The sequence below is a fragment of the Paraburkholderia sp. BL6665CI2N2 genome, assembly GCF_004366535.1.
Taxonomy (GTDB): domain Bacteria; phylum Pseudomonadota; class Gammaproteobacteria; order Burkholderiales; family Burkholderiaceae; genus Paraburkholderia.
On record NZ_SORC01000001.1, the window covers coordinates 1,837,596 to 1,894,745 of the forward strand.

General features: G+C 59.9%; 45 protein-coding genes and 12 pseudogenes (2 of these 57 running past the window's edge). 37 read left to right on the forward strand and 20 right to left on the reverse strand.

The window, feature by feature from the left end:
* A protein-coding gene (locus tag B0G81_RS08260; protein WP_134134343.1) for a LysR family transcriptional regulator crosses the window boundary here: on the reverse strand, positions 1-820 show its 5' portion. It extends 143 nt beyond the left edge of the window; only the first 820 of its 963 coding nucleotides appear in the window; it begins with the start codon at positions 818-820; its stop codon lies off the left edge, out of view.
* Between the two features lie 992 nt (positions 821-1,812).
* On the opposite strand from B0G81_RS08260, the gene B0G81_RS08265 reads away from it, so the two are divergent.
* On the forward strand, positions 1,813-2,136 hold the full coding sequence (locus B0G81_RS08265) for a hypothetical protein (protein WP_134134345.1): 324 nt from the start codon (positions 1,813-1,815) through the stop codon (positions 2,134-2,136).
* A 429-nt stretch (positions 2,137-2,565) separates the two neighbouring features.
* Here B0G81_RS08265 and B0G81_RS08270 read toward each other — a convergent pair whose 3' ends face one another.
* Both B0G81_RS08270 and B0G81_RS08275 read right to left on the reverse strand, forming a co-directional pair.
* On the reverse strand, positions 2,566-3,834 hold the full coding sequence (locus B0G81_RS08270) for a hypothetical protein (protein ID WP_134134348.1): 1,269 nt from the start codon (positions 3,832-3,834) through the stop codon (positions 2,566-2,568).
* A gap of 624 nt (positions 3,835-4,458) precedes the next feature.
* Complete coding sequence (locus B0G81_RS08275) at positions 4,459-4,971, reverse strand: hypothetical protein (RefSeq protein WP_134134352.1); 513 nt, start codon at positions 4,969-4,971, stop codon at positions 4,459-4,461.
* 464 nt (positions 4,972-5,435) lie between these two features.
* Between B0G81_RS08275 and B0G81_RS08280 the strand changes: the two genes are divergently transcribed.
* On the forward strand, positions 5,436-6,944 hold the full coding sequence (locus B0G81_RS08280; RefSeq protein ID WP_166678935.1) for an FRG domain-containing protein: 1,509 nt from the start codon (positions 5,436-5,438) through the stop codon (positions 6,942-6,944).
* A 65-nt stretch (positions 6,945-7,009) separates the two neighbouring features.
* On the opposite strand, the pseudogene B0G81_RS43510 reads toward B0G81_RS08280, so the two are convergent.
* Positions 7,010-7,141: pseudogene (locus tag B0G81_RS43510) on the reverse strand (IS3 family transposase); the annotation flags it as partial.
* Between the two features lie 235 nt (positions 7,142-7,376).
* On the opposite strand from B0G81_RS43510, the gene B0G81_RS08290 reads away from it, so the two are divergent.
* The 6 genes from B0G81_RS08290 to B0G81_RS44470 all read left to right on the forward strand — a co-directional run bounded on the left by B0G81_RS08290 (position 7,377) and on the right by B0G81_RS44470 (position 14,744).
* Positions 7,377-8,003, forward strand: coding sequence for a tyrosine-type recombinase/integrase (locus B0G81_RS08290; RefSeq protein ID WP_134134364.1), 627 nt, complete (start codon positions 7,377-7,379; stop codon positions 8,001-8,003).
* Positions 8,004-8,743: 740 nt separating this feature from the next.
* Positions 8,744-9,805, forward strand: coding sequence for a multiple monosaccharide ABC transporter substrate-binding protein (gene chvE / locus B0G81_RS08295; RefSeq protein WP_106286004.1), 1,062 nt, complete (start codon positions 8,744-8,746; stop codon positions 9,803-9,805).
* A gap of 113 nt (positions 9,806-9,918) precedes the next feature.
* Positions 9,919-11,430 (forward strand): multiple monosaccharide ABC transporter ATP-binding protein, encoded by a 1,512-nt coding sequence (gene mmsA, locus B0G81_RS08300; RefSeq protein WP_134143024.1) that lies wholly within the window; start codon positions 9,919-9,921, stop codon positions 11,428-11,430.
* Between the two features lie 28 nt (positions 11,431-11,458).
* Entirely contained in the window at positions 11,459-12,613 is a 1,155-nt protein-coding gene (mmsB, locus tag B0G81_RS08305) for a multiple monosaccharide ABC transporter permease (RefSeq protein WP_106286032.1), read from the forward strand.
* 274 nt (positions 12,614-12,887) lie between these two features.
* On the forward strand, positions 12,888-14,420 hold the full coding sequence (locus B0G81_RS08310; protein ID WP_134134368.1) for a PAS domain-containing protein: 1,533 nt from the start codon (positions 12,888-12,890) through the stop codon (positions 14,418-14,420).
* A 6-nt stretch (positions 14,421-14,426) separates the two neighbouring features.
* Complete coding sequence (locus tag B0G81_RS44470) at positions 14,427-14,744, forward strand: ATP-binding protein (RefSeq protein WP_134134372.1); 318 nt, start codon at positions 14,427-14,429, stop codon at positions 14,742-14,744.
* Positions 14,745-14,936: 192 nt separating this feature from the next.
* On the opposite strand, the gene B0G81_RS08320 is transcribed toward B0G81_RS44470, so the two are convergent.
* Positions 14,937-15,622 (reverse strand): IS6 family transposase gene (locus B0G81_RS08320; protein WP_208328516.1). Its coding sequence is split into 2 segments (ribosomal slippage): positions 14,937-15,031 and positions 15,031-15,622, totalling 687 coding nucleotides; the frame shifts between segments, so codons are not numbered across the junction.
* 251 nt (positions 15,623-15,873) lie between these two features.
* Here B0G81_RS08320 and B0G81_RS08325 point away from each other — a divergent pair.
* From B0G81_RS08325 to B0G81_RS08340, 4 genes and pseudogenes are all read left to right on the forward strand, one after another.
* Positions 15,874-16,614 (forward strand): SDR family oxidoreductase, encoded by a 741-nt coding sequence (locus B0G81_RS08325; protein ID WP_134134376.1) that lies wholly within the window; start codon positions 15,874-15,876, stop codon positions 16,612-16,614.
* 51 nt (positions 16,615-16,665) lie between these two features.
* The gene (locus B0G81_RS08330) at positions 16,666-17,565 is read left to right on the forward strand and encodes an ABC transporter substrate-binding protein (protein WP_243856391.1); all 900 of its coding nucleotides are present in this window, start codon (positions 16,666-16,668) and stop codon (positions 17,563-17,565) included.
* Positions 17,566-17,815: 250 nt separating this feature from the next.
* The gene (locus B0G81_RS08335; protein WP_134134378.1) at positions 17,816-18,262 is read left to right on the forward strand and encodes a VOC family protein; all 447 of its coding nucleotides are present in this window, start codon (positions 17,816-17,818) and stop codon (positions 18,260-18,262) included.
* Positions 18,263-18,756: 494 nt separating this feature from the next.
* Positions 18,757-19,485 (forward strand): annotated as a pseudogene (locus B0G81_RS08340) (IS6 family transposase).
* A gap of 54 nt (positions 19,486-19,539) precedes the next feature.
* On the opposite strand, the pseudogene B0G81_RS08345 reads toward B0G81_RS08340, so the two are convergent.
* A pseudogene (locus tag B0G81_RS08345) lies at positions 19,540-19,758 on the reverse strand (IS30 family transposase); the annotation flags it as partial.
* 628 nt (positions 19,759-20,386) lie between these two features.
* Here B0G81_RS08345 and B0G81_RS08350 point away from each other — a divergent pair.
* The gene (locus B0G81_RS08350) at positions 20,387-21,763 is read left to right on the forward strand and encodes an FAD-binding oxidoreductase (RefSeq protein WP_134134380.1); all 1,377 of its coding nucleotides are present in this window, start codon (positions 20,387-20,389) and stop codon (positions 21,761-21,763) included.
* Here the strand turns inward: B0G81_RS08350 and B0G81_RS08355 are convergent.
* The 4 genes and pseudogenes from B0G81_RS08355 to B0G81_RS08370 all read right to left on the reverse strand — a co-directional run.
* Positions 21,699-22,093, reverse strand: a pseudogene (locus B0G81_RS08355) (DDE-type integrase/transposase/recombinase); the annotation flags it as partial. The gene B0G81_RS08350 and the pseudogene B0G81_RS08355 overlap by 65 nt on opposite strands.
* A gap of 291 nt (positions 22,094-22,384) precedes the next feature.
* Entirely contained in the window at positions 22,385-24,049 is a 1,665-nt protein-coding gene (locus B0G81_RS08360) for a PQQ-binding-like beta-propeller repeat protein (protein WP_208328600.1), read from the reverse strand.
* A 423-nt stretch (positions 24,050-24,472) separates the two neighbouring features.
* Positions 24,473-24,733 (reverse strand): annotated as a pseudogene (locus B0G81_RS08365) (TonB family protein); the annotation flags it as partial.
* 226 nt (positions 24,734-24,959) lie between these two features.
* Positions 24,960-25,232, reverse strand: a complete 273-nt coding sequence (locus B0G81_RS08370) for a hypothetical protein (protein ID WP_134143027.1) — start codon at positions 25,230-25,232, stop codon at positions 24,960-24,962.
* A 420-nt stretch (positions 25,233-25,652) separates the two neighbouring features.
* On the opposite strand from B0G81_RS08370, the gene B0G81_RS08375 reads away from it, so the two are divergent.
* The 7 genes from B0G81_RS08375 to B0G81_RS45565 all read left to right on the forward strand — a co-directional run bounded on the left by B0G81_RS08375 (position 25,653) and on the right by B0G81_RS45565 (position 31,305).
* Entirely contained in the window at positions 25,653-26,204 is a 552-nt protein-coding gene (locus tag B0G81_RS08375; RefSeq protein ID WP_134134386.1) for a hypothetical protein, read from the forward strand.
* Positions 26,205-26,499: 295 nt separating this feature from the next.
* Positions 26,500-26,781 (forward strand): hypothetical protein, encoded by a 282-nt coding sequence (locus B0G81_RS44475; RefSeq protein WP_243856392.1) that lies wholly within the window; start codon positions 26,500-26,502, stop codon positions 26,779-26,781.
* Positions 26,781-27,116: a hypothetical protein gene (locus B0G81_RS44480; protein ID WP_243856393.1), complete on the forward strand. Its 336-nt coding sequence runs from the start codon at positions 26,781-26,783 to the stop codon at positions 27,114-27,116. The genes B0G81_RS44475 and B0G81_RS44480 overlap by 1 nt, the downstream gene beginning before the upstream one ends.
* 60 nt (positions 27,117-27,176) lie before the next feature.
* Positions 27,177-27,971, forward strand: a complete 795-nt coding sequence (locus B0G81_RS44485) for a hypothetical protein (RefSeq protein ID WP_243856394.1) — start codon at positions 27,177-27,179, stop codon at positions 27,969-27,971.
* A gap of 377 nt (positions 27,972-28,348) precedes the next feature.
* The gene (locus tag B0G81_RS08385) at positions 28,349-28,696 is read left to right on the forward strand and encodes a response regulator (RefSeq protein ID WP_106286009.1); all 348 of its coding nucleotides are present in this window, start codon (positions 28,349-28,351) and stop codon (positions 28,694-28,696) included.
* A 1,023-nt stretch (positions 28,697-29,719) separates the two neighbouring features.
* Positions 29,720-30,094 carry a cupin domain-containing protein gene (locus B0G81_RS08390; RefSeq protein WP_106286011.1) on the forward strand — a complete coding sequence of 125 codons (375 nt, stop codon included), beginning with the start codon at positions 29,720-29,722 and terminating at the stop codon, positions 30,092-30,094.
* Positions 30,095-30,501: 407 nt separating this feature from the next.
* Positions 30,502-31,305, forward strand: a complete 804-nt coding sequence (locus tag B0G81_RS45565) for a VOC family protein (RefSeq protein ID WP_347877444.1) — start codon at positions 30,502-30,504, stop codon at positions 31,303-31,305.
* 113 nt (positions 31,306-31,418) lie between these two features.
* Here the strand turns inward: B0G81_RS45565 and B0G81_RS08400 are convergent, their stop codons facing one another.
* Complete coding sequence (locus B0G81_RS08400) at positions 31,419-31,889, reverse strand: PRC-barrel domain-containing protein (protein WP_134134389.1); 471 nt, start codon at positions 31,887-31,889, stop codon at positions 31,419-31,421.
* 104 nt (positions 31,890-31,993) lie between these two features.
* Between B0G81_RS08400 and B0G81_RS08405 the strand changes: the two are divergent.
* A pseudogene (locus tag B0G81_RS08405) lies at positions 31,994-32,655 on the forward strand (IS6 family transposase); the annotation flags it as partial.
* Between the two features lie 61 nt (positions 32,656-32,716).
* Here B0G81_RS08405 and B0G81_RS08410 read toward each other — a convergent pair.
* Entirely contained in the window at positions 32,717-32,890 is a 174-nt protein-coding gene (locus B0G81_RS08410; RefSeq protein ID WP_116120052.1) for a transposase, read from the reverse strand.
* 726 nt (positions 32,891-33,616) lie between these two features.
* Here B0G81_RS08410 and B0G81_RS08415 point away from each other — a divergent pair.
* From B0G81_RS08415 to B0G81_RS08425, 3 genes and pseudogenes are all read left to right on the forward strand, one after another.
* Positions 33,617-34,105, forward strand: coding sequence for a hypothetical protein (locus B0G81_RS08415; RefSeq protein ID WP_134134393.1), 489 nt, complete (start codon positions 33,617-33,619; stop codon positions 34,103-34,105).
* A 327-nt stretch (positions 34,106-34,432) separates the two neighbouring features.
* Positions 34,433-34,522 (forward strand): annotated as a pseudogene (locus B0G81_RS08420) (TetR family transcriptional regulator); the annotation flags it as partial.
* A 384-nt stretch (positions 34,523-34,906) separates the two neighbouring features.
* Positions 34,907-35,293, forward strand: a pseudogene (locus B0G81_RS08425) (MAPEG family protein).
* Positions 35,294-35,510: 217 nt separating this feature from the next.
* Here B0G81_RS08425 and B0G81_RS08430 read toward each other — a convergent pair.
* The gene (locus B0G81_RS08430; RefSeq protein ID WP_134134395.1) at positions 35,511-35,960 is read right to left on the reverse strand and encodes a hypothetical protein; all 450 of its coding nucleotides are present in this window, start codon (positions 35,958-35,960) and stop codon (positions 35,511-35,513) included.
* A gap of 226 nt (positions 35,961-36,186) precedes the next feature.
* Here B0G81_RS08430 and B0G81_RS43520 point away from each other — a divergent pair, with 226 nt between their 5' ends.
* Positions 36,187-36,363 carry a hypothetical protein gene (locus B0G81_RS43520; RefSeq protein WP_166678937.1) on the forward strand — a complete coding sequence of 59 codons (177 nt, stop codon included), beginning with the start codon at positions 36,187-36,189 and terminating at the stop codon, positions 36,361-36,363.
* Positions 36,364-37,152: 789 nt separating this feature from the next.
* On the opposite strand, the gene phaZ is transcribed toward B0G81_RS43520, so the two are convergent.
* Positions 37,153-38,241, reverse strand: a complete 1,089-nt coding sequence (phaZ, locus tag B0G81_RS08445) for a polyhydroxyalkanoate depolymerase (protein WP_134134400.1) — start codon at positions 38,239-38,241, stop codon at positions 37,153-37,155.
* A gap of 421 nt (positions 38,242-38,662) precedes the next feature.
* Between phaZ and B0G81_RS08450 the strand changes: the two genes are divergently transcribed.
* The gene (locus tag B0G81_RS08450) at positions 38,663-39,322 is read left to right on the forward strand and encodes a TetR family transcriptional regulator (RefSeq protein WP_134134404.1); all 660 of its coding nucleotides are present in this window, start codon (positions 38,663-38,665) and stop codon (positions 39,320-39,322) included.
* A gap of 726 nt (positions 39,323-40,048) precedes the next feature.
* Here B0G81_RS08450 and B0G81_RS08455 read toward each other — a convergent pair.
* The gene (locus B0G81_RS08455; protein ID WP_116120031.1) at positions 40,049-40,435 is read right to left on the reverse strand and encodes a hypothetical protein; all 387 of its coding nucleotides are present in this window, start codon (positions 40,433-40,435) and stop codon (positions 40,049-40,051) included.
* A gap of 591 nt (positions 40,436-41,026) precedes the next feature.
* Between B0G81_RS08455 and B0G81_RS08460 the strand changes: the two genes are divergently transcribed.
* On the forward strand, positions 41,027-43,288 hold the full coding sequence (locus B0G81_RS08460) for a molybdopterin-dependent oxidoreductase (RefSeq protein WP_243856395.1): 2,262 nt from the start codon (positions 41,027-41,029) through the stop codon (positions 43,286-43,288).
* A gap of 364 nt (positions 43,289-43,652) precedes the next feature.
* Here the strand turns inward: B0G81_RS08460 and B0G81_RS08465 are convergent.
* A pseudogene (locus B0G81_RS08465) lies at positions 43,653-44,681 on the reverse strand (IS30 family transposase); the annotation flags it as partial.
* Positions 44,682-45,862: 1,181 nt separating this feature from the next.
* Between B0G81_RS08465 and B0G81_RS08475 the strand changes: the two are divergent.
* Positions 45,863-46,081, forward strand: a complete 219-nt coding sequence (locus B0G81_RS08475; protein ID WP_116120027.1) for a hypothetical protein — start codon at positions 45,863-45,865, stop codon at positions 46,079-46,081.
* An 11-nt stretch (positions 46,082-46,092) separates the two neighbouring features.
* On the opposite strand, the pseudogene B0G81_RS08480 reads toward B0G81_RS08475, so the two are convergent.
* Positions 46,093-46,684, reverse strand: a pseudogene (locus B0G81_RS08480) (IS6 family transposase); the annotation flags it as partial.
* Between the two features lie 42 nt (positions 46,685-46,726).
* On the opposite strand from B0G81_RS08480, the pseudogene B0G81_RS08485 reads away from it, so the two are divergent.
* A pseudogene (locus B0G81_RS08485) lies at positions 46,727-47,182 on the forward strand (IS6 family transposase); the annotation flags it as partial.
* Positions 47,183-47,269: 87 nt separating this feature from the next.
* On the opposite strand, the gene B0G81_RS08490 reads toward B0G81_RS08485, so the two are convergent.
* The 3 genes from B0G81_RS08490 to B0G81_RS08495 form a co-directional block, all read right to left on the reverse strand.
* Positions 47,270-47,818, reverse strand: coding sequence for a hypothetical protein (locus B0G81_RS08490; RefSeq protein WP_134143029.1), 549 nt, complete (start codon positions 47,816-47,818; stop codon positions 47,270-47,272).
* A 608-nt stretch (positions 47,819-48,426) separates the two neighbouring features.
* The gene (locus tag B0G81_RS43525) at positions 48,427-48,582 is read right to left on the reverse strand and encodes a hypothetical protein (RefSeq protein WP_166678938.1); all 156 of its coding nucleotides are present in this window, start codon (positions 48,580-48,582) and stop codon (positions 48,427-48,429) included.
* Positions 48,583-49,404: 822 nt separating this feature from the next.
* Entirely contained in the window at positions 49,405-49,698 is a 294-nt protein-coding gene (locus B0G81_RS08495) for a DUF4224 domain-containing protein (RefSeq protein WP_134134408.1), read from the reverse strand.
* A gap of 210 nt (positions 49,699-49,908) precedes the next feature.
* On the opposite strand from B0G81_RS08495, the pseudogene B0G81_RS08500 reads away from it, so the two are divergent.
* The 8 genes and pseudogenes from B0G81_RS08500 to B0G81_RS08535 all read left to right on the forward strand — a co-directional run.
* Positions 49,909-50,405: pseudogene (locus B0G81_RS08500) on the forward strand (universal stress protein).
* A 631-nt stretch (positions 50,406-51,036) separates the two neighbouring features.
* Entirely contained in the window at positions 51,037-51,540 is a 504-nt protein-coding gene (locus B0G81_RS08505; protein ID WP_134134410.1) for an SUF system Fe-S cluster assembly regulator, read from the forward strand.
* The gene (sufB, locus tag B0G81_RS08510) at positions 51,537-52,985 is read left to right on the forward strand and encodes a Fe-S cluster assembly protein SufB (RefSeq protein ID WP_134134412.1); all 1,449 of its coding nucleotides are present in this window, start codon (positions 51,537-51,539) and stop codon (positions 52,983-52,985) included. Before B0G81_RS08505 ends, sufB begins: the two co-directional genes overlap by 4 nt.
* Before the next feature lie 29 nt (positions 52,986-53,014).
* Positions 53,015-53,806: a Fe-S cluster assembly ATPase SufC gene (gene sufC / locus B0G81_RS08515; RefSeq protein ID WP_134134416.1), complete on the forward strand. Its 792-nt coding sequence runs from the start codon at positions 53,015-53,017 to the stop codon at positions 53,804-53,806.
* Positions 53,803-55,128, forward strand: coding sequence for a Fe-S cluster assembly protein SufD (sufD, locus tag B0G81_RS08520; protein WP_134134421.1), 1,326 nt, complete (start codon positions 53,803-53,805; stop codon positions 55,126-55,128). Before sufC ends, sufD begins: the two co-directional genes overlap by 4 nt.
* Entirely contained in the window at positions 55,125-56,378 is a 1,254-nt protein-coding gene (locus tag B0G81_RS08525) for a cysteine desulfurase (RefSeq protein WP_134134425.1), read from the forward strand. The genes sufD and B0G81_RS08525 overlap by 4 nt, the downstream gene beginning before the upstream one ends.
* Positions 56,375-56,830, forward strand: coding sequence for a Fe-S cluster assembly sulfur transfer protein SufU (gene sufU / locus B0G81_RS08530; RefSeq protein ID WP_134134429.1), 456 nt, complete (start codon positions 56,375-56,377; stop codon positions 56,828-56,830). Before B0G81_RS08525 ends, sufU begins: the two co-directional genes overlap by 4 nt.
* A 14-nt stretch (positions 56,831-56,844) precedes the next feature.
* Positions 56,845-57,150: the 5' portion of an SUF system Fe-S cluster assembly protein gene (locus B0G81_RS08535; RefSeq protein ID WP_134134431.1), read on the forward strand. 63 nt of this gene lie beyond the right edge of the window; 306 of the gene's 369 nt are visible here — the first part of the coding sequence; the start codon lies at positions 56,845-56,847; its stop codon lies beyond the right edge, outside the window.

The window sequence follows — 57,150 nt, forward strand, 5'->3', positions numbered from 1 at the left end:
CGTCAGAGACGCTCGCGATCAGGTTCGGCCTCGTTGCGTATGCCTCCAGGAGCGGCACGCTCGTCAGGGACGCATTCTCCGTGCGTGCGAGCGCCGCTCCTGGCTGGATCGTTGCACCGAGTCCACCGCGCACGGCGTCCATGAGCATGGCGAGGCCGTCGACCTCGGCGGCGATGGATGGGACGTAACCGGCGCGCTTGAATGCGGCGTCGAGCAGTGCGCGAAGGCCATGTGTGCCGCTTGGCAGGATCAGCGGTAGGGCGCCCAGCTTCGCGATTGAAGTTCGCGATCGCCCGGGCATGCCGGGCAGTGTCGAAGCACCGATCACGAATAGGCGCTCGTCGAGCAAGGGCATGACGCTCCACCGTTGTGCGGGCTCTTCACGAAATAGGATCGCGAGATCGATTTGCCGCGCGCCAAGCATTGCGCCCAGATACCCGGATAGGCTTTCGACCATGCGCAGCCGTACGTCCGGATAGCGCTCGCGCATCGCCTGCATGAATGCCAGTCCAAGCACACCTGTCGTGCTCGGTGCGAGTCCCACGCTGACGTGGCCGGATAGGCGAGCCTGGCGGGCGGCAACCGCGGCATCATCGATGTGGCGCAGCGCGAGTTGCGCCTGACGCCAGAAGGCGAGTCCTGCATCGGTGGGCACGACGCCGCTCGAGGTTCGCTGTAGTAGGCGGGTCGAGAGCTCGCTTTCCAGTCGGCTGATTTGCTGGCTGAGCGCCGACGTGACGACGCCCAACTCAAGCGCGGCTTTGCCCATGCTGCCATGCTCAACGACGCTGACGAAATATCGTAATTGTCGAAGTTCCATCGAAGGTCTCAGTGTTGGCGGTCCCGGAACTTAACTCGAGGTTATTCGGGCTCGAACCGGTCAGCGCGCTCGCATTGCGGCGCATGTTGCCCGAATCCCCATTTTACGGCTTGGCAAAGACAGCCTTTGCAAGCCGTTTTTCAAGTTCGTCTCGATAGTTAGCCGGCGAGCGGCTGTCCGGAAGTACCGCAGCATTCTCGATCCGTATCGACGTCTATAGATCCTGCGGCAGGACCGTGTAGACAATCCCGCACAGCGCCCCTGCAACATTAGGCGGATTCGGCGAAACGTGCTGGCACGCCGGACGAAGTTGCGAACCTGGCCGCTCTACCGATGCGATTAGACGGTGCCTTATGGCAGAGACTTCCTGATGGATGGCCGTTACCGTTACCCCACTGGTTTGGATCGCTTGCGCCGCGGTAGCGGCTCGGGAGGCGGTTGTTACCTCGAAAGCGGCCATTGTAGCCTTGCAGCCCCAACGGCCGAGATGGGGTCGCGTCCAGCCGATCGCAGTCTTCCGATGGCTCGGGCCTCGTATGCAAATTGCATGAGGCAGTGACCGGCCACAAGCCGCCGGTCGAGGTCGCCATCCAATCTGAATAACCAAAGGCTCGTTCGCCCTTCCTCAATGGCCGGTCTCCGGCGAGCGAATTACCGGTGGCACTGCCTCAACCCGGCCATCAACAGCCTTTCACTTTGCCGGTGCCAAGTCGGTCGGGGGACCGCTCCGCTCAGAAACCCACCATACATTCCACAGGTGGGAGGAAAATCGCCCCCTTAGACATTTCTTGACTTGCAGATTCCGTTGGGACGTCGGTGATGGTTACGATGCATCCACCACGGGAAATTAGTTTGAACCCGCAGAGTTTCCGTTAACGATGCGAAACAGACCTCCCTTAGTAAAATCTCGGAGGCATTGCAGAGCAGGGATTACGGTGGGACCCCGTAAACTCTGCTAGTTCTTAACGAAACTTATACATTGAGGCATCGTCATGGCAGTAACTGGCTACACCCAGCAAGCCTATGCACAATTCGTTCAACAAGGCGGAACGTTTACCTTCCAAGTCGAGGCGGAGGACATCGACGAAGTCAACGGGGACAAGTTTGAGCAGTATCCGTCAATCTCTCCGTATCTCCAATCTGGCTTCGAGTTGCCCCCGTCCAGTGTTGTTATTGACGACCCCAAGGCGTACGCGCAGGCGATGCTTCACGGAGTTATGTGGACGCGGTTGATCGTGTATGTGTATTCGCGCGGCGGCAAGATCGTTTACCACAAAATCGGACCCGGATCGTATCAAGCGGTAGCCACGATTTGATCGGATCAAGTGCGTAGCAGTGATACGCGCTGCGCACGCAACCAGCCCGGATGAAGGGTCGACAACCCGTGATGCGTTGGTGATTCTGATCCGGCCAGCAAGACAAAAGTCAGAAACGGATCGGTCCCCCTTCGACACGCCGCTTCGTTGGCGCATTGCAGCACGCGGCGTTGGCCGGTCGACATCATGAATTGGTCCAACAAGCCTCGATGCACTTTTGCCGTTGCGCTGGATCGCCGATGCTTAGGGTTTGCTGTTTGCACAATGCGACGGTGCTCTCCGCCGTCACCATCGCGGCAGAACCTGGTTAGTAGATCGATGCGGCGACAATCACCACGGCTGCACGATCCTAAGGCTCCTGCCTCGCGCATGCTGGCTCGCTTTCCCGTAGTCCATCGCAGCCTCCCGGCCCGTTGGCAAGGTTTTGCCTTAATGAAACAAATTTCCGAGGGGCTTGTGAAGAAAGTCTTCGCTGCTGCCGTGGCACAAGTCGCCGCACGGGTTGTGAAAAATCGAGTTCGAGTCGCCGAAAATTTGTCCGGGATTTTTCACGAACGAATTGTCGCCGCCCCAGACTTGCGCGGGGTTACGGGCGAATGAGTTAGGGCCACCAAAAATCTGATCGGGCTTATTGACCATGGAGTTGGGGCCACCCGCCAACGCTTTGGCGCCATTGAATCCGGCTTGGATCGCCTTTACAAGATCATTGTTTTTGCCGAAGCATCCGTCGTCGCCGCCGATCTTTCCCGAAAGACACTTTTGCAGCTCCGCTTGGGTCAGCTGTTCCGTCACGCAGGCGGCAAACGCGTGCGGCTCCATCATTGTCGAAATGGCGCACTGAGCGACGATCATTTGCTCTGGGGTTAGGTTGCCGCCGCCGGCGCAAAGCGCCGCTGCGTAGGGGTTGCTTGCGTATTTCGCCGCGCAGCTCGCAAGCCGCTGCTGCTCCGGAGAGAGTCGAGTTCCCCCGGCGCACACCGCGGCCGCATAGGCATCGCTCCGATGGTCGGTGACGCATCCGACGAGCGCCCGATCTTGCGCGCTAAGGTGTCCGCTTGCGATGCACAACGCGGAGCCCGTGGGGTCCGATGAATGCTGCTTAACGCATTGCACTGCGTGCTGCTGTTCGGGCGAAAGGTGCGCGTGATTTGCGCCGATGCAAAGCGCGCTCTTGCTGGCGTCCCTAGGGTTCGCTTGAACGCACGCCAGATCACGCTGTTGCTCGGCGGGAAGATTGGCGGCCGCGATGCATGCAGCGGCTTGCTTGGTGTCTTGTCGGTTGCTGGCGAGACATTGCACCGCTCGCGTCTGCTCGGGGTTCAGTTTGGCCGCCGCCGAACAAGAGGCTGCGGCAGCCACCCCGCCGTTGGCCTTGCCGACGCACGCCATCACGTCGGCGGCCTGCTTGGGCACCTTGACGCCCTGCGAACACAGCGCAAACAGACCGGCCTTCGCCTGTTGTTGGTTCGGCATATATTCTCGAGCGCACTGCGTGACGTGCCGCTGCGGGGGCGACATCATTGCATTGTTCCAGCAGGATACGAATCGCTTCGATTGCTCGTCGGGCGTGCGGGCCGCCAACGCCTGCGGCTTGCACTGCCGCGCCGCTGCGGTTGGCGCTGGATGATAGGAGGCAATCGCCACGCTGTTGACGAGGAGCAAAAACAGCGCTGCAACAGCGGCAACAGCACTGAACAACGCCCGACGCAGCGGATACTTCCCAGCAGGGGACGGGCGCTGTGGCGTGTCGGACGTGCGCAGACACTCAGGCAAAGACCGCTGCGGCCAACACGCAGCGAGAGAGCTCGTGCTTAACGGGCGGCCCATGCGCGCCTCCAGTTTGTTTTTGACCTGTTTTGTGCCTATTTCCGAGTCGCTCGCTTGCTACACACTTTAGCCGGCGCCGAGATGTCGTCGACGCCCATCGCTCGTCAGCGCATCGCCTTGCCCGCGAGAGCTTCCCATTGATAATAGAAGACCAAGCAGCCATCGTGACGAAATTTTTGAGGCGTTCAATCGGGCGACCTGCCCCCCGCTCCCCTTAACGCCAGGCGCGTCCCGCAACCGGCGTCTGACAATCCTTTTCCTGTTGGACATGCTTGAACAAGTCCGAGAAGTCGCGCGGCTCATTGAACAAGACGGGGTTCCGTTCGCGACCCCCTTGTGCTCCTCTGAGGCAGCGTTCTGAGATCGGCGGAAACGGCGCAGAAACCGACGCCATCAGCGCGCGAGCCGCTCGAGGATGCTGTCCATAACGCGCGGGGTCGCAGGGGCGCGCCAATGCGGCGCGGGCGATCGAGCATTCGCCACCAAGCCGGAAACCTACTTTTTGGCTTTCTTCTCCCCAGCCGGCTTTTTGTCCTTCGCTTTGGTGTCGCCGCGCTCGGTCAACTCGAATTCCGGTTCGTAGAGGCGGACAAGCTCGTGGATAAACGTGCGTGCGTGCTCGATCGCTGCTTGCGCCTCTTCGAGCGAGCAGAACTCGCCTTGGTGAGCTATCCGGTTTCGCTTTGAATTGATTTCGTTGGCTCGCGCCTTGAGGCCATTGATTGCCTGAGCCTTGTTTGTGTCGGGCGCGACAAGCGGCGTCAAAAGCTTCTGCATCTTTCCCGAGATCCCGTTCGCCCACATCAGCATCTCATTGACAAAGGCGGGCAAGAATTCGCTCTGTTCCGCAAACTCACGACGGATGGCGAAATTGGCGGCGATTTCAGTGGCTGTCGCCGCGCGCACGACGGCCGCGGACCACTGCTCTTGAGAATGCAGGCCGTAGATCTTGTTCCATTGGCTTTGAACCTTTTCAAGGTCTGTGCGCTCGTTGTAGGGCTTCTTCATTTGCGAGGAAAGTAGCGGAGGATCAGGCTCACGATTGTCGCATCAACGACCCGAGGACGGACAACGGCCGCAGGTTGTTCAATTGACGACCGCCCGCAATGGCCGAGAATTCGCTCCGCGAATGGCCGCTGCACTCCTAAATGCGCCGCACGGGTCGCGACATGGCGACCGGCAGCAACGGGTCGGGAGTACGCCCTGCCGACTGGCCGCTTTCAAGCAGCGGAATTCCACTGGCCGCTTTCCAGCGATGAGTTCGAAGAGCGGACTGACGCGGCCCGACCCGTTGCGGTCGGTAGATCCAGCGCGACATGCAAGGCGGATTTAAAGGTGCAACGGTCGTTCGGCGTGCAGTATAGGAAGGCTTCCGGTCACTTCTCTGCGGAAGGGGACGATGAAGCAATACGATCCCGCCTACAATCGCTTCCAAACATGGCAAATCGATGCTTAAAAGGAGAACACCAAACGTGTATCGACATTTTGTCAATAGTGTGGAAGAGGCGGTGGAATTGGCCCTGCGCTTCAAGCAAGAGGGCCGGTACGACTGGTTTCGAGGTCAAGTGCAGGCCAAATGGAAGCCGTCATCGTCGATGGAGCGGGCAATCGAGCGAGGCGAGAAGCATGAATTTCTGATGCAGCGATTGATGGAGTTCTTGGGTTGGGCAAAAACGGTCCCCGCACTGAGTTATCTCACCGACCCAGTGAATCGTGACCAAGCATTCGCGATATTGCAGCATTACGGCTTTCCAACTACCTATATTGATTTCACCACTGAGCCTGGCATCGCTGGCTTTTTTGCGTCCGATTGCAAAGAAGCGCCGCCGGCAGGGACGCACTCAGCGATCTTTTGCCTAGATACGGCAGACATCCGGCGCTTCTATGACGAGAATATGCCGCCAAGTAATAGCGACGATTCGGAGCAGTTGCAAATCGACCTTGTCTCGGTAAACGTTGATAACCTATGGCGACTTCAGGCGCAGGCCGGCCATTTCCTATTTGCCAACCACAGTTGGTACGATTTTTACGACTTAGACCGGATCGAGTTCCCTTGGACCGGATATCCATCATTCCCACCAAGAACCCAGATCTATCCGGAACACCGTAGTGGGTTGGAACAATTGCTAGATAACTATTTCGAAGAAGAGCGACGCCGCTTGCACCGAGAGAATTTTCAGCGAGACCAACGCGAACGCGCAGCATCGGGGCAACCAGTGTTCAAGCAAATTATCGTTGGTTGGAACGAAGTCAACGACACGGCATTTGTCAGCCCACCCGAGAATCTGCCGAGCTGGGGCGCTGAATTTTTGAAACCCTGGTTGGAGATGCCGGCCGAATCATTCCACGAGGTGTTAGGCTCTCGACAGACCGTCACGCTTCGCAGCGCCGTCAATGCCCCTTTACCAAGCACGCAACTAGCCTACGGTATTTGCGCTGCAATGCGCCATGATCCATCCTTGCGTCGGCGCGCGGTGCAATGGGAGTTGCTGGGCTTGCCCGATGCGGTGAACCGCGAGCGCCTAGAAGCACTGATACGCGAAGCGTGGAACGGCATGAGACGCCTCCCGTATGCCAACGACGACATCGCCGCGGCTTGCGGCGTGCTGCTTGAACTGTGTGCACAGCCAGGTTGCCAGTCGTCTGATGGCGGCGTGATTCTTAACGCGTTTACAGCATGGCGCGCCGATGCAATGGAAGTGGAATTCGGCGCGAAAGGTGACTCCGGTACGCGCGGCTTCTGTTCCGCCGAGCGCCTGCGCCAAGCAATCAGTTCTGCATGGGTCGACAAGTTGCCTCCTGAAATGTCTGCTATCCGGCCTAACGATGCTTTTCGGCTATGCCAAATTCCTTATAGAATGTTCGACTTTCCCGCTTTCTCGAAGCTTTTCGGGCGAGAGCTGATCCCATCGCAGTTGGCACGTGGGCTATCGTTAGTTCATTTCAATCCCGCTCGGCTTGACGTTCTCGGGCTGCCTTAAGAAATGCGCCACGATCGCTAAAAAAGCATGTGGCGGGTGGGGATGTGGTCAAAATCTTGGACCGGTTAAGCGATGAATCCCCGACCTTTCCGGCACTCGACTGGGCTGAGTGCGCCCAGCGAAATTTTGATCTGCCTTTCGTTGTACCACCTGATATAGGCGTCCAGTGCTCCGATGAACTGCCTAATCGAGGTTGATGGCCCGTCACGGAGTGGAGCCGACGCTTGAACGCCCGGGCGACGATGCACGTGAGCGGCCGTTCGTGGCCGATTGTGTGAGGTCGCCAACGGCCGCTTAGTGGCATTCCCGTTTGCAAAACCTGCTTTTGGCTGACTGACCGGTTTGAAGAAAGTTGTCTGACCGGAGTGGGTCGAAGAGCGACCGCTGTGCGGCGCGCACAATCGATCTCCCTTCATTGAAGAGGAGGTTGACATGGATACGCTTAATTCTTCCGGTACTCGTCGGGCGCCGTGGAACAAAGGAAGGTTGACTGGCCAGAAGCCGCCGTTGAAGCTGCGCGAAATTTGGGCGATTCGGACGAGGCTTCACATGTCAGCGAACGTTCGCGAGCTGGCACTGTTCAATCTCGCAATCGACAGCAAGCTCCGGGCATGTGATCTAACGCGACTTCAGGTGCAGGACATTTGTATGGGAAGCCACGTGGTCTCGCGAGCGACCTTCATGCAGCAAAAAACGCAACGACCGGTGCAGTTCGAAATCACTGAGCAGACTCGGCAAAGCGTCGCGGCCTGGATTTCGGCGCGGGGACTCAAGCCGGCCGATTATTTGTTCCCGAGGCGGCTGCACGCGTCAGCGCACGTGTCGACGCGTCAGTACGCTCGCATCGTGCATCGATGGATCGCGTCAATCGGACTGGACGATGCTGCGTACGGCACTCACACGATGCGCCGCACGAAGGCATCGTTGATCTATCGGCGCACGAAGAACCTGCGCGCAGTTCAGCTCCTCTTAGGCCATACCAAACTTGAAAGTACGGTGCGTTACCTCGGGATTGAGGTGGACGACGCGCTCGAGATGGCCGAGCAAACGGAGGTTTGACAGATCATGACCGGCGAGCGGGCGCCTTGCCGGCCAACAACGGACGTTCGTGCCGTACATTGGTTGGGCATTCGGGCGGCGGCTACGCGGGCTGGGACCGGACATTCGTCGATGGGATGGCAAGCCGCCGGCTCATCCCCAGCGCGGATACCTATAGGAGTGCGGCCAAACACGATCCCACCGTCTAGCCCTGCATTCCGATAGCAGATTTCAGTGCAACAGGTGGGGAAGACACAATGGGCGATACCAAAAATGGTATCAATACTAGGGTTCTTTTATATTGGACGCATGCTAACGCTGGACGTAGACTTGCTGCCAACCTACTCGAGGGCAAAAATCAAAACGAGCGAGATCGGAGCGGGAGACACGAATTACATCAATGGGCGCCGGGACAGCTGCGTCACAAGGGGGTATCGCAGCAGTCCCCTGACCCGAGTAAAGTGGCCGCCTGATATGCGCACGGTGACCGGGCGCAGTCCTGCAAGGCCGTTCGGGCCGCGAATGCGTTTTGCCAATGGCGTCTGGGTCTTTCGTGCACGATGAATTTGTACCGAAGACGGGTGCACGCTTGAGTGTGGCGAGGCGGAGCTTGATGAGGTCGAGTTCCGCATCATCATCGAGACCATCTATATGTGGGCCTGACACGGACAACTCAGAATCAAACCGCGGTGCTTTAACAATACGGTCGCCTGGACCGCGGCGAGAGCGGCACTCATTCACACACCGAAGGAGACATTCCAATGAAACGTCTGTTCTTGAAAACCCTAATTGCGTTCATGGCGCTGCCAATGATCGGTATCGCGCATGCCGACAGCAAGGGGCTGGTTGCTGTGTCCATGCCGACCAAGTCCTCGGCGCGCTGGATTGCCGATGGCAATAACATGGTCAAGTATCTGCAGGCGGATGGTTACACCACCGATCTCCAGTATGCCGACGATGACATTCCGAATCAGCTCGCGCAAATCGAGAACATGGTCACCAAGAAGCCGAAGGTGCTGGTGATCGCTGCAATCGATGGGACGACGCTGACCGATGTGCTCAAAAAGGCGCACGATGCCGGCATCAAGGTCATTGCATACGATCGCCTGATCAAAGGCACGGCCGATGTCGATTACTACGCGACGTTTGATAACTACAAGGTCGGCGTGCTGCAGGCGCAGTCCATTGTTGACAAGCTTGGTCTGAAACAGGGTAAAGGCCCGTTCAATATCGAACTGTTCGGGGGTTCGCCCGACGACAACAACGCCTTCTTCTTCTATAACGGCGCGATGAGCGTGCTGGATCCGTACATCAAGAACGGCAAGCTGGTGGTGCGCAGTAAGCAGTTTGGTATGAACAAGGTCGGCACGTTGCGCTGGGATGGCGCCGTCGCTCAGGCCCGCATGGACAATCTGCTCTCGGCTTACTACGGCAATGCTAAGCTCGACGCCGTGTTGAGCCCGTATGACGGTCTGAGCATTGGCATTCTGTCGTCGGTCAAGGGTGTGGGCTATTGCACGGCTCAGCAGCCGTGCCCGATCGTCAGCGGGCAGGATGCCGAGATTCCTTCGGTCAAGTCCATCCTGCACAACGAGCAGTACTCTACTGTGTTCAAGGACACGCGTCAGCTCGCCAAGGTGACGGTTGCGATGATCGACGCAATGGCACAAGGCAAGCAGCCGGAGGTGAACGACACCAAGACCTACAACAACGGCGTGAAGGTTGTTCCGTCGTATCTGCTCAACCCGGTACTGGTGGATGGCTCCAACTGGAAGCCAATCCTGGTTGACAGCGGCTACTACACGGAAGCGCAGATCAAGTAAGGCAATATCGAAGTCGAGCCTGTCGCCGGAGACGCCACGTGCGCTCCGGCTAGCGGACCCTGCAATACATCACAAATCCAGGAGATGGCGTGGCGGACGAGACCATCCTGTCCATGCGCAGCATCACCAAGACGTTTCCGGGTGTCAAAGCACTCGATAACGTCAATCTGACCGTCAAAGCTGGAGAAATCCATGCTGTCGTCGGTGAGAATGGCGCGGGCAAGTCCACTCTCATGAAGGTACTGAGCGGTGTGTATCCGCACGGGTCCTACGAGGGGGAAATCCATTTCGAAGGGCAGCTGCAACGCTTCACGGACATCCGCGATAGCGAAGAGCGCGGCATCATCATCATTCATCAAGAATTGGCATTGGTGCCAACGCTCTCGATCACCGAAAACATTTTTCTTGGCAATGAACTGGCGCAATGCGGTGTGATCGATTGGCACGCGGCGCATAAGCGCACGCGCGAATTGCTGCAGCGCGTTGGTCTGAACGAGTCGCCCGACGCGAGCGTCGGAAAGCTGGGCGTGGGCAAACAGCAGTTGGTGGAAATTGCCAAGGCGCTATCAAAGCGCGTGAAGCTGCTGATCCTCGACGAACCCACTGCGAGTCTGAACGAGACCGATAGCGCAGCGCTGCTGAAACTGCTGCTGGAACTCCAGGGACAAGGTATTTCCTGCATCCTCATTTCGCACAAGCTCAACGAGATTACACAGGTCGCGGATCAGATTACCGTCATCCGCGACGGAAGCACGATCGAGACGCTCGACTGCGCCGCAGGCGAGATCAGCGAGGACCGCATTATTCGCGGCATGGTCGGCCGTGACATGGCACACCGGTATCCGCAGCGCGAGCCGCAGATCGGCGACGTGATCTTCGAAGTACGCGATTGGCACGTGTTCCACGAACAGTATTCGGAGCGCGAGGTCATTAAGGGCATCGACCTGAACGTACGCAAGGGCGAAGTGGTCGGCATCGCCGGACTGATGGGATCGGGCCGCACCGAACTGGCCATGAGTATCTTCGGGCGCTCGTATGGTCGGCGGATCAGCGGACAGGTGCTGATCGACGGCCAGACCGTGGATGTATCGACCATCGGCAAGGCCATCAAGCATGGCATTGCCTATGTGACCGAGGATCGCAAGGGATATGGCCTAATCCTCGAGCAAGAAATCCGTAAAAACGTGTCGCTCGCCAACCTCGCCGAAGTGTCCGATCACGGTGTAATCGATGAACACGTCGATGCAAAGGTTGCGCAGCAATATCGCGAATCGTTGCGCATCCGCAGTTCGGGCATCCAGCAACGGGTGGTCAATCTCTCGGGCGGCAATCAGCAGAAGGTCGTGCTGAGCAAGTGGCTGTTTACAAAACCGCGTCTTCTGATTCTCGATGAACCCACGCGCGGTATTGATGTCGGTGCCAAATACGAGATCTACACCATCATTGACGAACTGGCGCGCAGGGGCGAAGGGATTCTGATGATCTCTTCCGAAATGCCGGAACTGCTTGGGATGTGCGACCGCATCTACGTGATGAACGAAGGTCGGCTCGTGGTCGAGCTCGATCGAACCGAAGCAAGCCAGGAACGTATCATGCGCGCCATCGTGAACGCCGGTCATGCGTGACCTCTCTACATCGAATCAAGGCCATTTCATGAAACTCGGCTTTCTCAAGAACAACCTGCGCGACTACGGGCTGTTGCTGTCGTTGGTCGTTATCATGGGGTTTTTCCAGTACCAGACCGACGGCGTACTGTTGCAGCCGTTGAACATCACTAATCTGGTTTTGCAGAACAGCTACATCGTTGTGATGGCGCTGGGCATGCTGCTCGTGATCGTAGCCGGCTATATCGATCTGTCCGTCGGATCGGTCAGCGGCTTTATCGGCGGGCTGGCCGCGGTGCTTATCGTGCAGTACTCATGGCCCGTGGTGCCGACGATCATCGTGGCGCTTCTGGTGGGGGCGTTGATTGGTGCGACGCAGGGCTGGTTCGTGGCTTACGCGCGCATTCCGTCGTTTATCGTGACGCTGGCAGGGATGCTTATTTTCAAGGGGCTCGCACTGGCGCTGTTGCAAGGGCAATCGGTCGGGCCATTTCCGCTGCGGTTTCAGCGCATTAGTACTGGCTTTCTGCCCGATCCGTTCGGCGGCACAGAGGTACGCGTATTGTCCCTCATCGTTGGCGTCATCTTGGCGCTGGGGCTGGTCGGGGCGGAGGTACGCAAGCGCCGAAAGGCACGGGCACACGATATGGAAGTCGAACCGGTCGCGTTCTTCGCCATGAAAAACGTGTTGTTCGCGGGAGCCGTCACGTACTTGTGCTGGCTGCTTTCCACGTACAAGGGTTTGCCCGATGTGTTGATGCTGATGGCCGTACTGATCCTGATCTACCAGTTTGTTACCAATCGCACGACGATCGGTCGACGTATCTATGCGCTGGGCGGCAACGAGAAGGCGACGCGTCTGTCGGGCGTGAACACCGCGCGTTTGTCTTTCCTGACCTTTGTGAACATGGGAGTATTGGCGGCAGTGGCAGGTCTAATTTTCGCGGCACGCCTGAATACGGCAACGCCGAAGGCTGGCCTTGGCTTCGAGCTCGATGTGATCGCGGCCTGTTTCATCGGCGGAGCATCGGCCTCCGGGGGCGTGGGCAAGGTTGTGGGCGCGGTGATCGGCGCATTCATCATGGGCGTGATGAACAACGGCATGTCGATCATGGGCATTGGCATTGATTACCAGCAAGTGATCAAGGGCATGGTCTTGTTGGCGGCGGTGTTTCTGGATGTCTACAACCGTAACCGCGCGTGACGGGACACTACAACACGGCCTATATCTCCCCGAGAGCCTGTCACGAGTAACTCCGGGCGTGTTCCATCTCTTGTGTGTGAAACGGGCGGGTAATCAAGGGCAATGTCAAAGCGCTCGGGATCAAGCAAAACCAACTGAGTCATTGCGCTCGTTCGATCGCGGTGTGAACCGGTCCATTTGGTCGTCACGTGCCGCAAACACGTCTGTTGCGCCACGTCGATCGGTACGTTGAGCGTACCGGCTTGTGAAGGCATTGACACCGCACTACGGTCGTATGTCGGATCTGATCCCTTCCATCTACCTCAAACTCATGATCAGCATGTTGATCGTGGGTTACTCCTTTGGCGGTATACAGAGCGCGGGCTATTTCTATCTCCGCAACGCGCGTCAGTGTTACGACCGTTGGGGCGCCCAGGGCAAAGTTAAACAACTCGATGAACGCTACCCGAATCTGCGCCGAGAGCGAACGCCGGCTTGCGCAGCCGTGCTCGGCGAACCGACCGAGCAGTTGGATGTCGAGACCGTTGTCAAAGCGTTGCAGGCACTTTCAAGTGAGATGATCCTTGCCGATCTGATCGAGAAGCTGGTGCGACTCGCGGTCGAGAACGCCGGGGCTGTTCGGGCGGTGCTCATCCTCCTTCGGCGCGGCGCGCAGGACAGCGAGCCTCGGATCGAAGCAGAAGCGATCAGTGGACCGGGCCGGATTGACGTTGCAATTCGTCAAGCCACGATCACGCCATTTGATCTCCCGCAATCTGCGCTTCAATATGTCACCCGGACACGAGAGTGCGTGCTCCTCGATGACGCCTCGGCCGATAGCGTGTATTCAAAAGATGAGTATGTCCGGCGTAAGAGTTCGCGTTCGGTACTTTGCGTGCCCATCGTAAGGCAGACAAAGCTTGTCGGCGCGCTTTATCTGGAGAATGACCTAGCGCCGTGTGCCTTCACGTCGAACCGGGTTGCCCTTCTGCAGTTGCTGGCTTCGCAAGCCGCCATTTCACTGGAGACTGCGCACCTCTATTCGGATCTGCAGCTCCAGGCCGGACTGCTACAGCGGCTTCCTGTATCCGCCTGGACACTCAAGCCTGACGGGACACCGGACTTCGTGAATCAAGTTTGGCTTGACTACTCCGGGCAGACTCTTGACTTTGTCCGGTCGCATCCGGCGGCCTGGATGACCGCAATCCACCCCGAGGATCGCGAAGCGGCATCGAAGGCCTTTTGGGGCGGCGTGCGCTCGGGACAAGGATTCGCAATAGAAACCCGCTCCCTGCGCGCTCAGGACGGAAGCTATCGCTGGCATCTGCAACAAGCTGTGGTCTTGCGCGATGCCGAAGGAAAGGTTCTGAGATTCGTCGGCACCACCACCGACATCGACGAGCAGAAGCGTGCCGAAGACGCGCTACGTCGATCACAAGCCGATCTCGCGCGCATTACCAGGGCGACCACCCTGGGAGAGTTGGCCGCTTCCCTAGCTCATGAAATCAATCAACCGATTACGGCTACTATCGCCTACGCAAGTGCCTGCCTGCGATGGCTTAACCGCGATGAGCCGGATCTCGGTGAGGCGCGTTCGGCAGTGGTCAATATTGTAAGAGACGGACAACGCGCTTCCCAGATCATCGCGAGGATCCGCGCGCGATTCGAAAAGGGGGCCCTGATTCAGGAGGTCGTCGAGGTAAGTGAGATTGTGCGGGAAACCGTGGGCCTCCTGCGTGGCGAGGCAGCGCGATATGACATATCGGTCCGCACAGAACTAGCTGACGGTCTTCCCCAGATTGTCGGAGACCGCGTGCAATTGCAGTAGGTCGCGATGAACCTGATCGTCAACAGCATCGAAGCGATGAAGGATGTCGATGGCATCCGGGAGATGATTGTCCGCTCGCAGTGGCCCGAAAGCGGGCAGATTCTTGTGTCTGTCAGTGATACCGGCATGGGCGTTCCGCCTCAGCTCACCGAACAGATTTTCAATCCGTTCTTTACAACCAAGTCTCACGGCACCGGCATGGGACTTCGCATCAGCCGTTCGATCGTCGAGTCGCACGGCGGGCGTTTATGGGTCACCGGCGCGCCTGGGCGGGGCGCGGTCTTCCAGTTCACCCTGCCTGTCGCGGTTGCAGACCGTCATTAACTAGCTGTCAAGCGCTCAGACCGCGCTCACGTGCGTGCAGTCGTGCGTTAGCTTCCAACTGTGAGGGCCCGCCGCAGTTGAAATCCAAATCGGTACTGGCTCACGTCGGGGTGAAAAGTCGCGGTTTTGTCGCAGTAAGGATTATGGAGACAAGGTGATCAATATGCGAAGTACTACTTATGTTGCCAGTTCTTAGAATTGAACGGCAGGGGAAGGATAGGTTCCGCGAGCGCACGTCATCTGCCCTTTGGCGATCATATGCATCAGTTCGATACCGGCGAGAAGATCCGGGCGCAGCGAAAAGTCTTGAATCCCAGCATCGGTCTTGTGCGTCGCTTGATTGCCCTATGGTCCTGCTCGACGAGATTGTTGAGATATTTGGACTGACGGATCTTGATGGGCGTTTCACGAGCATCGTTGATGGCTTCGAGTGCAGCGAGATCGGCGCCGCTTTTGTCGATGGTCACGGTCTCAGGCATGCCATTCTGGGCGATCGATTTCTCAAAATAACGCCGGGCTGCAGTCTTGTCACGATGGGCGCGCAGTAGAAAGTCAATGGTGTTGCCGTCCTTGTCGACGGCGCGGTAAAGATACCGCCATTCGCCCTTGACGCGAATGTAAGTCTCGTCCATTCGCCAGTTCGTTCCGACTGGCCGCTTGCGGCGGCGGAACGCCTTCTCCAGCACCGGCAACAGCTTGAGCGCCCAGCGATGGACGGTCGAATGGTCGACGCAGACTCTACGCTCAGCGACCATCTCTTCAATGTGACGCAGGCTCAGCGGATAGGCCACGTACCAGCGTACGCACATCAGGATCACGTCGAGCGGGTAATGCAAGCGCTTGAGCACGCGGCCCATCGCCGGATTTAACGTCGTCATCAAGCTTTCAGTCTTTCATGTTGTTCCGCGCATCATAGCGGATCGCCTTATTGCAACAGAACCGAAGAGATTTGGGTTGGCCCGTAACGCATCGCGGCAAACCCGATATTTTCTAGATGGACAAGACTGTTTATCCATGGTTGGTGTTGGGCTTCACTTTAGGAATTTCCTAAAATTGAGTTGCTCGATGTGGGGCGACGTATACGCTCCGGGAAAAAGTACCCGGCCAGCGTTAAGGTGGAGGTGATCTCATGGCAGTCGCGCTAATCACGGGAGCCAGCCGGGGCATTGGCGCGGCTGTTGCGGTGGCTCTGGCCGAACACGGGTACAAGGTGGTCGTCAACCATCGCGCCAGCGCATCCCACGCCGAGGACGTGGTCGCGACTATCGTCGCAGCCGGTGGAGAAGCCGTGGCGATTAAAGCCGACGTCACCGAGCCTCATGATGTCGCGACCATGGTCGATGAAATCGAGCAGCGGTGGGGCGAAGTCGACGTTCTCGTGCACAACGCGTTGACGCCGTATGACGTTACCTCGTTCGCCAACCTGAGCTGGGAGCAACTCGGTGGCAAGCTCGACACTGAGCTGCGTGCCGCCTTCCTGGCAACGAAGGCTGTTGTGCCGGGAATGATTTCTCGTGGCCATGGGCGGCTGGTCTATATGAGTACCCTGCTGTCGCGTCATCCGCGTGATGGGATGATTACCCTAGGGACCGCCAAGGCTGCCTTGGACCAGTTCGTGCGGTACGTCGCTTTGGAACTGGCGCCGCACGGAATCACCGCCAACCTCGTCGCACCGACCACCGTGGAGGGCGCTACTTCGACTGGGCTAGTCTCGCCCGAACGGCTGGAGGCGATCGCGGCGTCCATACCGATGCGACGGCTCGCCCGTCCCGACGAGGTGGCCAATACGGTGGCGTTCCTGGCAAGTGATGCTTCGGGTTTCACCACCGGCCACTACATTCCGGTGAGTGGGGGATTTGGCATGGAGTGAACACAACGAGCACGCGAATCGTCCGAGACTCGGAGAGCAGCTATTTTGCCAATGCGATTGATTGACCTGACAGAGGTGTTGCCAATGCACTCGATTGACCTGACTCATATGGGCAGTGGTACTCACGAAGAGCTGATCGCGCATGTGGCCGATCAAGAGGGATATTTCGAAGATGAAGGTATCCACGTCGCCCTCCGCGACGGAGCCGTGTGGAAGATTGAACGCGTGCGCGCCGGCGCAACCATCGGTCTGGGCCGAACTCTATTGTCGCGGCTGACCGACGGTATCCAATGGACGGCCCTCGCGGTCAACACCCATCGTCCGCTCTTTTGGTTCCTTGGCGCCAACGGGGTGCAATCCATGGACGGTCTTCGAGGGCGCCGACTGGCGGTCCACGGGGCTCGCACCGCCCCCGGGGTTTTCGCGCGGATCGTGCTGCGCAAGCACGGGTTGGACCCCGATCGCGACTTGGAATGCGTGGAACGGATCCCGGGGGACTACCAGATGGACCTGAGACGCCTTCGCGACGGCTCGATTGACGCCGCCTACGTGGGCAGCACGTTAGCGCCCGAACAGGTCGCCCTCGAGGAGGGTTTTTCGGTGCTGTGCTGGGTGGGTGACCACTTCCAGATCCCCACCGTGGGACTCGCCGTGGATCCTGCGCGCATCTCGCTTGACGATCCGGCCCTGCAGGCACTGGTGCGGGCCAACAAGCGGGCGCTCAAGACGATCGCCGAACAACCCGGTCTGGCCGTCAAATACATCACTTCGATGTTGGGCCGACTGACCAGCGAGGAAGCGGAGCAATACTACGAGCGGTACGTCCGCCCGTATTTCACTTCCGACGGTCGGGTGGACCTCAAAGTCGCGCAGCAGGGGGTCGCCGCGGTCGCCACCGAACTTGGCATCCCAGCGGGAACCGCCGACCAGATGTACCTCCCGGCCTCGTAAGCGGGCCGCTACTCAATCAGGATGACCAGGAGTCGACCCGCGCTGTGGTGTCATATCTCTTCTGCATGGCCGTTTACGGGGTGAAGCCGACGCGTGAACGTCCGACCGACGACGCACGTGAACGGCAGTTTCTGGCCGAAGGGACTTGCATCACCTGGTGAGCTAGAAATGCCGGAATTCCCGTTCAAGTTCATAGGCGGGAGACTTGAGGCACGTACTAGAGAGCCCTATATCGGAATCGGAGTCCTCAATGAACAGCGTACAAATCGAGCAGAAGAGCTATGAGATGCCCCCGCGAGAAGGGATCAGCATCGCGCATTTTCTCACCGTCGCCGACATCGAGCGATCGGCTCGATACTACGAAAAGGTCTTCGACGCTCGCATTCTGAGCCTCGGTGACGGCAACGCGCCTGGGTACCTTCAGCTTGCGAATATCTGGATGATTCTGAATGTTGGAGGTGGCCCGACCCCTGATAAGCCGACGGTAACGCTCAGCGTCCCCGACCCGGATCACATCAACAGCTTTTTGAATTTTCGCGTTGCAGATATTCAAGCGTGCTATGAATTATGGAAAAGTCGAGGAGCGGAGTTCATCTCGGAGCCGATCCCCAAGTACGGCGAGACGCGCTGCTACATCCGCGATCCGGATGGATATATTATCGAGGTCGGACAGAGCACCGAGTTGGTCTACGGCTGACGCTCGGCCCGGATTGGATGCCTTAAACGTTTACGGATGCCCGCCTAGCGCTAGCTGATTGGCGCGAAGCGCTCCGGCCCACAACTGCCGAATCGCGAGCGAGCGGTCCGACCGGGGCGCACTGACCGTTGCACCGTCCAAAGAGGCGGCGCCCTGGGCTCTTCGATCGCCCCGATCGTAGCTAAGCTGACGAGCCTGAATACGCCTCACGCAGCCGGCATGCCGGAAAGCGGACAGACCGAATGTCGCCGGAGGGTCGAACAGCGACGGCCGCCTGTCGCTAGTGTTGCGCGTTGTCCGCAGGCTTCGCGGTTGATTTGCGCGGTGGCAGTGGGAGCGCCTCGGCCACCATCTCATCGGCGGGGGGAACAGGTTTAGAACGAACGAGCCTTATCAGGATTCCGGCACGACAACCAGTCCTCGTACGCGGTCGGTGGGATGATCACGACAGAGGGCGTTGTCAGGTTGCGTGACCCGTCGGATAAGATAGCGCGATGAAGAAATCGCTCTATCATGGTCACCGTTTCCCGGCTGGTGTCATCAGCTGCGCTGTTCGATGGTATCTCCGCTTTCAGTTGAGCCTGCGCGACATCGAGGAACTGCTTTTCGAACGCGGCGTGATCGTGACATACGAGACGATCCGGTGCTGGTCTGACAAGTTTGGTTAGGGCTTTGCTCAGCGAGTGAAAGCGGTGCGACGCAAGCCGGCTAGTACGTGGCACCTCGATGAGATGTTCGTCACGCTGCGTGGCGAACCCTACCTGCTGTGGCGTGCGGTCGACGAGCATGGCGCCGAACTCGACATCCTGCTGGAAAAGCGGCGCGACAAAGCCTCTGCCAAACGCTTCTTCAAGCGTGTATTGCGTTCGAACCCGGCCCCACGCAAGATTGTCACCGATCAGTTGCGCAGCTATCCGGCGGCAAAAGCCGAGATCCCGGAACTTGCGAACGTCAAGCACGTGTTTGCCAAAGCGGCAGTTCGACTGAACAACCGCGCAGAGAACAGCCATCAACCGACGCGCGAGCGCGAGCGTCGCGTCCGAGGCTTTCGCGACCCGAAACGCGCACAGAAATTTCTCTCGTGCTTTGGGCCGATCCGGCAACATTTTGCGCTCAAGCGGCATCTGCTGTGCGCTTCACTCTATCGCAAACAACTCGCGGCGCGATTTGTTGCATGGCGCGACATCCCGGAAGTCGCCCAAAATCCGTCCTGCGCCTTCTGAGGATGCGCCTTCCTGCCGTCTTTCCTCCTCAGCCTCGACAAGTTGACAAAGCCCTCGCGATATCTCTTCGCGCTCCTCCAATGTCAGCGCCCATCTCGATCGGTACCTTTGTGGTGGCTGGATTCCACCTGTCTCCGCCAGAATTCCCAGCACCGACGAGTGGTTCCGATCAAACAGTTGGGCGATCTTTTGCAGGGATTCGCCCTTGCGCCAGCGTTCCCACACCAGCGCCTTCTGCGTCTCACTATAGTAAATCCGGCGTCGCTGTTTCATTTGCAACACTCCCGCTGCTCAGGCAGCCTCTAGTGTGTTGCATCGACCGGTTGAATCCGCCAACTGTGAGCCGACGCACGTTCCGCTATCTCGAAACGTCGGCTATCACCGAACCGCCGTCCGCGAGAAGCCGGCTTGGATGACCGGACCACACAGTTACCTGCCGTTGGAAGCCAGACAGCGCGACTGGCGGGAGTGGGTCGGGAGTGCGCGTTGACGACCGGCCGCTTCCGGGAAGCGAAATACCAATGACCGCTTTGCGGCGATGAGTTCGAAGCGCGGAAGGACTCAGCCCGACCCTGAACCGCCCTTCAAGCAGGTGCAACGTCAACGGCAGCTTCCGGGGCGCAACGGCCGTTCGGCTGGGCACCCGGTACCACAAATCATCGGCCTTTCACGGAAGCGACATATCCGCTTTTACGCCCGACGCAAACACGCACGCTGTCGGTTTTTGGTCAGACTGCCTCATGCTCGACGGAAGCCAATAAAAGTGAGAGCAGAGAAATGCTTGGCGGATTGCGCCTCCCATTAGTCTGCATGTCCTATCGGTGCCGCCGTATAACAAATCAAGCTACACAAGCTCAATGCGAACGCAGACGACTTGGGGCGAATTCGAGGAGAAAACGTCATGCTGCCGATTGAATCCTTGGCCGACGCTGCGGCCGAGCTTGCTGCCAGCTACCGAGGGCAGCTCCTGAAACCCATGGACGCCGGCTATGAGGATGCGAGAAGGGTCCACAACGGCCTGGTCGATAAGCGGCCCGCCTTGATCGCCAAGTGCCACGGCGTGGCCGACGTTGTCGGGGCCCTCGATCTCACCCGCAGGCTCGGCCTCGAGGTCGCAATTCGCGGCGGCGGCCACAACGTGGCGGGACGGGCGACGATTGATGGTGGGGTGATGGTCGATCTTTCGCCGATGAAGGGCATCCAAGTCGATTGGGAGAGCAAAACAGTCTGGGCGCAAGGCGGCGTCACTTGGGGCGAACTCAATCGCGAGGCGCAGTTGCATGGCCTGGCCGTCACCGGGGGCGTGGTCTCCAGCACGGGCATTGCCGGGCTTACCCTCGGGGGCGGGGTGGGCTGGCTGATGGGCAAATACGGCCTCGCACTCGATAATCTGCGCGCGGTGGAGCTCGTCACGGCTGGCGGCAAGGTCTTGCGGGCGAGCAAGCACCAGGAGCCCGAGCTTTTCTGGGCGCTTCGCGGCGGCGGCGGAAACTTCGGAGTCGCCACGAGCTTCGAGTATGAACTCCACCCGGTTGGGCCGACCATTACGGGCGGCCCGATCGTCCACCCAATCGAACGCTCCCGCGCCCTGCTCGAATTCTTCCGCGACAGCACACGATCGCTACCTGATGAGCACACACTGTTCGCATCGCTGACGCATGCGCCGGACGGGTCCGGCACGGAAGTGGCTGCCTTGGTTACCTGTCACTGCGGGCCGTTGGAAGACGCCGAAAGGGCCGTGCGGCCGCTGAAACAGTTCGCGCTTCCCATTTTGGATGCCGTTGGGCCGATCCCCTACTCTGAGCTCAACAGCATGCTCGACGCCGGGTACCCGAAAGGAGCTCTCAACTACTGGAAGTCCAATTTCCTCACCGAGCTGAGCGACGCTGCGATCGACACCATGATTAGCTGCTTCGCGCGGTGCCCGACGACAATGGGCCAACTGCTCCTCGAACATTTTCACGGTGCGGTTACCCGGGTAAATGTTGCCGATACGGCCTTCCCGCACCGCAGTGAAGGCTACAACTTCCTCGTGCTCGCTCAATGGATGCAGCCGGCGCAGACCGGCGCCTGCGTCGCCTGGGCTCGCGAAACCTACGAAGCGATGCGACCTTTCTTTGCCGCCGGTCGCTATGTCAACTACTTAGACGACGACGAGACGGGCGAACCAATTGCAGCTGCATACGGTCCCAATTACCGACGGCTTCAGCAGATCAAGGCCAAGTACGATCCGACGAACTTCTTCCGCATGAACCAGAACATCCGGCCGCTGGCCTGACGGGGATCGTCCCTGAAATTGTGGTCACGGCATTCCTGAATCGTTTGAAGCCGAGCATTACGTCGTTCTGGACTTGATGTTTCGATGGTCCTGCTCGATCAGATTGTTCAGGTACTTCGAGGACCGGATCTTCGTGTCCTCAGGCAGCAGGCCATCCGCCTTCATCTCACGCACCGCCCGGTGTGACGCTGCATACCCATCGAGCGTGATCGCCTCCGGCGGCTGGCCCTGATGTTTGATTGCCTTGCTGAAAAAGGCTTTGGCCGCGGCCACGTCGCGCTTCGCTCTGAGCATGAAGTCTACCGTCTGGCCGGCTCGATCTACCGCACGGTTTTGAGTGCCGTTACTTCAGTTGGGCTGAGATCGCGAACCTGAACGCCTCCAATGCGCTGAATCAACAATCGCGCGTTCGACCTGTGCCATCGTAGCGTTGCGCATGGAACCCGCCTTTTATCGGTGACTGGCCGCACAACCTGTTTTGACCCTTGAGCGTTTAGTGCGTCCGGCAGCGCATCGCGTCATGATCAGTTTCCGATGTGTGTCCAGCTGGGGGCGGTCCCGGCGACGGCCGGCGAGACCGGTATCCCTACAACAGCCCGCTGTCGCGACAATCCTCCGGTTTCAGTGCAACAGCCCGAATACCGCGACGCCATTCGTTGCGCCGACGTACACGTGGCCATGCGCGATCATCGGCGTGATGAATTTGTTGCCCGCGCCGAACGCGTCACGCGCACCGGACCGGGTACTGTCGTACAGCTCCCGGCCGAGATCGCCGGCGTCGAAGGCATGCAGGCCGCCCGTGGCCCCGTTCTCGGCTGCCCAGACGATGCCGTTCGTCGTTCCGTTGGCCGAGATGCTCGGCGTCGCGCCCGGATAAGGGAACGTGCCGGAACTGTGCGACGACGGCGTCGTCGCGAGTCGTGCAGCGCTCAGGGGAAAGGCCTTGAGATTGTCGCCAACCGCGCCAAAGTACACGACGCCGTTGTAATAGGCCGGCATGCCGAACTCGCCCCCCGGCAACTGGCCATCGACTTCCTGCCAGATCAGGTTCGCACTGGCGTTGAATCCGCCCATCGCATCGCGGTTGACCACATAGATTTTTGAGTCCTTGCCGGCGCCCAGCGCCAGATGGCGGATCGCGCCGCTTGCATCGGTCAGCTCGGGCAGCACTAGTACGCCGCCAGAACCGAGGTCCGCATCCTGCGCGGACTGGGCAATCGTGTCGAAGGTCTCGAAGTAGTCGGCCACCGCGAGCCGCGGCAACGTCGACAGCCTGAGGAACGCGTTGCCGTAGTCGCCGTTCGCCGGGAAACCCTGCGCGTTCAGCGTCGGGTCGAAGGTGCCGTTTGCGTCGAGCAGGTAGAGTGAGGTGCCATCCGACGCCATTCCGGCGCCGCTCATCCAGATAGAACCTTCGCTACCGTTGGGCGTCAGGTTCAGTGCGCCCGTCTGCGCGAGCGTCGCGGCGTCGTAGGCCATCACCCAGCCGCCATAGGTGCCCTGATCACAGTGTGAAGTCCAGCCGAGATAAACGTTGCCGTTGACGAGAGTGAGTGCCTGCCGTTCTGCGTACTGCTGCGGGTCGAAGACGGTGACGCCGTTGCTGCTGTTGGCGCCGGTGCCGGGATAGGTCGCGGCGATCCCGGTCGGGCCGCCCAGCATCTCGGCACCTGTCGCGAGGTCAACCGCGTGTAGCCGCTGGTGGATGCCGCCGCCCGCATCCTTACTCATTGCGACCGCGTAGAGCGCACCGTTCGCGCCGCGGGCTCGATCGATGACGGGTGTGGCGGTAATGCCGATCTCTGGTGTGATCTGCCCGCAGTGGCGATCGTCGCTCGTGGTCTCGCCGGCGCCGAGCAGCGAGCGTTGCCATAGCTGCGCGCTGGTGTCGGCGTCGAACGCATAGACGCTGCCGTGTTCGGTGACGACATAGACGACATTGTGGGCCACCCCGCCGATGCTGAGGTTGCTGACGTAAAGCGGCTGCGCATCGACCTTGCCGTCCGCTGGCAGAAACGCGATTTTGCCGAAGCCTGACGCGTTGACGTTGGCCGGCGTGAGGGACGTTTCGACAAGGTATTGGCCGGTGCGCGCCAGGTCATTGTGGTAGGTCAGAACGTCGGTCGATGCGGCGGGGTTCCCGGAACTGCTGCCGGTACCGGCGCCTCCGCCTCCAGAACTTCCGGTTCCACCGCCCGAACTCCCCGCACCTCCGGCCCCACCGCCCCCGGTTGTTCCCGCATCGACTGTCGTGCCGCCGCCACCGCCGCACGATGCACACACCATTGCAAGCACGGTGAGCAAGGCACGCAGCCTCCAGGAACGGATGCAGGGATGACCCCTGCCGGAATGTTCGGTGCGATCCATGTGAGCCTCCCGGGGATCGATTGATTGGGCCGGCCGCCGCCACAACGTAGAACGCGCAGTCCGGATGCAACGCGCGGGATCAGGCGTCAGTTGAACGCGCGTAACCACCACGTCATAGCAGCAAATCGCACGCCCGGAAATCAGAAAGTCACCGCACACGGAAGGCGATGCAGGACGGGATGACGGGCTTCCGTCTGTCGCCGGGAGGCACGGTTCGCGACTGCGACAGAGGGACGGGCCCGGCATCAGTTCGCTGCACCGCAGAGCACCTCATCGCGACGCGTTGAGGGTCCGTGTGCCGGATGGGTCTGCAGCGCGCACGGTTGGGAAACCGTTCCCGCTTCAGTCAATGATTGTCGCCTGCGGTGAGGCCAACGCGCGCAGCTGGAACTTGCCGTTGTTGTTGAAGAGGCAGTCCTCCATCAATTCCAGATGGCCGCGCCCGTCGAGCAGGTCTGGCGGTGGTTGCGGTAACGGCGATGCCCGGCGCAGCGTCGCGAGGGCCGTGCGTTCGGCGCCACTGTCACCGTTCGTCCAGTGCACCGAAGACGACACGAGCTGTCCATTCCCATCCACGATGAACACAACCACCACGACGGATCGCGCCCTTCCACCAGCCGCATGCCCGACAATGAGGATGCTTTTCTTCTCCTGCATAGCTGACGTCTGCCCGGCTTGTGCCGAGACGGCCCACGCGCTGTGCAGTGGCGCCGCACGTGTTCGTGGACTTCGCCCATCCTGCGAAAATGCGGCTCAACAGCCGTGCACAGGCCCGAAAGCCGGATTGAATTCCGAGCGCCGCGGTTGAGCGGCGAACTCGTGACCGTCATCAAGGGATGGCGGCGGCCACCTGCACGAGAAGGTGCTCTGCAGTTGATTTCCGCCTGTTGGCAGTCGGCGGGAACACGCTCCACCTGCCGTCATCCTGCCTGAAGAAAAACAACGCGCGCGCTCCGGCTGGCGACGACATTTCGACGCGCACGTAGCGTCTCCCATTCCCCGCGGCGCGACTGAATCTGGTTACACGAACGTGCATCGTGGGAGCCGGTGCGAGCCACTTTTCGACCTGACCGCGCAGGGACCGCTCGTTCGTGCTTTTCATGTTCCGCTCCAGCAAGTTTTCCGTTCGGGTGACGGGATGGTTGTTCACTGTTCATTTCCTTAACGCCACAGGCGCAGGCAATGTTGACCAGGGATTTGTGATTTATGAAACCGGATATTTCGAGGTGAGTGGGCCTTGGAGAGTCGCCTGGAACTGGATGGCCGACGGCACAGTCCGGCTCGTCCCTGAGCATCGAAATCCGCGCGCCTGCGTTGCCTGAGGGCGACTCACTGTCGCCTCGCCATGCATCGGCAGTATTGGGTTGCTGATAAATCGACCGGATGGACGCTCTGTCAGGCAGTTCCGCGGAGAAGTCTGAATCTTTTCCACTCGAGGCAACGCGAACGTCGTTCGTCTCACGGCGCTACGCGACCGGCGAGCTAGAATCGTGCTTCGACTCACGTGGGGAGAAATGAGCAGATGAATGATGCATTCGAGCGCCGTGCCTTGTTGCTTCACCTTGGAGACGTACTGGAGGTCGCAAACCGTCTCCTGAAATGCGGTGACGGCCACAAGACCGTACGCGAACTGGCCGAAGCGCACGGCCCGCTTGGAGGCTTCCCGCTCCTGGAACAGGTATCGCCGCGGATGACAGCAGAGCAGTTTGTTCAGCGAGTGTCAGACGCCTTCTTCGCATGGCCGCGGGAACTGCTTGAGCCTGAGCTGAATCGCAGGCGTCTTGCTTCCGCTGTTCGACGGAGCCTGTTTGCCGGCAACGCGGAGGGATGGCGGGCGTATGTCGCTGCGTTACGGGGCGAAGTTCCGTGGTTCGGCGCGGGCCTGCCGCCGCTGAAAGCCGGCGAGGACGTGTGCACTGATTCGACCGATGGAAGTTCCGGGAGCTTGCAGGCGGACGAGGCTCCGAGCGCTAGCGATGTCGAGCGTAATGGCGGACAAGCCGAGGCCCACCGGGAGAGCGTTGAAAGCAGCGGGCGAGTCTACCCCTCATGGCCGTGGAAGTCCGACGCGTAAGTCGTGGAGACGGCGTGAGAGTGGATGAACGGTTCTCTTGACCTGACTCCACGTCGCCGGTGATTCCGCCGCGTTCGTCGAGGTCCACAGGGTCCGGATTGTGTGCGCCGACGCTCTACGGGAGCGTTACGCCTTGGGCGCGTACGTGGCACGCACAGGTACAGCGTCGAGCTTGGCGTGGGCGACGACGGCGAGCTGACCTACGAATGCGACTGTCTGGTCGGCGCGGACGGTATCTTCTGCAAGCGACGCGGTCGCGGTCGCCCTGTCGTGGCTCGAGAATACCGGCGCGGACGTGTTTCATGCCGATGAGTCAGAGCCGACAAAGCCTCGTAAAAAGCGCAAGACGTACGAGGAGCAGATTCGTGAATATGTTGCAACGCTGAATGCGGGAGCCGTGCGCGACTTGTTGCTGGAAGCGGTCGAGCGCGACATGGCGCTGCGCGACAAGCTCCTGTTCGCAGCGCGTGCGGCGAACGCCAGTGACCTGCCAAGCATGAACACCGCGGTACGACAGGCGACGCGCATTCGCGACCGCTCGAGTGGCGCGAAGCCGGCGCGTACGGCGACGGCCTGATGGCGCTCGCGGTCATGCTGCGACAGCGGCTCGACGGTCCTCAGGCCACCCAGGTGGTCGAGCTTGCGGAACTGGCGATTGCCGGCGCCGAAGCAAGTCTCGAGCACATTGATGACTCCGGGGGCGATGTGATGCCGGCCATCATGGAGCTTGTCGCCGTGCATCTCGAAGCCTGTCGACAGACCCACCCGGACCCAATCAGGCTTGCCGAGCGACTGTTCCGGTTTCACACCGAAGGTGTATGGGATACCTTCTACGATGTGTTGCCGGCTTACGCCGAGCCGCTCGGCAACCTTGGGATTCGTCGGTACCGCACGCTTGTAGAAAACGGATGAGACGGCCTGCCGGCACTGGCGCCGAGCGATGAATTTCGCCGGTTGTTCGAACCGCTGCGCATGCGACTGGAACACGCGATGGAGGCGCTGGCGGAACTCGACGGCGACGTCGACGCGCTGATTCGTATCCGCTCAAAGGACCTGTCGAGTCCCTACCGTTTTTTGCTGGTCGCAGAGCTTTGCGCAAAGCACGGGCGTTACGACGAAGGTCTCGCGTGGGGCGAAGGCGGCCTCACGGAATCGGGAAAGAACGTGGACCAACGTCTCCTCGACTTCTGCATCCAGGGGAACCTGCGGCGCGGCGAATTCGCAAAAGCAGATGCGTTCGCATGGCAACGCTTTGAGGTGCGCCCGGGTGCCGAAGCATTCGCCGCGTTGATGGATGTCGCCAGCGCGACGGGCCAGCACGACATGACGCGCGAGCGCGCGCTCAATCATCTGTGGAGTCTTGTTCGCGCTGAAGATGCGTCGACTAAAGCGAAGCGCAGCTCCTTGCAGATGCCGACGCGAACCGAACTGGTCAAAATCTTTCTCGCCGGGCGCGAGAACGACACGGCATGGAAGACGTTCTGTGGCGGTCCGGTCGCGACAACGATGTGGGCAACGATGGCATCCATTCGCGCAAAGACCTGTCCGCACGACGCCATCGCGCTGTATCACCGCCTGCTGCCCATCGCCGCCGAAAGTGGAACGCGTAATGCCCGTTATGAGGAGGCGTTCGGCATTGTGCGGACCATCGGGAGACTGCGGGCCCAACTGAACGAGCTTGCGCAGTTTGGCGATGAACTCGAGTCAATCCGACAGACCTATCGCGCCAAACGCAATTTTATCAAGCTACTGGCAGTGCTCGGTTAGGTTCGCCTGGGCGAATCGGTTTCCTTCGGCGCGACTGTGGCCGCTTTCGGCGCGGCCTTGAGCGCAGCAACAATCAACATACGCCAAAGTCACACACTGAGCCGCCATGTCGACATGATTGTTGTCCGACCAGCGTAGTGTTCATATTCGCTATGTGGCCGAGGTTTTGCTGGAAAATGCTTCGATGTGTCGAGTACAGTTCTCGCGCGACGAGGAGACGCCCGACGTTGCTGCGAATTCCAGGACGGGTAAGCACCTTGGGCGCGAGCATGGATGCAATGGTACTCCGCGTACGTGTTAATCGCGGCACAGAATTGCATGACATCGCAAGGTGAGGCGACGGCCCTCACGCGTTCTGCATGTTGGAGTGATGTCCGATGAATGTTCTTCTTGTTGACGACTACAGCGCTACAACTGACCTGCTGGCTGACGTCGCATGCTCCATGGGGCATGCTGTGACGAAAGCGTATTCCGGTGCTGACGCATTGGTTGCGGCCTGCGGTGACGGCGCTTTCGATTTCATTCTCGTGGACATTGGACTGCCTGACATTAGCGGCCACGAGTTGTGCCTGCGGCTCCGTGCATCCGAGAAATATGCGTCCCGGCGCATCTTCTCAATGACCGCGTATGATGACGTCCCCGAGCGCTTCGACATGTCGTGCTTCGATGGCCAGCTTCTGAAGCCGCTATCACTTGAACAATTCGAGTCTCTGCTCTCAGGCTGAAGCGGACCACACCGGTGCTCCTGGTAGACGGCGCGGCATTGTTCACTTTTGCGCCTTCACTCGTCTCGATAGAGACAATTGTCGTATTTGAAACGGTACGCTAGCCGCGTTCTGACAACGGCCGTGAGTCAACCAACGGCTTCGGGCACGGGGTGCCACGTCTTTGCGCGAATATTCTGAGTGATGAAATTGAAAGAGCGTCGCTCGGGTACTGCGGATAACTCGTGTGCCTGTGACACGAGCGGCTAGAAAATCCGACGCCGCTTTTACCCATCTAACAGCGCGCGGGCTACGACGTGGCTAGGATGCACGACAAAGTATTCGGCCATCATCGTTCTGCAAGCGCGTCATCAATGAGCCGGTGGGGCGGCACTAAACCCTGCCATCAGGGCTTCAGCTTCGGTGGCGAACGTCGGTTCGCCTTCGTCCAGGAGCTGGGCTGGGGGAAACTCACGTCCGGACGGCGGGTGTCGCACAGTAACCTTCACCACAAGACCTCCCGACGCGACCACCGAGCCCGCGACAATAACAGCCGGCACCGACTCGACTTCAATGGTCGCCTCGAAGCCCCGATAATGATATGCACGTCGCATTGCAACCTCTCGTGACGATTAGTGCGTTCATGGCCAGTCACGCAATATGGGTCCGCTCGCTGGTCTCCGGCGTCACTCTTTCCGCGTGAGCGGCGGTTTCGTCACCGCCTGCCCGTCAATTTAAGCCTTGGCGCACGCGGTGGCGAATGGGAGTGTGTGCAAACTCCGAGGATTATTCGGACGGGTTCATGCGTGAAACCGCTTATCGGGTGAGGGCACACCTCTGCGCGCCTGTTTCGCCATGCTGGCACGATGCCCTCGCTGCTACGTCGCCTCGTCTTGACGCCGGTGCCGGCGGGCGGGACACTCAATCCGAACGTTGTGTGGCCGACGTCTTGCAAAGCGCTGCGTAACTCAAGCGTCTGAGATTCCAATCTGACGGGTTACGTCGAACGCCGACTGGAACATAGGCCGCGAAAAGGAGAGCCCCATGGCGCTTGCGCTGACATTTTCACGACTGTTTTCAGACTCGATTGGCGAAAGTCATTTTGGGTCGGTAAACCTCCTACTGGTCACCCGCAACTTCGCGCCCCCCGCTGAATCCTTTGACGTGTCGGATTTCGCGGCAGCGACCCGCCACGGATTTTTGCACGCGCCCAGCGGATGGGTCGGCGACCTTCATCCTTCACCCATGCGCATGTGGGGATTTATTCTCAGCGGGGAAGTTGAGTTTGAGGCCAGTGACGGTGAGCGACGACGCGTCGCGGCGGGAAGCGCCATCCTGCTCGAGGACACGACGGGCAAAGGGCACCAGAGTCGTGTCATCGGCGACGCGCCAGCGCTTCTCGCCGTGGTTGAAGTTTGACGTCGTGGTTCCCTGGCCGGGGCGCGAGCCCAAGCCGTCGCGGTTAAGTTGTGCTCGAGAAAGTGAAGGTCCGAGCCGTCGATGCGCGGCTCTATCCAACGGAGCGGCTCTTAACCGGGCGAGGGCCGGTTCGGACAATTGAACGACGTCCCGCATGAAGCTGAAGCACCGTTTGTTTGTCGTCAGAGCGGACAGCGAATAGATACGAGCAGGTCAGTCAGGGACGTTGCTGCGGCGAATTCGAGTAATGCGCACCCTCGCTTCGCGGGCGATACGAGCGCGCAAATTATCCAGCTCGTGCGGAGCTTGAACGGATTCAACGCCGCCCCCGAAAGCAGGGTGAAGGTCTGCGGATATAAGGGTCACATTTACCAGGAACTCTGTGGATTGCCTGAAGAGGAGATGACATGGAACGCATCGGGAACATCAAAATTCTGTTCGTCGCGGGCTTTGGCCCCATCGTCCGTGATGCGGACGCAAGTCACGAACTCTACTGCGAGAGCCTTGGTATCCCCTTCAAGGAGGAGAGCGGCGGTTACCTTCATACGGAAGGTCTCGATGGCGCAAAAAGCTTTGCCCTGTGGCCTCTTTCTCAGGCGGCCCAGTCCTGCTTTGGCAAGGAGGTCCGGCCCGACGTCATCCCTGTTCCGCAAGCCTGGCTCGAGTTCGATGTGGAGAGCGTCGAGAAAGCAACAGCGGAGCTTGAGTCGCGAGGATATCGGATGCTCGTCAGTCCAGGACAGAACCTTGGGGGCAGACGGTCACTCGTTTCATCTCACCGGAAGGGTTGCTGCTCGGTATCACTTTCACTGCGGCGATGCGAGAAGAAAACTAGCATTAACCTGATACAGAAAGTTGCGCTGCTGATAGCGGGTAGTGTCCGGGCGGTGGTCCTGCCGGGCGAGAATTTACTGGCCGCAGAACCCGATGGCCGGACTTCCGCCTATGTGCTGCAACGGGTCCGTACGCCGAGGTATGCCCCTTGCGAAGCACAGGGCCGTCGCTTGCGAGCCCCTGTCTCGCCACGAGTTCCGCAGCGTCGCTTCTATTTCGGCGCATCTTCATCGAGCAGTTCATCGTCCTCTGACCGCAGGACAGGGGCAGCGCTGTCTGGCGCCGGCGAGCCGGAGGCGTTCGGCGCATCTTCTGGTCGCCGTCGCTCATTGTTATCCTCGGGGCGGCCTACGTCGCGCGTCTGTTTCTTTCGATGATTCGTCATGGTTTCCTCCGTGCACGAAGCAACGCCCGATGCACTGGGTGTACCTGTACGGCCGTCTGGCAGGCGGCGGCAGCTTCGCATGGTGGCATTCTGCGATAAAACATCTTAAATGTCGGTCAGGTTTTCTTCGCTCACAGCGCGGGGCGCCGACCAGTACGGGTCCCGGTTGTAATACCGATGAACCGTGGCGCCCCATTGCACGTCCGCCATGGATGGCCAGTGGTCCCTGTCGAAACCAGGCTCATTTCTGACCTCTTCGGCCGTTATGTCGACAAAGAAGCACTTCTCATCTGTGTCCAGTGTCAGCGCGCTCCACGGGATCGCGTGCAAGGTGCTGCCGATGCCAAGGAAGCCACCTTCCGAGAGCACCGCATAGGCGACACGACCGCTGCGCACGTCAAGCATGATGTCGGATATTTTGCCAATCTCTGCTCCATCCGATGAGACCACCTTGTTACCATCCAGAGTCGACGCAGTCATCACGTCCGGCCCGGGCCCTGTACCCACTCGATCGCCGACAATGTTCGCACCGGCACCGCCCGTCTGGGGCCGTATTTTAGGGTCATGGATTGTCATGGTCCTCTCCAAGAGTGATGCTCCGAGGCGCGCAACGCGCGTGCCACGGCGATGCCAATTTTTGGCATTGTCAAATTGAAGGAGTCGCTGGGTAGAATGGCGAAATGAAGAAGACTCCCTCGCCATATCACGGCTTCCGTTTTCCGGCCGCGGTCATCAGTTGCGCGGTACGTTGGTACCATCGATTCAACCTGAGCCTGCGCGACATCGAGGAACCGCTGCTCGAGCGTGGCGTCGAGGTTAGCTACGAGTCGGTGCGCAACTGGTGCGACCGGTTTGGTGCAACGTTCGCCTGCCGGGCGAAAGCAGTCCGGCCACGGCGGGCTCGACGTGGCATCTCGATGAGCTGTTCGTGAAACTGCGCGGCGGGCCCTATGTCCTGTGGCGTGCGGTGGATGAACACGGCATGGAACTGGACGTGCTGCTGCAAAGGCACCGCGACAAGACAGCTGCGAGGCGCTTCTTCAGAAAGGTGCTGCGCTCTTACCCGGTACCCCGGAAGATTGTCACCGACCAGTTGCGCAGCTACCCGGCGGCAAAGGCCGAGGTGCCACAGCTAGCCGGCGTGAAGCACGTCTTCGTGCGAGCTGCCGCGAGAATCAACAACCGGGCGGGGAACAGCCACCAGCCGACGCGCCGGCGTGAGCGCCAGATGCAAGGATTCCGCGACCCGCGTCGGGCATAACGCTTTCTGTCCTGCTTCGGCCCGATCCGCCAGCACTTCGCGTTGCCACGTCACCGGATGAGCGCAGGCGATCATCGACGCAACTGCAGGCCCGGCTGGCCAACTGGTCCCAATGGACCGTCACCGAGTCGATCGGTATCGATCAATAATCAACAGGCATCCTACTCATGCTGTACTGGTACGTACCCACGCCGTCAATTTGACAAAGCCATTCGAGCCGCTGGAACATGCCTTCGATGCGCCAGCGCTTGCGGTAGAGCCGGGCGATCTCGGGCGCATCCACTTCGTCAGGCAGGTTGCTCCACAGCCGGATCACCGTGTCGCCTGCGTCGGTGGGGTGTCCAGCGTCAGTTCGCCTGCGTGGCCCTCAGTTCAACACGCTGTTCACGCACCTGTCCCGTTTCGATGCGGACACATTCCACCCACGGCCCGCAGCCAGCCAGCTGGGGACCGTTGCTGACATGCTCGCGCACGACGAAGCACGCCCGGTCTGATGCCAACCCGACGGATGGTGCCGGTGCAGGGCGTTGTCACGTTACTGTCCCCGTGACGAGATATCGGCACGGACAGTCGTCTCAGAACACGGTGGACGGAGCTTGGGCATGCCCCTCCAATCGAATAAGTTCATCATCATCGGCACATTATCTGCGCGAGCAGCGCGCGCCATCACGATGTCACCGCGATAGACAAAGAGCGTGCTCAGTCCCTTGGCGTGAGGCCGAATGGCGCTGCGTATGTGTGACCAAGCAAGGTTGCCGCGGTCGAACGTTGCGAGACATTAACCAGCGCTCGCGGTATGTGGGCATAGAACCTGCAGCTCTCACGGGTCATGACGAGCGAGACGTTGGCGAGACGTTGTCTTCCACTGCGCCTATATCCCACGCGACCAGCTGCAAATCTGCTACGGCCAGCACTTCGAGCAGATTGGCTGCCATCGGGACATCGCGCGGTCCGAAGGGAATGAGCGTCTCGATAAATCCCTTAGCCGTTTGGCCAGGAACGAACTCACAGTTGCGTCAAAACTATCCAGGTCGATTTACCGGTGCTCCCGCTGCGTGCGCAGCCCGAGGAATCGCAGATCAAGCCGAAAAAACCAACTGGAAGGGGTGTGTTTGTCAAAGGCCGCTCGCCGACGAAGCTTGTGCGCGGCGTAGTGATTGGGCAGGGGCGGGTACGTGGTTCGGATGGCAAGACGCGTCCGAGCGACGAGGTGCTCGGGCAGGGCCTGGCGCTGATTGGATTTGGCACGGATGCCCGAGCCTCGCTTGATTCTTCTGAAGCAGCAGCCTTCGCGCGTGCCGGCGGAAGCATTGTGCAGATCGCACACCGTGGAGAGCGGCCGCATGCCGCTAGGCATGACAGTTGGGAGGACCTCGACGGTGTGTTCCTTCCGCGTCTCGTTCCGGTTGGTTGGGCCGCCGTGGTGCGGCCCGACAAGACCGTCGTTCACGATGGCCCGGCGACCGATGCGTCGCGGCTCGTGCGCGAGAGTCTTTCCTTGCTGGGTCAGCACTGCTGGGTCATGCAGTGATCGCGAAGCCGCATGCCGTCTCGAAACCCCATTCACACCGTATGATCTCTTATCGCCATGATCGCGCAACGAAGCTGCTTTGCCTGAGAGAGACGGGCCCCGCTCACCGGCGGACTAGCTGCATAGGCAGTCGCTGGGCGACTCGAACGGAGCGCGCTATCGCTAGAACACATTCCAACGCGACGAAGGCGCTCTCGACATGCTGCACCGATTCCTCACGAAGGGCGTTCTGGCGCCTCGTCTGACCGTTCCGTACCTTTTTCCGGGATTCCAGTGTTCGCTACGACGTTCCGGTTTCCCACGCGCCTTGGTGCAGATCTTATTAAGATGCTCGTTGAAAAGGGATTGGCCGCAACAAGCGTGGAGGAAATCGCTAAGGCGGCTGGCTATACGCGCGGCGCGTTCTATTCAAATTTCGGCGTGGTCGGGGCGATACAATTCATCACCCGACATCGTAAGTGAGATTTTCCTCAGCCTCGGCGGAGCAGTACACCGTTCACCATTGTCCCGCAGGCACGGCGAAGCATCGTCAACATTGAAGGAGGCCCCTGCTTCACTCAGGGCCTTCGCCTGTTGAGTCAACGACTGGGCTGCCGCCGACGCTTCTTCAACTAGGAATTCAGAAGGTAACGGGTTAAGGCAGCGTGGCCGCTACGGCCCCCTGCATCGGCCGATAATCGGCCATCAAGGTTAGTTCGATGCAGTCGCGATGCACGCCGCTGGTGCTACACACCATCAGGCAAATCGTGCAGACAACCAAACTGGCATTTTATAAATTTCCTGTCGAGGGGGCTCATGCAAATGGACAACATTGCTCTCGCATGCGTGCTGGTTCTTGGAGTACTCCTGTTCGGTCTCGGGTTGTCAACATCGGTGATGCGTTTTCGCAAAGGCACCAACTCAGGCTGCGAGTCGGACCCGGCAGACCAGCTACATAAGCTGGTCCGGGCGCACGCCAATACGGCCGAATGCGCGCCGTTCCTCGCGTTGCTGTTTCTATATCCTGGCGCGCGATCGCCTTCCGCGGCCGCTCTGTGATTGATCATAGCGGCAACCGTGTGCCGCTGTTTGGTCATCGTCGGACTAGTCACAGGACCGACGATGGCAAAACCCAATCCTTTTCGCTTCGTCGGCGCACTAGGGACCTACCTCACCGGCTTGGCGCTGTGTGCGATGCTGCTGCACTGAGATGCGACGACAGGCAAGGGCGGAACTGAAGCAAATCGATCGACGATTAATGCAACCGGCATGCCGCTGACACCGTCTTTCGATGGACCCGCCGATATGTTGGTGGGCGTCCCCGCGATTTCCATTCAGATTACGACGGATTGATCGCACTACTGCGACGCGAACACTCATGTAACAACGCCATCCCACTGCATGCATGACAGCACCGCTGAGCGCGTCACGGTCCGCTGCAGAAAATGGCCGTTAGCAAGAGGGGGACAACCTGATGAATGACAGCGCCGCTGCCGGTCTGGCGCGCATGCGCTTTTACTGACTCGCTGGGGCCGATTACTACCACGCCATAGGCTGAGTCCGTGACGGGCCGGCCATCTCCGCGTTTGAACAGTGCATCGTCGTGTTCATACCCGAGGACGGCGTAGACGGGAAAGCCAAATGCCGTCAATTTGCTGCCGTGCGCCGGTCGAAATGCGTTGACCGAGTTTGCTTCGACGCGCATCGGATTCGGATCGATATACTGGCCCTTAAAGAGCGGGGCGATGAATGCGTGTGCGTTCGACCTACAGTCGAGTTGCGGATCGAGTGCGTGGGCGTAGGACGAGCCCGAAGGGAGCCCCGCGACGATTGCAGTAAGCACCGTTATCCAGGCATAGATTGCGGAAACCTTCATCAGTCGCTCCACTTAATCGAGCTAGCTCACGATCCGGAACCAGCATGTCCTGCGCCCGCTCCGGTTTCATGGCCAGCGATCAGAAGCGCATTCCAGGTAAACATGAGGGCCTCCGTGGTGGCGCTCCGGCACCATGTCCTCAAGATGACGAAGACTCCGCGCACAGGCCTCCCCGACACGGAGACCAATCGGATTCCTCACCATTCACCGACGCCGATTCCAACGCATGAACAAAACGCTGAAACGCATCCAGGGTTCCGTGGACGCTGCGGTACTCGGTGCAACCGATCCTGCCATCGAGTACGACCAGCATTCCGGCATTCCCCGCCAATTCCAGGATATTCATTCCGTTCTCCTCGGATCGCCCGACTATCGACCCGTCGCTCACACCGCAAGGCGGTAAGCGCGCATCGCGGATTTCCCAGTATCCGGCAAGGCCTGGTTCCGCAAACAGAAATCGGTCCGATCTGATGCCGGTAATGTCTTGTCAGCAGGATCCGGTCCACGATCTCCACTAGTCTTGATGAGCTCATGGGAACATTTGGAAGTGCCCAGCCAGGAACGGGACGATAAACGTGCAGTTCCACGCATGATAAGAGCAGTGCGCTTTGAATACCTGCTCATTTGACACGTCCCAAGCTCGCCGCCATGCGACAGCCAGGAACCTCGGCCGCCCATCCCCCCCCGCTACTCCAACACCTCCCACACGCCGTTTCATCGCAGTCCCCTCCGAGTCAGGGTGAGGGTTGGCCGTCCGCACAGTATGGCGAGCACCAGGCAGCATCTAAAGCCGGGCGATTCGAGACACCCGTAACGCAAAGCCGCGGCTTGTACTAAAAATGCGAGCCGGAGCGGCCAGGCTTTCCGTGCTGATGTGCCAGGTCTGTCTATCCAGTTCATGGGTAGGCATGCATCACTGGCCGTCTGGACGCGGGCGGGAACACGCGCCACGATCCATCATCGTGCCGGAAGAAAAAAATGGCCAGGGAGCCGGTCGTTCGCAACGACTCCACACGCACGCAGCGTCTGTGGCTCGAGTTTGCACGACCGTATCGGGTCAGGCGGACCGGCATGGCAGGCGTGGGCGCCAGCCATTTGTCAATCAACCATCGCAAGGACTTCTGATCGGTGTTCATATGCTGCTCCTTCAACCCCATGGCCGTTGATCGGGGGCGCCCCTTGCCGTACGCCGTCAGGCCGCCACGTCCTCGAGGACACCGGTGTGCAAGTCGGCGGCCGATTCGTTGCTGACGTGCGATTCGACGGTGATCAGTGCAGTGGCCTTGATGGCGTCCGGGCGGACGTGTTCGCCGCGCACCTGCCAGGTGCCGCGCGCCAGGCAGAACTCCTGAAAGACCACGCGAACCGTTTCCAGATAGTATTCGGCCGCCATGTCGAGCACGGCGTTGTACTCGTCGTAGAAGCGGCGATGCGCGTCGACCAGTTCGCCGTTGCCGGCTGCCACGTCGCAGTAGTAGCGCAGGTGCGAATCCAGGTGGCGCTCGGGATTCATCGCCACAAAGGCCGCGTGCTGCAGGAAGCCGGGATATACCCGGCGGCCGGCACCGGGATAGTTACCCGGCAGCGTCTTGGTCAGTTCGCGTGTGAACCAGTCGAGCGGTTTGCTGACGGCGAATGCGTTGACGGTCGTCGGGCCGCGACCCGCGTCGATCGGGCGGCCGATCAGCGTCATGCTTCTCGGCGTCGTCTCGTCATGAGTCGCCATCAGCGAAACAGCGGCGAGCACCGGCACGGTCGACTGGCAGGCCGATACAACATGAGCGTCCGGTCCCAGGAAACGCAGAAATTCGCGCAGATACGCGACGTAGTCGTCCAGGTGAAAGGCGCCCTCGGCGAGCGGAACTGTGCGGGCATCGCGCCAGTCGGTGATGTAGACGTCGAAATCCTGCAGCATCGCCGCCACGGTGTCACGCAGCAGCGTCGCGTGATGGCCCGACAGCGGCGCGACGACCAGTGCGACGGGATGCCTGTGGGGCGTGGCGCGCTCGAAATGCAGCAGCCGGCAGAACGGCCGGTCCCGCACGACGGTTTCAGTCACCGCGACCTGCTGACCGTCGACGACGGCGTCGGTCAGGCCGAATTCCGGTTTCGGGTAGCGCTTGCAGAGCCGCGCCAACAGCTCGCAGCCGGGCGCGAGCTGACTGGTGGGCAGCGCGGAAGCGGCGTTGCCAGAACCTGCAAGGAAGCTGGCGGTGGCCTGCAGCCAGGGAAGGAACGGCGCCCATATCGCAGTTTGCAACTCGCGCAGGGGGTAGGACATCAACACGTCAGCTTCTCCTTGACTACGGCAGCCGCCTCGACGCATTCAGCAATCAGACCTGCTGAAATAGGTCTTGTGACCAAATACTAGCGGTCGTGCAACCAACAATCAAGACCAGTAAGGAGGGGAGAAATACCAATAAGTATGGGGATTTAGCTACTACTCAGTGGGTCAAATCCAAGCAGTTGGTTCGTGAAGCCGGTGTCGGGCAGTATGTTAACTGTGCTTAATTGGTTTCTTGACCTACCATAGATGGGTCGAATGACAAAAAGGGACGGCTGCCTCTGCTTTCCGGCGGCCGAGAGACACTGACTGAGGAATCACCCCTTGAGCCAGGCGCGAGCTGGGCCGTGCGCACCATTTCGGCGGCCGGAACGAACTGTCCTGCGGAGAGAACCCGCCACTGAGGAGTTGGGCGCAGATGAAAGAAATGACGATCTCATCGGCGGAAATGCTGGGCTCGAGCGCGCCACGCGAGCCCAGGCGGCGAGGCAACAGAACAACCCGTGTACCGGAGATCCTCGAGGTCTCGATCAGCGTTTTCGCTACCGAAGGTAACGCGGGGTTCACCCAACGCCGTGTGGCGAGCGATGCGGGTATTCGCCTGAGCACCTTGCAGCACTATTTCGGTACCCGGGAAGACCTGTTGCGAGCCACGATGAGAGCGATGGCCGACCGCTACCTTGAGCTTTATCGAACGCTCGCCAAGGATAAGCTTCGATCGCCGGAAGCGCGCCTCGACGCGATCATCGACGAGGCCTTCGCTGCTCTGACGCGGCCTGGCACCAGCACGAGCGCCTTCGCCCTCGAATCGTGGAGTTTGGCCGAGCATGAGGATTTTGCGCGTGATTTAACGGCGGAAATCACGGGAGAGTTCCAGGAAATCTTTGCCGGTCTTGTTGCGAAAATAAACCCGGCGCTGACGTCTGGGGAATGCGCGCTCCGAGGTGCTTTGCTCGTCTCGCACTTGCAAGGCCTGGTCGTTTTTATCCGTCGAGCTGGAGATAACGCGCCTGATCTGGACGCATTTCGGGCCGCCGCAAAAGTCGTTTGGAAAGCGTTAAGCAAGGCGTCACAATAAGGCCGCACTCTTAAGTGTTCCTTCTATGGGGCAAATGAAAGTCAAGCCGTTTAGCGATCCCGTTCCCGTCAGCATTCCCCCATTTTGAGCCGATTTAAAGGAGGATCCTTGGGGGAGGGAAGGTTGTCCACGGCCGGGCCAGTGTGTCGCCTGTCTCGACCACGACGCTGACCGGCAGTGGACAACTTCCCCTCAACATATACCAGGCCATCCGCTCACGATGTTTCAGTATCCTTCGTATAACGCGGACCTTTGACGGTACTGAGGTCCGGGGTGTCTGGCGTCCGAGGTGGTTTCCCCCTGCCACCCTTCTATCCGTGCGGGCATAAGGCCGGTCATCACATACCAAATGCGCGCGAAGCGCTGGAACCACCCCCAAGTTACCCGCGCGCCCTATCCGGCAGACGGCTACCCGCAGGGTTATCCCGGAACACTTACGGCCGTGCTGCTCGCGGAACGGCAGGTTAGTCGAATCATCGGGATTCGGATTCACTGGTCATCGCCAACAGATCGCCCATCCGGCATGTGGCATAAGAAATGATCAATTTGTTAAGTAATCCTAATATATGCAACACCGATGCTCGAGTGTTCAACGACGTTAGCGCTCCGCCTTGCGGTGTCTGAACGTGGTGAGTGTGGCTTCGCGCTGCTAGAGATCATCGCTCACAGCCAAGGATGTCGCAGGGTGGCCTCATACGCCCACAAGCCAGTGCATCGGCGCGAGAGTTACTCCTCCACGACGATAGGCGAGCTTTCCGTTCCCGCGAGAAAATCCCTGAGTTGCTCTTCGGCGTGACGTACCGCATGCAGTGGTGCGCGGGCAAGTTGCGCGTCATACAGAGCTATCAGTTCTTCAAAGTCACCGATGACGTCCGGCGTGAGACGCCATTCGCCCGTCTCATGCGCGTGCGCCAGCGCCATCTCCACGGCGCACTCGGCGACCTTGAAATATTCGGCTGGATGCCTTCCGTATCCCGCACGTTGCAAAAAATAAGCAAGATAGACGGCCCGCATCAGTTCGTTGATCAGGTGACTGTTGGCCTGGCACTCACGACATGCGACCAGCGCCAGATGCAGTCTCAGGGACTGTTCGCTGGCGGATGCACGATCCATCGGTAGTAACAGCGCCTTTGTCAGCGGCCGGCGTGGCTGGCCGGCCCGGGACCGGATTCGTTTGACGGACATCTACTGGAAGCAGGGCGGTGTGGAAAGATGGCCCGATTATAGCGAAGCTGTTTGCCGGATCAGTTTCGGTGGTCACACACCGGCTTAGGCGTCCAGGTACTGGAAAGGGAGTCTATCCACAAAAAGTTGTGAAGAAACCGTGCTGCTGGACGTCGACAGGTCGGCAGCAGCTCAATTTTCGGCCGACTGCATCAGCCAGTAGCCGGCCATGGAGCGCCGCTCGCACTTTATCGGCAGGTATCGGGTTATGCGCCGCGAACGGCCATTTGACCGACGCGCATGGCACGCCGCGCATTCAATCAATTTGCATGGCTGGCGGAGCGAGCGCGTTATGAGCGCTAATAGAGACGCGTCGAGTCGTGGGACGGGCCGTCGCGAGGCCCGATGTCCCCGCCGGGACGCGGCGTGCCGGACTTGCGGGCAACGGCACTCGCAACAAGTCGTTAAGCTATTTGCCATAAATATGAACGTCGTTTATCATGGCGAATGCGCGGTCACAGTCTGGCGGCGATGTAACGCATGGTCATTTGCGGGTGCTCTGTCATCTCACAGGTATCCGGCTCGGTTATAACCTTTGCGCCAAAGGCTTTGGTTGTGACGAGGTGTGGGGCCACAGTACAGGAGGAGCTCGCCGTGCCACGGGAAGCCGTCACCGCCTGCCGCATCTGCGCCGGCAACTGTTCACTGCGCTTGACCATCGACGACGTCGGACGCGTCATTGCTGCGCGCGGCGACCGCGACAATCCGCTCACGCGCGGCTACGCCTGCATCAAGGGCGCGTATCTGCATGAGGCGCATAACAGCGCGGAGCGGCTCCTGCACCCGCTGAAACGGCAGCGCGATGGCAGTTTTGTGCAAATGCCGCTTGACGCGATGCTGGCCGAGATCGCGGCGCAACTTGAGGCGCTGATCGAGCGCCACGGCGCCGATGCGGTCGCAGCCTTTCGCGGCACCATGAACTACTCTAACCTCGCCGCCAATCATATGTTGCCCGCCTTCCTCGCGGCGCTGGGTTCGAATTCGTTTTTCTCTACAATGACCATCGACCAGTCGGCCAAATGGGTGGCATTTGAGCGACTGGGCGGCTGGGCTGCCGGCAAAGATCCGTACGCGCTCGCCGACGCGCTATTGTTCGTCGGCACCAATCCGCTGGTGTCGCTATCCACCTTCAACTTTGCATTGCAGAATCCGGTCAAGCAACTCCACGAAGCGAAGGAGCGCGGCCTGAAGCTGGTGGTGATCGATCCACGAGAGACAGAGACCGCCCGCCATGCCGATGTCTTCCTGCAGGTGTTGCCGGGCGAGGACCCGACCGTGCTGGCTGGCCTGCTTCGCATCATTCTGTCTCGAGGCTGGCACGATGCTGAATTCTGCGCGCGCTACGTCAAGGACCTGGCACGACTGGCGCGCGCGGTCGAGCCGTTTACGCCCGAATACGTCGCCCGGCGCGCCGGCGTAAGCGTCGAAGGACTGGAAGCCGCCGCTGCAGCCTTCGCTGAACCCGTCCGGGCGGCCGGCGGCCTGCGCCGCAAGCGTGGCTCGGCCGCGTCGGGAACCGGGCCCAATATGGCGCCGCACTCCAATCTGGCCGAGCATCTGGTCGAATGCCTCAACGTCGTGTGTGGCCGCTTCGCTCGCCCCGGCGACCCTGTTCCGAACCCCGGCGTGGTCGCCCCGCGCTGCCAGCGCCGCGCCGAAGTGATTCCGCCACGCCGTTCCTGGGAATCCGGCTGGAAGAGCCGTGTCGGCGGCCATGGCATGCTGTTCGGCCAGAAGATGAGCGGCACGCTGGCCCAGGAAATCACTACGCCTGGCGCCGGCCAGATCCGTGCGTTGTTGGTCGACGGCGGCAATCCAGTCGATGCCGTGCCCGACCAGCGTCGCATCGCCGATGCGCTGCGTCAATTGCAACTGCTGGTATGCATCGAGCCATTCATGACTAACACTGCGCGGCTCGCGCATTATGTGATTCCACCGAAGCTGATGTTCGAGCGCGCCGACCTGCATTCGCGCGACTACGAGTCCTACATCATGTTTCAGCCTTACGCACAATACTCGGCCGCCGTGGCGACGCCGCCGGAGGGATCCGAAGTCGTGGACGACTGGTTCGTGTTCTGGGACCTCGCGCGGCGCCTGGGCAAGACCGTCATATTCGACGATGTTCCGCTCGATATGCGCGCAGCTCCGACCACCGACGAGCTGCTTGCGACCTTGGTTCGCCACGGCTCGATTTCATTTGACGAACTGAAGCTGAGCCCACAAGGGAAAATCTACGAGGTCGAACCGATGATCGTGCAGCCCGGCGAGCCAGCTAATACCGCGCGCTTTGACGTGATGCCGGACGACGTCGAACGCGAACTGGCGGGCGTACTGAACGAAGCGGGGGCGCCGCCGGGGTTCCCGCTTCGCCTCGCGGTGCGGCGCGTGCGCGACGTGCAGAACACCATGTACCACCACCTGCCCGCGGTCCGCCGACGCATGCCGTTCAATCCGGCCTTTGTGCATCCCGATGAGCTGGCTGCTCAAGGACTGACCGAAGGCCAGTGCGTGGCCATTGTTTCGCCGCACGGCCGCATTCGAGCTATCGTCAAAGGGGACGCCGCACTGCGCCGAGGCGTCGTGTCAATTTCGCACGGCTGGGGACCGATGCCCGACGAGGAGCCTGAAACCTACGCCGGCACCAATCCAAACCAGTTGCTCAGCACTACAGTTGGCCTTGATCCGATCAACGCCATGCCGGTAATGAGCGCGATGCCTGTACGCTTCGAAGCTATAGACTGAATCGCAAGAGGGAACCCCCGTTCGAATCGAACGGTTTGTTTCGAGCACGACGATCTAGCTACCCGGCCGTCCCGCCTTGCCCGAAATCTGGCGAGCGAACGAAAGACATCACGCCACCACAACGTCCAGCAGCCCTCGCACCTTCGCGACATTGGCCCCCGCGTCGGTGGCAGGCAGACCGTAGTTGCGGATGTGATAGAAGCCACCCGCAGCCTCTGTGGACGCGCTGCGTCATTTCATTGGCAATGAGTCAACGTGGCGGGAACCTCGCGGCGTGGTTCAACACGCACGCGATCGGCTGACTAAGCCCAAGGCTGAACGCTCGCGCCGCTGCTGTGAGCGGCCGCAACGGGATGGTGCGGATTCAACCGGAGGATGCAATAGTTTGCGGGAACCGTTCGGCGGGCGTTCCGTAGTCCAGCGTCTTCCTTGGACGCTCGTTCAGTCGCGTTGCCACAGCGTTGAGTTTGGTCTGCGAATACATTGACAGATCGGTGCCCTTGGGAAAGTACTGCCTTAACAACCCATTCCAACCCATTCGTATTTTCGTTCGAACCGCGCTGCCATGGATGCTGGGGATCGCAGAAGTACACCTGGAGATCAGTGGCCACGGTAAAGCGTTTGTGCGCGGCCATCTCCGTTCCCCGATCCCATGTCAGCGACTTATGGAACTCCTGCGGCAGTCTGGAGGCGTGTTTGATGAGTGCATTGGTGACCGTCTCGCTATCCTTGCTGGCTATCTTCACGAGCATGACGTAACGCGTCTGGCGTTCGACGAGCGTCGCAATCTGGCTGCTGCTGCCGCACAGCAGATCACCTTCCCAGTGGCCCGGTACCGCACGGTCTTCAACGCTCGCGGGGCGTTCGCTGATCGATACTGTGTCCCGAATCCTTCCGTGATCGTCCGTCTTCTGCGTATGATGGCGCGAACGGCGCATGGCCCGGGTGCGCGGCAAGTGCTCCAGCAACTCTTTCTTTAAGGCACCACGGGCCTGTATGAACAGAGTGCGATGATGGTCTCGTGAGACACGTGGTAGTCCTCGTCGTCTGGATACACCCGCCTGAGCCATCCGGCAATCTGCTGCGGTGACCACTGCAACTGAAGCTTGCCTGCCACGACGTGCGCCAGCATCCGGTGCTCAGCCAGTTTACAGGCTTTGGGGCGCTGCGCGCGATCCCATGCGATCTGATCGGCGTGGCTTGCCCGATAGCCGTTTGGTCCGCTGTTACGTTTGATCTCACGACAGATGGTAGAAGGCGCTCGGGAAAGTCGTATCGCAATTGACTGGATTGATTCATCAGCCACAAGCCCTCGTGATATCTCTTCACGCTCCTCCAGCGTCAATGCCAATCTTGATCGATGCCTTTGTGGTGGCTGGATCCCACCTGTCTCGCCGTCATTGACAGGGGACCTTGGCGGGCCAATCCTGCCGGCTGAATAGTGGCGCGGACGGCTCCACGAGCTTCTGGATGGGACTCATCCGACGCGCGCCCAACTCTGCGCGCTGGACAGTCTGCTGCTTCAACTGGACGATTTCGAGGCCAAGAGCTGGTCGACGCCAGCGGGAAGCGCCTGTCCTGTTGCTCGAAATCCCGACAAAATTGAATTGAGCGCCGCGTCAGAACATTTCTTGATCCGGGCTCTGCGGATTCTTTCCGGTGTTCGCATAAAAAGAAGCCGCAGGCCCTGCCTACGGCTTAGCTGACACACAAAACGCGGGGATACATCCGCGTTAACGAAAGCTTACAGTCCAGATACGACGGCAACAAGCCAGATGTCCATAATTTTCACCTCCTTGCCCCATTTGCAACTCATCTCTCCCGCTGGTTTCCGTGATCGCCATTCATAACGTAATATTGAGACGCCCTATGCGGAGCAGCGCCGCCTTCGACGACGTGTGAATGGCTCGCCGGGTGCGGGACGCCTGGCCGTATCGAAGGCCAACTGGACCGCGAGGTAAATCATCCCCGATGCATTGATCCGGCGCGTCGGAAGGACGCCAGAACGAATCTGGTCACGGACACCACCCACTGTGCGCGCGGCACCTCTGCGCGCCAAGACATCGATTGCGCTATCCCGCTGGTTCGTTTGATCGAGGCGAAATCGTCCGTACGACCTCCGGATCAATATGTGAAGCAATGCGGGAAGCGAATCCAGTGATCGCACTGCGAAGAAGGATTCGAAGCCTGCGAAGACACTTAAAAGGAAACGGGAAAAATTCTTTTAAGCGTAGCGAACGTACGTGCTGCCGTTTCAGGAGGCCTTGACCTGAACACTGACATGCAATGATTGCGGTAACCCGGAGGAACCGCCATTCAATAGCCGGGGATCTGATGGCAGGGATGGGGTCGGCTGCGGCCTCCCGTCGCTCGTGTACGCGAGGTATATATCCCGGCGACCACGATCACGGATCAAGGTGATCGCGTCGCCAATGCGACTGAAAGAATGCAGAAACCCGCGGGCACGCCTCCACCCGTCTGAATTGCACAGCCTACAGGCACGGATTGGTATCCCAGCCGATTGCTGTGCGCAGTGCCGCACTGTAGGATTTCCCCACTGATTGGGAGGCGACGATGCAGTTCGACTACAAGGACTTCCATATCGACGCGTCGCCTCTTGATGAAGGCGGCCATTACTACGCCCGTGCAAAGATCTATCGGCGCGCCTCGGCGGGCGTCGACACCGTCGAGGTCAAATGGTCGGGAGATCTCGGCGACTATGCCTCCGACGCAGCCGCTATCGAGGCGGCGCAGCGCTGGGCGATCCAGTGGTGCGACGAGAACTCGGCATAGGACGAGCATGAGAGAAACGCCTGCGTGCGACGCGCATCACGAAAGCCGCACATCTGGCGCTCGCGCCTGCGGGTCGGCTGATGGCTGTTCTCGGCACGGTTATTCACGCGCGCGGCCGCTTTGACGAAAACATGCTCCACAAGAGCGAGTCCGGGAATCTCAGCCTTTGCCCGCCTGATAGCTGCGCAGTTGGTCGGTAACGATTCTGCGCGGCACCAGGTTTGAACGCAGCAGTCTCCGGAAGAAGCGCTTTGCCGCGGCCTTGTCGCGCCGCTATTGCACCGGCAGGTCGAGTTCGACACCATGCTCGTCGACCGCTCGCCACAACAGACACGGCTCGCCGTGCAGCGTCACAAACATTTCGTCCATATGCCATGTGCTGCTCGGCTTGCGCCGCGCCGCTTTGGCGCAATCGGCGAATCCAGCACCGAACTTGTCGCACCAGCAACGGATCGTTTCGTACGTGACCACGACACCACGCTCGAGCAACAACTCCTCGATGTCGCACCGGCTCAGGCTGAACCTGAAGTACCAGCGGACCGCGCAGATGATGACGACGGCAGTGAAACGGTGACCGTGATAAAGCGATTTCGATTTCTTCATCACTTCATTTCTATCGCCGCCTCGCAATCAACCTGACAGAGCCGTATCGACGAAACATACATTCGGGTCAGGGGCGAATGGGAATATCTGTATCGCGCTGTCGGCAAGGCGGGCAAAACGATCGACTTCCTGCTGCGAGCCCATCGTGACAAAGTTGCGGCCCCGGCGTTACTTCGAAAAGGCGATCGCCCAGAACGGCGAACCGGAGACCGTGACGATCGATAAAAGCGGATCAAGTCTGGCGGCGCTACAGGCGCTCACCGCTGAAAATGAGACGCCGATCAGGATCCGTCAGAAGAAGTACCTGAACAATGTCGTCGAGCAGGATCACCGTGCCACCAAGCGTCGCACCCGACCGATGCTTGGCTTCAAGAATTTTCGTTGTGCACGCATCATTCTCGGGGGCATCGAGTTCATGCACATGATCGTCAAGGCGAGATGAATGACGGTGGCATCGCGCAAACTCCCGCCCGGCAGTTCTACTCGTTGGTCGCATGAGTAGTCCTCGTCATATTGTCATTTGTTTGACGCGACTTCTCTATCGCGACAAAGCCGCCACGCGTCATGTCATCCATCTGACAGCCATCACATCGGCTTGTTGTCGCCACCCTGTTCGTGCAGCGGGTCCGGACTCTTCTGGGTCGCGCGCAGCACGCCGGCGTCGTCGAAATAGAAATGGAACAGCTGGTACCACACGCCGTCTTCGAGATAGCGATAGCTCCATACTTCGCGCTTCATCAATGGAAAGTAAGCCGTTTCCTCCGGCCGGCCGAAGTTGACCAGAACCTCGTTCTTCGTCCACTTGCCAGGCTCCGCGCGGTAAAACTCGTTCGGCTGCAGCACTTGCCGGATGCTGATCACCTTGCCGGTCGCGTCGATGTCTGCAGCGGTCGTGACTTCCCCCATAGGCTGCGTCGGCCACATCAGCCGCTTAGAACCGTCAGGCAGGTTGTAAACCTCGCGCGGCTGCCCCAGTCTGGCGACGACGGCGGATTCCTGTTCGCCTGCATGGAACCCCTCCCACGGCTGCGCGCAGGCGCCGAGCGCGAATACCACCGCGCAGACCAGCGCGGTGCGTGTGCCACATGGAAGACCCAATGCCCGTCGGTATCGATTCGATCGCCGGGATGCCATGTTGGACTCCTCGCACAAGATCAACTTAAGGTTTTGAAACAGGGCGCGGAAAAAGATTTGCGCCGATTCCGGACGCATTGGCGGCCAACCTATCGACGAAATTTTCCCCGAACTTCAAATGCACGTCCGGGAAGACCTTCACAACATGGGGTACCTCGGCCGCAGCGTAGGCAGCGGCGGCCTTGCGACGACGCTGCTGGCCCGTACGTCGCCGCAAATGCACGCTAGACGGGGGGCGGCCGGAAAGACAGATAAACCGGGCCTGAGATCAGGGCAATGAATTTCACCGGGACAATGCTGCGTCTCGCAGTCGTGTGCCTGATCGTGTTCGCGGGAGGCGCCATACGCCAGGATCATTTTTATCTACTTCCCTGAGCAGGTCGCCGCCGGGGCCATCGGCGCCGGCGGGCTTCGCCCCTGGCCGGCGCCGCAGGACTTCCAGGGCCTCGTTGCCGAGCCGGCCGAAGCCGCGCGCGGTACTGCCGTCCGTCTTTCATGGCAATGCGGGGCGTGCCGGGCGCCGCAAGTCTTACGCCGAACCGCTAACCCCTGGGGCTACGCGTGATCGCCGTCGAGTATCCGAGCTACAGGCCACGCGACAGCGGGAGTCAGTGCTTGTGGTGTATCCAACTCATGTGATGCGCGTCGAGCCACTGAGTCACAGTCTCCTCCGGATGCGCGTGCATGTAACGCCGCGCAAACACGAACGCGATGACCAGCAGGATCGCGAGCCCCACTACAAAGCCAATCATTGACTGAGTCATGGCAGCCGCCCTTTTAGGTCGCGACCATGGTTATATGGTAGGCGAAGCGCCCACCGAAAGCGGCGCTCGGGCCTGCGCCTCATTTCTGGAATAGTCGCTTCACTTGTGGTGCAGCCAGTCCCAAATGGGATGTGCGTCCAGCCAGCGGAGTTGCTGATTCCTATGATGTTCGTGCCTATAGTGTTCCGCCACCGATATTGCAGCCACGATCATCGCGACAACCCCAACCCACATTCCAATCATTGACACAGCCATGGCAGCCTCCTTACCAGTTCACGACACCATATTCATATTCCAGGCGATGCACTCCCGGGCTCGATGCTGCGTTGTGTAAGGTCGAATCGACCGCACATCGAGGCTGCCCGCCACGCGAATCCTTATGTCCTGCTCAGCACGGCGGCCGATAGCAGAAGGTTCCATGACCTCGAGACTCGCCCAGCTCGGCGTCGACTACTGCGAAACGCACGACCGGGCCCGCGAGGTCATTCACAGGTACAAGCTCGATCATAAAATGCACGTCTACGACCTTGATTCGCGGCACGCATTTCTCGAAGCGTCGCCGGTGAGGCCGGTCCCGGAGCCAAATGTCAAACCGTCAATGCCCGTGCGTCAACGCGTTCGTGATTGGAGACCAGAGCAGAAAACATATAGCCTGCTCGATCTCCTTCCTCCACGAGACACCTCGAAAAAGAAACGATAGGTTTCCAGGCTGCCGCGTGTAGGAAATGCCGGAGGCAAGTTGCATTCTGACAAAGGAAGAACTTGGTCGTTGACGGGCGGCCTGAAGCAGGCTGCTGCGCAGATTGGCTCTGAGAGCGCGGTCTAGTTTATGAATGAGGAAGTCGAGCCGGACTGCAGCGCCCCTGAGCGGGGGCCTTTTCCCTTGAACGCATCGAGAACTGGGCCTGACGCAGCCCTGCTGTCGATCGTCGACTGTGAGTCATCGGATATGCCGAGCTTGCGATCACGATAAAGGCGCAAAACTTTAGGCATGGCATTCTTATCCGGTACGACCGGCCGGGTGCTATTCTCAAGCCATGTCTTCATGGTGGCACGTCGGTTCGGCTTGCAACCGACCAGATCGGCCAGTTCTTGGGCAGTCAGGTGGTCGATCATGCCCGGATTGCCTTTCCGCTAGGCATCGATTGGCACATCGAACTGCGTTCTGCAGATCGGGCATTTAGCTGGTTCGAATTTGTCTTGAGCCGGCAACACCGCGAGCGGCTGCTTCTTGCCGGCCAAGTAGCAGACCGGGCACGGAAAGGCCTCGTGCGACTTCAGTCTATAGATGTCAACGCGAATATGTCTGGCCGCGGGGAGAAACGTATGTTCAAGCATCTGCTGGTGCCGACCGATGGTTCGGCTCTCTCCGAAGCCGCCCTTCAAATGACGGTGACACTCGCCATGGAAAGTGGCGCCAAAGTTACGGGCCTCCATGTCATCCCGGAATGTCATGTCCTCGCGTATGGCACCGAAATGATCGCGGACACCGAGGAGCGAGTCGTCCAGGCCACCCGACAGCATGTGGAAGACTACCTCGCGGTCATCGCAAAAGCGGCTGCGCAAGCAGGTGTCGAGTGCGATATGGTTGCTACGAACCGCGCCTACCGTACGAGGCGGTCATCAGCGTTGCAGCACAACGAAATTATGATCTCATCGTCATGGCGTCTCACGGACGAAGCGGCATGCGCGCGTTGTTACTCGGCAGCGATACCCAGAAGGTCCTGACGCACAGTCGGATCCCGGGCCTCGTCTTCCGGCAGTCGACGCAAACCGGCCCATCCGGCACCCCGGCAACCGCATCGAGGTCTTCTCCTCCCTAGACGTCAATCATCGCGTGAACTTCACTGGCTGCCGGTCCGATGCGCGGCTCACATCGTCGTCGTCGCCGCAACGATGCTGGCAACGGTGACCATGGATTCTGGGCTTTCACGTATGTGCTGAAGACGTAGGCCGAGGCAATGGGCGCGTTCGACATTCAGTCCGCGCACGCTGCTCAACACTCCACACAACCACAATTACCAGAAAGAACGAGCAGTAGCTCCACTGGGTCCGGATGCCTCAACAGCCCAAAGTACCACGCAGCGGCCTTCTCACGAGATAAGCGATGCACATTGCGCATCCTTACGCGGATTCCGGCTTTTAAATCAGTTCTCGATATCCGGATATCAAACAGCTGATGTCTCGTCGGGCGAGTGGGTATTCGCGGTCGAAGGAGCGTGTCTCGCCAGAGCGGGCCGTCACGAAGACCAACACACTGACAAGGTTATATATACAGGTCTAGAATGGAATTGGCGTTGGGCCGTTCGCGAAATACTTCTCCCGAAACGGAAAGCGATTCGCGACGTGGCCCGGAATGCCCACACAGGACAGTGCCACTCACTGCAAACGTGCGGATTTTGTTTCGATGTAATCTGGACCGAACGGGTCCTGATTAAAACGGGAGATGGGCCGATGTTGCGCATGAGCAAACTTGCCGATTACGGCACGGTTATCATGGTCGCGATGGCGCGCGATCCCGATGCCGTCCACAGCACAAGCAGCATTGCGGCGGCGACCGGCGTCGCGAGGCCTACAGTGTCAAAGGTGCTGAAAGTCCTGACGCGCGGTGGTGTCGTGGAGTCGCTGCGCGGCACAAACGGCGGTTACCTGCTGCGGCGGCCGCCCACGCGTATCACGCTGGCGGAGGTGATCGCCGTCGTCGACGGCCCGATCGGGATGACCGAATGCAGCACTACGCCAGGCCTGTGTATCCAGGAGGCGGCGTGCGCGGTGCGCGCCAACTGGCAGAAGGTCAATCGCCTGATATACGAAGCGTTGCAGCAGGTCACGCTGGCGGACATGGCGGGCCCCACCTTGCGCGCGGTCGATATTAGCGCGATCCGCGCGCGTAGTATCCCCAACCATCGCGCGGGCGCGACGCCTGCGCGCAAGTCGATTGACGGAGGCCACGCATGAGTGCATCCGCAACCGGTTTCAATGAACTGATCAGCCGCGAATACCAGCACGGTTTCGTGACTGATCTGCAGGCCGATGCGCTTCCGCGCGGGCTGAGCGAGGACGTGGTCAGACTCATTTCGGTGAAGAAAGGCGAGCCGGCGTTCATGCTCGAATGGCGACTCGCGGCCTATCGCCACTGGCTCACGATGACCGAGCCGCATTGGGCGACGGTCGAACACCCGCCGATCGATTATCAGAACATCATCTATTATTCCGCGCCGATGACGCAGAAGAATCGTCCGAAGAGTCTCGATGAAGTCGATCCGGAACTGCTGCGTACCTACGAAAAGCTGGGTGTGCCGCTGAGGGAGCGCGAACTGCTGGCGGGCGTAGCGGTGGATGCGGTATTCGACAGCGTGTCGGTAGCGACTACGTTCCGCGAAAAGCTGGCGGAACTCGGCGTTGTGTTCTGTTCATTCTCGGATGCCATACGGCATCATCCTGAACTGGTGCGAAAGTATCTCGGCTCGGTCGTGCCGCACACCGATAATTTTTTCGCCGCGCTTAATTCCGCCGTGTTCAGCGATGGCTCGTTCTGCTATATCCCGCCGGGCGTGCGCTGCCCGATGGAACTGTCGACCTACTTTCGTATTAACGCCCAGAACACCGGGCAGTTCGAGCGCACGCTGATCGTCGCAGACAAGGGCGCGTACGTGAGCTATCTGGAAGGCTGCACCGCGCCGATGCGCGACGAAAACCAGCTGCATGCCGCTGTGGTCGAGCTGGTCGCGCTGGAAGGGGCGCAGATCCGCTATTCGACCGTGCAGAACTGGTATCCGGGCGATGCGTCGGGCAAGGGCGGCATCTACAACTTCGTGACCAAACGTGGCGACTGCCGCGAGACGAATGCGAAGATTTCATGGACTCAGGTGGAAACCGGTTCGGCGATTACGTGGAAGTATCCGAGCGTGATCCTGCAGGGCGATAACTCGGTCGGTGAATTCTATTCGGTGGCGCTGACCAGCCACTATCAACAGGCCGATACCGGGACGAAGATGGTTCACCTCGGCCGCAATACGCGCAGCACGATTCTGTCGAAAGGCATTTCGGCTGGCCGCGGAAAGAACGCGTATCGCGGCCTGGTGAAGGTCGGCCGTGCGGCGGAAGGCGCGCGCAACTACACGCAGTGCGATTCGCTTTTGCTCGGAAACCGCTGCAGCGCTCACACATTCCCCTACATCGAGGTCAAGAACCCGACCGCGAAGGTCGAACACGAAGCATCGACATCACGCATCGGCGAAGACCAGTTGTTCTATTGCCGGCAGCGTGGATTGTCGCCGGAAGATGCGGTGTCGATGATCGTGAACGGCTTCTGCAAGGAGGTCTTCAAGGAGCTGCCGATGGAGTTTGCTGTCGAGGCGCAAAAGCTGCTGGGTGTGAGCCTGGAAGGCGCCGTCGGATAACCCACAGCGATTCGCGAGGGATTCGGACCATGCTTGAAATCAGCAATCTGCAGGTCGAAGTCGACGGCAAGAAAATTCTGCGTGGCATCGATCTGGGTGTAAGGGCCGGCGAGGTGCACGCGATCATGGGTCCGAACGGCTCGGGCAAAAGCACGCTTGCCCAGGTGCTGGCCGGGCGCGAAGACTTTGCTGTCACGGGCGGCGCGGTCTCGTATCTCGGCCGCGACCTGCTGGCTCTCGCACCCGAGGAGCGCGCGCACCAAGGACTGTTTCTCGCGTTCCAGTATCCCGTCGAGATACCGGGCGTGAGCAACGTTTATCTGCTGAAGGCGGCGCTCAACGCGCAGCGACGGTATCGTGGCGAGCCGGAGCTCGATGCGATGGAGTTTCTGCAACGGGTCAAGGAGAGGATGACGCTGATGCAGATGGACGAGAGTCTGTTGTATCGCGCCGTGAACGAAGGTTTTTCCGGCGGAGAGAAGAAGCGCAACGAGATTCTGCAGATGGTCGTGCTGGAGCCGCGGCTCGCCATTCTCGACGAAACGGATTCCGGACTTGACATCGACGCATTGCAGATTGTCGCGCAGGGTGTCAACAGCATGCGCAGTCCAGAACGTGCGATCGTGCTCGTGACGCACTATCAGCGGCTATTGGACTACGTCGTGCCGGATGGCGTGCATGTGCTGGCGAACGGCCGGATCGTGAAGTCGGGGTCCCGTGAACTGGCGCTGGAGCTGGAGCGGAAAGGCTATGGTTGGATCGACGATGAGGCGGTGCAACCAGAAAACAGAGCAAGCCAGGAAAGTGCGGGGCATCCATGAAAAGCGAATCTCTCAACTATTTCCATCAGGCTTTTGGGCAACTCGCGAAGACGTTGCCCGGCGCTGAGTTTCCATGGCTGCGTGCCGTGCGCCGAAGCGCGTTCGACCAGTTCGACGCGCTGGGGTTGCCGACCACGCGGCACGAGGACTGGAAATACACGAACGTGTCGGCGATTGGCAAGCGTCCCTGGCATTTCAGGGCACAACACACGGACGATAGCGACGTGCGGCACGTCATCGATGAACTCAAGCTGGACCCTGCCGGGCATCGACTGGTCTTTGTCAACGGTCGGCATGTGCCGCGGCCGTCGAAACTGAACGGTTTGCCACACGGGGTATTTGTGGGCTCGCTCACCCGGGCGTTGAGAGAAATGCCACAACAACTGGAATCGGCAATCGCCTCGCAGGTGTATTCAGATGGCTTTGCCGCGCTAAACACGGCGTTTATGACGGACGGGTTTGCCATCGTGCTGCCGCCTGGCGAGGTCATCGATCAACCGCTGCAGATCCTGTTCCTGACCGACGAAGCGGGTCTTGCGGTGCAGCCGTTCAATATCGTGCTTGCAGGAGCACGCTCGGGCTGCACGATCGTCGAGCATTTTGTAGGGCTGAGCGACGACGCGTACTGGACCAATGCGGTTACGCGCATCGTCGCAGACGAGCAGGCGGACGTGCAGCACTACCGGTTGCAGCAAGAGGGCCCGAAGGCTTTTCATATCGCGTCGGTCGCCGCTGCGCAGCAACGCGGCAGCTGTTTTAGCTCACATGCGTTCGCGTTCGGCGCCGCGTTGTCGCGCACTGGTATCGGCACAAGCCTGAACGCCGCGAACGCGCAAGCGACGTTGAATGGTCTCTATTTCGTCGGGGGCCGGCAGCACGTCGATCACCACACGCGGATCGATCACACAGAGCCGCATGGCACAAGTCGCGAACATTACCGCGGGGTGCTCGACGGCGCAGCGCGCGGCGTGTTCAACGGGCGCGTCATCGTGCATCGCGATGCACAGCAAACGGACACGCATCAGGCGAATCATAACCTGCTGCTGTCACGCGATGCGGAAATCGACACGAAGCCGCAACTCGAGATCTACGCCGACGACGTGAAATGCACACACGGCGCGACGGTCGGTCAACTGGACGACAACCAGCTGTTCTATTTACGTGCACGAGGTGTCGAAGAGCGCATGGCGCGGGCGCTACTGACATACGCATTTGCGCGCGACATCGTCGAACGTGTGCGCATCGATTCGCTGCGTGGCCGGCTCGAAAACCTGCTGTTCGCGCGCACCCCGGAAGGCGAGCGCATCAGGGAGTTGGTATGAAGCCGATCGAACAGATGCAGACGCCCGATCCACGCAATGTCGAGCACTGGCGAGCCGATTTTCCGATTCTGGGCGAGCGCGTGCATGGACGGCCATTGGTCTATCTCGACAATGGCGCCACGACGCAAAAGCCAGCCTCGGTCATCTACGCAGAAAACGCTTACTACCGGCATAGCAACGCCAATGTGCACCGCGGCGTGCATCTGCTGTCGCAGCGCGCGACCGATTCATTCGAGGCCGCACGCGCGAAGATTGCACGCTTCATCAATGCGCAACGTCCGGAGGAGATCGTGTTCGTGCGTGGCACGACCGAAGCGATCAATCTCGTCGCCCAGAGCTATGCTCGCCCGCAAATCAAGCCCGGCGACGAAATCCTGATTAGCGCGATGGAGCACCATTCGAACATTGTGCCGTGGCAGCTCGTCTGCGAGCAGACGGGCGCGGCGCTGAAAGTCGTGCCGATCGACGATAGGGGCGCACTCGATGCCGACGCGTACGAGCATTTGTTAAGTGAACGTACGCGGCTGGTCGCGATGACGCACTTGGCCAACGCGCTCGGCAGCATCAATCCGGTGGAGCGCATCGTTGCAGCGGCACACGCGCGGGGCGTGCCGGTGTTGCTGGATGGCGCACAGGCAATCGCGCATCTGCCGGTTGACGTCCTTGCGACAGATTGCGATTTCTACGCGTTTTCCGGGCATAAGGTGTACGGACCGACTGGCATTGGCGTGCTATATGCCAAGGCCGCACTGCTTGAAGCGATGCCGCCGTGGCAGGGCGGCGGCGACATGATCCGCTCGGTAACGTTCGAGAAAACGGAATACAACGAGATTCCGTGGAAGTTCGAGGCGGGTACGCCGAACATTGCCGGCGCGATTGCGCTGGGTGCGGCGCTCGACTATGTCGACAGCCTCGGCATGGAAGTCATCGCCGCGCACGAGAACGAACTGCTCGCCTATGCAACGGATGCACTGCGGGTGATACCGGGCTTGCGTTTTATCGGTACCGCACGCAACAAGGCAAGCATTCTGTCGTTCGTGCTCGACGGCGTGCATGCCCACGATGTCGGCACGATTCTCGATCATCACGGCATCGCCGTGCGTGCGGGCCATCATTGCGCGATGCCGGTGATGCAGCGCTTCGGCGTACCGGCGACCGTGCGCGCGTCGCTCGCCCTCTACAACACGCATCAGGATATCGACGCGCTGATCGAAGGTCTCGGCAAGGCGAGGGAGATATTCGGAACATGAGCGATCTGCGCGATCTGTATCAGGAAGTCATCTTCGACCACTACCGGCGGCCGCGTAACTGTCATGGGCTCTCCGGTGCCAATCACACGGCTGAGGGCTATAACCCGCTGTGCGGCGACCGGATTACGCTTTATCTGCGAATCGAGGACGGGATCGTCAAAGAGGCCAGTTTCGAAGGCGCAGGCTGTGCAATTGCGACAGCATCAGCGTCGCTGATGACCGAGGCGCTGAAAGGCAAAACGGAAACAGAGGCCGAAGCGCTGTTCGGGCGCTTTCACGACATGGTGACAACACCCGCTGCAGGGCAGTCTACAGCCGCGCCGGGGATGGGCAAGCTGGCGGTGCTGTCCGGTGTACGTGAATTTCCCCAGCGTGTGAAGTGCGCGACGCTGGCCTGGCATACGCTCCACGCCGCGCTGCACGACGAGCATCGCCCCGTTTCGACAGAGTGAGAGTGAGGCAGACGATGAGCACATTCGACTGGCTGAGGCGCGCTGAGGCCGCACAACCCGGCAGTGGCACGACAACAGAACGTCTTGAAGAACGCGTGATCGATGCACTGCGCACCGTGTTCGATCCGGAGATTCCGGTCAACATCTACGATTTGGGGCTTGTTTATGGTCTTGACGTGGACGAAGCCGAAGGCCGCGTTGGGATCCGCATGACGCTGACCGCGCCCGGCTGCCCGGTCGCGCAGACCTTCCCGGCGACGGTGGAGGATGCGGTGTTTTCGGTGAGCGGAGTGAACGACGTGCATGTTGAATTGGCGTGG

Excerpts from the sequence above, each read along its gene's own strand:
- B0G81_RS08265 (WP_134134345.1), top strand. The coding sequence starts at position 1,813 with ATGGCAGTAACTGGCTACACCCAGCAAGCCTATGCACAATTCGTTCAA.
- B0G81_RS08275 (WP_134134352.1), bottom strand. The coding sequence starts at position 4,971 with ATGAAGAAGCCCTACAACGAGCGCACAGACCTTGAAAAGGTTCAAAGC.
- B0G81_RS08290 (WP_134134364.1), top strand. The coding sequence starts at position 7,377 with ATGGATACGCTTAATTCTTCCGGTACTCGTCGGGCGCCGTGGAACAAA.
- chvE (WP_106286004.1), top strand. The coding sequence starts at position 8,744 with ATGAAACGTCTGTTCTTGAAAACCCTAATTGCGTTCATGGCGCTGCCA.
- mmsA (WP_134143024.1), top strand. The coding sequence starts at position 9,919 with ATGCGCAGCATCACCAAGACGTTTCCGGGTGTCAAAGCACTCGATAAC.
- mmsB (WP_106286032.1), top strand. The coding sequence starts at position 11,459 with ATGAAACTCGGCTTTCTCAAGAACAACCTGCGCGACTACGGGCTGTTG.
- B0G81_RS08310 (WP_134134368.1), top strand. The coding sequence starts at position 12,888 with ATGTCGGATCTGATCCCTTCCATCTACCTCAAACTCATGATCAGCATG.
- B0G81_RS44470 (WP_134134372.1), top strand. The coding sequence starts at position 14,427 with ATGAACCTGATCGTCAACAGCATCGAAGCGATGAAGGATGTCGATGGC.
- B0G81_RS08325 (WP_134134376.1), top strand. The coding sequence starts at position 15,874 with ATGGCAGTCGCGCTAATCACGGGAGCCAGCCGGGGCATTGGCGCGGCT.
- B0G81_RS08330 (WP_243856391.1), top strand. The coding sequence starts at position 16,666 with ATGCGATTGATTGACCTGACAGAGGTGTTGCCAATGCACTCGATTGAC.
- B0G81_RS08335 (WP_134134378.1), top strand. The coding sequence starts at position 17,816 with ATGAACAGCGTACAAATCGAGCAGAAGAGCTATGAGATGCCCCCGCGA.
- B0G81_RS08350 (WP_134134380.1), top strand. The coding sequence starts at position 20,387 with ATGCTGCCGATTGAATCCTTGGCCGACGCTGCGGCCGAGCTTGCTGCC.
- B0G81_RS08360 (WP_208328600.1), bottom strand. The coding sequence starts at position 24,049 with ATGGTGTGTGCATCGTGCGGCGGTGGCGGCGGCACGACAGTCGATGCG.
- B0G81_RS08370 (WP_134143027.1), bottom strand. The coding sequence starts at position 25,232 with ATGAAAAGCACGAACGAGCGGTCCCTGCGCGGTCAGGTCGAAAAGTGG.
- B0G81_RS08375 (WP_134134386.1), top strand. The coding sequence starts at position 25,653 with ATGAATGATGCATTCGAGCGCCGTGCCTTGTTGCTTCACCTTGGAGAC.
- B0G81_RS44480 (WP_243856393.1), top strand. The coding sequence starts at position 26,781 with ATGGCGCTCGCGGTCATGCTGCGACAGCGGCTCGACGGTCCTCAGGCC.
- B0G81_RS44485 (WP_243856394.1), top strand. The coding sequence starts at position 27,177 with ATGCGACTGGAACACGCGATGGAGGCGCTGGCGGAACTCGACGGCGAC.
- B0G81_RS08385 (WP_106286009.1), top strand. The coding sequence starts at position 28,349 with ATGAATGTTCTTCTTGTTGACGACTACAGCGCTACAACTGACCTGCTG.
- B0G81_RS08390 (WP_106286011.1), top strand. The coding sequence starts at position 29,720 with ATGGCGCTTGCGCTGACATTTTCACGACTGTTTTCAGACTCGATTGGC.
- B0G81_RS45565 (WP_347877444.1), top strand. The coding sequence starts at position 30,502 with ATGGAACGCATCGGGAACATCAAAATTCTGTTCGTCGCGGGCTTTGGC.
- B0G81_RS08400 (WP_134134389.1), bottom strand. The coding sequence starts at position 31,889 with ATGACAATCCATGACCCTAAAATACGGCCCCAGACGGGCGGTGCCGGT.
- B0G81_RS08430 (WP_134134395.1), bottom strand. The coding sequence starts at position 35,960 with ATGAAGGTTTCCGCAATCTATGCCTGGATAACGGTGCTTACTGCAATC.
- B0G81_RS43520 (WP_166678937.1), top strand. The coding sequence starts at position 36,187 with ATGAACAAAACGCTGAAACGCATCCAGGGTTCCGTGGACGCTGCGGTA.
- phaZ (WP_134134400.1), bottom strand. The coding sequence starts at position 38,241 with ATGTCCTACCCCCTGCGCGAGTTGCAAACTGCGATATGGGCGCCGTTC.
- B0G81_RS08450 (WP_134134404.1), top strand. The coding sequence starts at position 38,663 with ATGAAAGAAATGACGATCTCATCGGCGGAAATGCTGGGCTCGAGCGCG.
- B0G81_RS08455 (WP_116120031.1), bottom strand. The coding sequence starts at position 40,435 with ATGGATCGTGCATCCGCCAGCGAACAGTCCCTGAGACTGCATCTGGCG.
- B0G81_RS08460 (WP_243856395.1), top strand. The coding sequence starts at position 41,027 with ATGGTCATTTGCGGGTGCTCTGTCATCTCACAGGTATCCGGCTCGGTT.
- B0G81_RS08475 (WP_116120027.1), top strand. The coding sequence starts at position 45,863 with ATGCAGTTCGACTACAAGGACTTCCATATCGACGCGTCGCCTCTTGAT.
- B0G81_RS08490 (WP_134143029.1), bottom strand. The coding sequence starts at position 47,818 with ATGGCATCCCGGCGATCGAATCGATACCGACGGGCATTGGGTCTTCCA.
- B0G81_RS43525 (WP_166678938.1), bottom strand. The coding sequence starts at position 48,582 with ATGACTCAGTCAATGATTGGCTTTGTAGTGGGGCTCGCGATCCTGCTG.
- B0G81_RS08495 (WP_134134408.1), bottom strand. The coding sequence starts at position 49,698 with ATGATCGACCACCTGACTGCCCAAGAACTGGCCGATCTGGTCGGTTGC.
- B0G81_RS08505 (WP_134134410.1), top strand. The coding sequence starts at position 51,037 with ATGTTGCGCATGAGCAAACTTGCCGATTACGGCACGGTTATCATGGTC.
- sufB (WP_134134412.1), top strand. The coding sequence starts at position 51,537 with ATGAGTGCATCCGCAACCGGTTTCAATGAACTGATCAGCCGCGAATAC.
- sufC (WP_134134416.1), top strand. The coding sequence starts at position 53,015 with ATGCTTGAAATCAGCAATCTGCAGGTCGAAGTCGACGGCAAGAAAATT.
- sufD (WP_134134421.1), top strand. The coding sequence starts at position 53,803 with ATGAAAAGCGAATCTCTCAACTATTTCCATCAGGCTTTTGGGCAACTC.
- B0G81_RS08525 (WP_134134425.1), top strand. The coding sequence starts at position 55,125 with ATGAAGCCGATCGAACAGATGCAGACGCCCGATCCACGCAATGTCGAG.
- sufU (WP_134134429.1), top strand. The coding sequence starts at position 56,375 with ATGAGCGATCTGCGCGATCTGTATCAGGAAGTCATCTTCGACCACTAC.